This is a genomic window from Streptosporangium sp. NPDC001559 (genome assembly GCF_042893955.1).
Taxonomy (GTDB): Bacteria; Actinomycetota; Actinomycetes; order Streptosporangiales; family Streptosporangiaceae; genus Streptosporangium.
Genome location: NZ_JBIAVG010000008.1, coordinates 225,637 through 282,194 on the forward strand (window position 1 = coordinate 225,637; position 56,558 = coordinate 282,194).

Below are 56,558 nucleotides of genomic sequence, written 5' to 3' on the forward strand. Positions count from 1 at the left end.
CGCCGCGTGCGCGATGGCACTGTCGATGTCCTTCCTGGTCGCCCGCTACGGCAACGAGCAGTTCGAGCGGGTCTCCAGCGACGAGGTCCAGGCGATGCACTACGTCTACGGGCACGACAAGCCCAGCGGCAGGGTGCTGTTCCTGGTCCCGATCATCGGTCCCGAGGTCACGCCGACCATCCCGTGGGGCGAGCGCGACTTCGACAAGATCGAGTATCAGCAGGTGCTCGTGGACAAGAACCCGGAGCAGCTGTCCTCCGTGATCGACAAGTTCCGTGTCTCCCCACCGAACACCTACCTGGTCGCGAGCCGTGGCCAGGCCGCCTACCTGCAGCTCAACCATGGTTTCCCGACCGACTGGAGCAAGCGTTTCCGGGCCGCCCTCGACGCGTCACCGGAGCTCAAGCGGGTCTTCGACAGCCCCGACGCCGCCGTGTACACGCTGAAGACGTATCCGGAGAACGCCGAGATCCCGCAGCCGCGTCCCCTTACGGGCTTCGGCGACCGCGGCTCCCCTATGACCCCGATCGGCCTCGGCGCCCTCGGAGTCACCTGGATTGCACTGTTTGTCTATGAGATGCAAAAGCTGCGCGATCCCGGCCGTGTTTCGAAGAGGGGACGACGCATCCTGTTTGTCGCGGTTCCCGCATTCCTGCTGGCGGTCGCGGTGATTGTCGAACGCTTCATCGTCATCGGGTTCAACCAGATCCAATAGGCGCGAGCCTCCGGGGCCCCCGGTATAAGGACCAACTATCGCCGGGGGCGCGTGACGCGCGCGGCATGTTGAAGGACGGTTCGATGGTCATGGGAGAGCATCATCGCCTGGTGAAACCTGTCGTGGCCATGACCATGGCCGTCCAGGATCGCAGGATCGCGGCCGTGGACGCCCTGCGCGGGTTCGCGCTGTTCGGCATCGTGGTCGTCAACATCGCCTACCTGGCCTCGGGGTACCGCATGGCGGGCCTGGCCGAACCGGCCTTCTCCGCGCCGCTCGACTGGGAGGTGCGCTGGATCGTCACGGTGTTCTTCGAGAACAAGTTCTATCTGCTGTTCTCGTTCCTGTTCGGCTACAGCTTCACCCTTCAGCTCGACTCGGCCGCGGCCTCGGGGATCGCCTTCGTACCGCGTTTCCTGCGCCGTCTGGCCGGACTGTTCCTGCTCGGCCTGGCCCACGCCGTACTGCTGTTCCCCGGAGACATCCTGGCCACCTACGCGGTGGTGGGGCTGGTGCTGCTGGCCGTACGGAGGATCAAGCCGCGAACCGCGGTGCTCTTCGCGGTGGCGCTGACCCTGCTGCTCGCGACGGGGTTCATCCTGATGGCCGGGCTCGCGCTGCTGGGGACGGACCTCTCGGGCACCGTGGCCGGGGGCGCCGCGCAGGCGGCCAAATCGGACGCGGCCCTGCAGAGCTCGGTGCCCATGATCATCTCGGACCACCTGCACAAGCTCGGCAGGATCGTGGTGCTCCGGGTGCTCTTCCAGGGGCCCGCGGTGCTCGCCGCCTGCCTGGTGGGGCTGGCCGTCGGCAAGCGGCGGCTGCTCGCCGATCCCGATCGGCACACCGCCACGCTGCGCCAGATCCAGTGGGTGGGATTCCCGGTCGGCATCCTGGGGGCGATCTTCTACGCGCACTCGACCTGGTCGGGCGGCACGAGCGTCCACCACATGCTCGGCCAGGCGGTCGACCTGATCACCGCGCCGCTGCTGGCCGCGGCGTACGTCGCGACCCTGCTGCGGATGCTCCCCCGTGCCCCGCGCCTGACCTCCGTACTGGTGCCGCCGGGACGGACGGCGCTGACCAACTATCTGAGCCAGTCGCTGATCTGCTCGCTGATCTTCACCGGCTACGGGTTCGCCCTGATCGACCGGCTCAGCCCGCTCGCCGTCTCCTCGATCGCCGTGGCGATCTTCGCGTTCCAGGCGGCCGCCAGCGGGATGTGGCTGCGCAGCCACCGGTACGGTCCCGTCGAATGGCTGCTGCGCTGGTTCACCAACTGGCGCAGACCCGACATCAGGCCCCATCCCGCCCGCTCCACCTGACCTCATACGGTTCCAGGTCGAACTGTTTGCCGTCGATCGTCGTGGTCGCGGCGGCGTCGGTGGTGTTGACCATCACGAACTGGCGTTCCTGGGCCAGCACCCGCACCGCGGGATTGGCCGAGGTGAGCGGTACCAGCGGGACACCCTCGGGGAACCACTTGGTGAACCCGCTCAGCACGCCCGCCATCGGCAGCTCCTCCCCCGTGCCCGGACGCCACAGGCAGCCGGGACAGTCCTCGCCCGGTTTGCGTTGCGGATTCCAGTAGAGGGCGGTGGACGCGCCGCTGGTGGCGAACTCCATCATGGCGACGGTCTGCACGGCGGTCCTGCGCTCCTCCGTCCAGTCGGCGTTGTCCGGCGCGACGTACCATTCGGCCCACCAGACCGGCAGGCCGCCGCTCTTCTGTTTGAGCCAGGTGGTGACGGCGCCGAACTTGGCGAGCGCGGTGAAGTCGTCGGGGTGGGCCCCGGCGTCCCTGGTCATGGAGGCGCCGTCGACCACGATGAAGTCGGCGCCCTTCTTGTTGCGGATCCAGTACTCGACGGCGTCGAGGTCACGCTGGTCGACCACGCCCCAGGGACCCTGGAGTTCGGAGCCCCGGCCGTTCTTGTCGCTGACGATCGGGACGTAGGGGCCGCCGACCTTGATGTCGGCGTTCACCTCCTTCAGAGCCGTGTAGACCTTGTTGTACAGCTCGGTGTAGGCCTCGGCGTCCCAGCGGTTGGTGGCCGAGTTCCAGAATCCCTTGAACTCGTTCCACACCATGAAGTGCTCGACGGTGGGGTAGCGCCTGGCGACCGTGGCGGCGAGCTTCGCGAAGTCGTCGAAGTTCTCTCGGTTCGGCGGCGACTCCAGGGTGTTCCAGTCGGTACGCCCGTCGGTGCCGCCCTTCATCCAGTCGGGGGCGCAGCACAGGGTGATGACGGGCAGGGCCTGTGAGCGGCCCATGAACTGCACCCGGCGGTCGAGGTTGCGGAAGTCGTATTTGCCGCGTACGGGCTCGGGGTTGTCCGCGCCCCAGCCCATGATGTGCTGGTTCTGCACCAGGGGGACCCGGGCCAGGAGGTGTGAGGCCGTCTCGGCGACCTCCTCCCGCTCCGCGTCACCGCTGAACTCGGTGTGGGTGACGCCCCAGCGAGGCCAGGCGCCGAAGTTCGGGGGTTGTTCGACGGCGGGCGCGGGCTGCGGGGGAGGGATCGCCACGGCCCGCCCTCTCGGCTTGCCGTGCCCTGTCGACATGACGACGATCCCGACCAGGAGCGCGAGAGCGACGACTCCCGCTCCCGTCGCGATCAGCCAGTTCGGAATCCGCCGGCGCGGTCCGTCAGTCGGTATCACCGCTCGTCCTCGATCCTGGGCACGGTCCAATGAAGCGTTCCACAGCGACGGCGGACGCGACCGCGAGAGGACGCGGCTCACAGCCAAGCGTTACCGGCCGCATCGTCAGGCTATCCACGCGACTTGCAGAACACTTGAAACTTCTATCGCAGATTGGCACCTGACCGGTAACCCACCGTGATCATCAAGGGTGGTACGGAGCGCCTCCTCCCATGGAGCCCCGGAACGTTACATCCTGGGAGAACCCTGGGAAAACCACCTATGACCCGATCCTTTACCGCTACATTACGCACCGTGCCGCACGCTGTGAGTACGCATATCCTGTGCGCATTCATGCCCGAAGGCGCATCGGGGAAGTCGCAACCCCAGTAGGAGCCCATGCACGTCTCTATCGTCCATCCTCGCGAACTGGCGGAGTCCGACATCGAGCGATGGCGGACCCTTCAGGACGCGGACCCCGCCTTCGACAGCCCCTTCCTGTCCCCCGAGTTCACGATCATCGTCGGCGAGCTGCAGGAACAGGTCCGGGTGGCGGTCCTGCAGGATGGCCGGGAGACGGTCGGCTTCCTTCCCTTCGAACGGCACGCGATGGGCATCGGCAAGCCGGTCGCCGCGGGGCTGACCGACGCCCAGGGACTGGTCCACGTCAAGGACCTCGAACTCGACCCACGAGAGCTGATCAGGTCATGCGGTCTGGGGGTCTTCGAGTTCGACCACCTGGTGGCCGGGCAGCCGCTGCTGTCCGGGCGGCACACCCGCCACCCGTCACCGATCATCGACCTGCGCGACGGCTACGACTCCTACGTCGAGACGGTGAAACGCGACTCGGGCAAGACCTACCGCTCCACGGCCTACAAGGCGCGTAAGCTTCAACGAGACCATGGAGCGATCCAACACGACTACGCCACGACCGACCGGGCGGCGCTGCGGACGCTGCTCGGCTGGAAGACCGACCAGTACCGCCGCACCGGCAGGACCGACCGCTTCGCCCGGCCGTGGATCGTCAAGCTGGTCGAACGGCTGCTCGCCACCGACACCGAACGCTTCGGGGGGGTCTTCGACGTGCTACGGGTCGACGGACAGCCGGTCGCGGGCCACTTCGGTCTGCGCACCGCCACCACCCTCGCGGGCTGGTTCCCCGCCTACGACATCGCCTACGCCAAGTACTCCCCCGGCCTGATCCACCACCTCGCCATGGCGGAGAAGGCGGCCGCCGCGGGCATCGAGGTCATCGACCTGGGACGCGGCGAGAAAGAATACAAGGAGAAGCTCAAGAACGGGGAGTACGAAGTGATGGAGGGCCGCATCGCCAGGCCGAGCGCCGGGGCGGGCATCCACTGGGCGCTCAGCGTGCCGGTCCGCAAGGCGCGGGGAACCGTTCTGGCCAACCCGGTCCTGCGGACCACGGCCGACCGGGCACTGAAGACCTTCGGCCGCCTGCGCACCTCCTTGTCGTCGTGAGCGCCCGGTGACCCCCGAGGGCCTGGTGGCCACACGAACGGGGCGTCACTGCTTGGCCGTACCGTCCAACCGGCTCGGCCTCTATCTCGCGCTGCGGCACTGGTGCCTTCCCGGGCAGCGGCTGCTGATGTCGCCGATCTCCGCGGACGAAATTCTCTTCCTGGTGCTGGCCGCCGGGCTGCGTCCCGTCATCGCGCCGCTCTCACCGCGTGACGGCAACATCGACGCCGACGCCGTCGATCTCGGCACCGTCGACGCCGTGCTGACCACCAACCTGTACGGCCTGCCCGACCGGGTGGCCGCGTTCGCGGGCAAGACGCTGGTCGAGGACGTCGCCCACGCCATGGAGACGACGGTCGGGGGCAGGCCGCTCGGCACGTTCGGGGTGGCCGGGGTCTTCAGCATGTCCAAGCACGCGGGGGCGGGTTCCGGCGGGGTGATCGCGGTCGAGGACGAGGCCGACCTGCGTCCCCTTGAGATCGCCCGTGACCTGCTGCTGGGGCCGTACCGGCCGGTGGCCGAGGCCCGGTCGGTGCTGACCTCGGCCGCCAGGCACTCGACGGTCCGGCTCGGCCTGGTCAGGCCCGCGCTGTGGGCGATGCGCGCGCTCGGCCTGGAGGAGAAGCGCGAGGGCCTGCGGATCGCCACGCGCCCGGAGGAGCTTGCCGAGGCCATGAAGCGGGTGCCCGACCTGCCGCCGTTCGACTCCTGGGTCAGGGCCGACCTGCACGACTACCGGACCAGACGGGGGCCGCTCTCCCGTCGCTACCAGGTGAGACGGCTGCGCGGGCTGCCCGGGCAGCGGGCCCGGCGGGTCGCCGGGGTGCGCGCGCTCGCCGAGTTGCCCACGGTCGCCGCGGGCGTGCTCGCCCACCTCGACCAGCCGCTGTTCCGGGTGCCGCTGCTGGTCGCCGACCGGGACGCGGCCATCGCGGCGCTGGAGCGGCGCGGGGTGGCCACCGGATACCTCTACGACCCGCCCTACGACGACTATCTGCCCGGCCTCGTGGAGCCCTCCGACGATCCGGGGACCGCGCGGTGGTGGGGGCGGCACGCGCTGCCCGTCGATCCGCTCCAGGCCCGCCGCGCACTGCCCGTGGTCAGGGAACTCGCTCCGGCGCCGCCCCCTCCCCCGCGGGCCGCAGCTCCCCGATCAGCTCCGCGATCACCGATACCCCCCGCCTGACCTCGGACAACGAGGCGGAGCCGTAGCCGATCACCAGACCGTGCCTGTCGGCGGCGCCGTGGTCGTCGCGGTTCATCCCGTTGAGCAGGACCCCGCGTTCGGCCGCGGCGGCGACCAGCGGCCCGACCACGTGCTCGGGCAACTCGACCATGACGTGCAGCCCCGCGGTGTCGCCCGTCACCAGCGTGCCGAGGCCGGCGACGACCTCCGCCCGGCGGCGGGCGTATTCGAGCCGCATCCGGCGCAGGTGTCTGTCGAGGTCACCGCGTTCGAGCAGTACGGCCATCGCCTGCTGGGTGGGGCCGCTGGTGCGGTCACCCAGGTCGTCTCGGACCTCGGCGACCGCCGCGAGCAGGCCCGGCGAGGCGACCAGCCAGCCGACGCCGACGTCGGGGGCCAGCGACTTCGACAGCGTGCCGAGCAGCACGACCCACTCCGGTCCGAGGCCGTACAGGGCGGGCAACGGGGCGACGTCGTAGCGGAACTCGGCGTCGTAGTCGTCCTCGACCACGACCGCCCCGGTACGGCGGGCCCAGGCGAGCAGGCGTTCCCTGCGCGGGACGGGCAGGCGCCCGCCGAGGGGGTACTGGTGTGCCGGGGTGGTGTACAGCACGCGCAGGTCGTCGGGGAGGGCCTCGACGATGACGCCGTCCTCGTCGACCGGACAGGACACGACGTCGGCGCCCCGCGCGGCGAAGACGTTCCTGGCGACCCGGTAGCCGGGGTCCTCGACGCCCGCCCGGTCGCCGGGCCGCAGCAGGGTCGCCGCGACGAGGTCGAGGCCGTTGCCCGTCCCCCGGGTGACCATGACGTTCTCGGGACCGGCCGCGACCGTCCTGGTCCTGCGCAGGTGCTCGGCCAGCGCCCGGCGGAGCCTGGGCAGGCCGTACGGGTCGGGGTTGCTCCCCGGCGGCAGGTCGGCGGCGGCACGCCACGCCCTGCGCCAGGCCGCCCGGTCGTAGTCACGCACCCACGGCCTGCCCGGGCGCAGGTCGATCACGGGCCCGGCGGGGGTCTCCCGCGCGGGGGCGGAGACGGGCGAGAGGTCCATCGGGACCTCCGGCTCGCGCGGGGCCAGGTCGGCCACGTAGGTGCCGGAGCCGTGACGGCCTTCGAGCCAGCCCTCCGCGTAGAGCTGCTGGTAGGCCTCGGTCACGACGGTCCTGCTGACCGAGAGCTGGCGGGCCAGGGCCCGGGAGGAGGGCAGCCGCTCCCCGGACTTGAGCGTGCCGTCGCGCATCGCGGCGCGCAGCAGGTCACCGAGCTGGGTCATGAGCGCGGCGGGAGCCTGGCGGTCAACCGACAGGGGCAGGTCAACGGGGATGCGCGGCAAAGTGGTCTCCCAGAGGCGACACGAAGTGGACGTGGTTTCGATATCCACTTCTTCCTAGGGTAGGGGGCATGCTCTCCACGACCTCACGCACCACGCTCAACCGTTCCAAGGAGCGGGGCCGCACCTCCCGCGAGGATCTCTACGCCGTGCTCGACGCCGGGCTCATCTGTCACCTGGGGGTCGTGGTCGACGGGGCTCCCCGGGTGGTGCCGACCGGCTACGGGCGCGTCGACGACACCCTCTACCTGCACGGTTCGACCGGTTCTGTCTCCCTGCGCGGCACCGGCGAGATCTGTGTGACGGTGACGCACGTGGACGGCGTGGTGCTGGCCAGGTCAGTCTTCCACCACTCGATGAACTACCGATCCGCGATGATCTACGGCCGCCCTCGTCTCGTGCTCGACGAGGACGAGCGCCTCGCGGGCCTGCGCGCGATCACCGAGCAGCTCGCCCCCGGCCAGTGGGACGCGGCTCGCACGCCGACCAGGAAGGAGCTCGCCGCGACCGCCGTGGTGGCCCTCTCCCTGACCGAGGCGTCGGTCAAGGTACGGCAGGGCCCGCCGAGCGACGAGCCCGAGGACTACGCGCTGCCGGTCTGGGCCGGGGTGCTGCCGCTGCGCCTGTCGTGGGGCGCGCCGGAGACCGATCCGGCCATGACGTCCGAGGTCGAGGTGCCCGAGCATGTCTCCTCCCGGCCCGTGCCGGGACGGTAGGAAGGCGGGCGAACGGGGGCCGTTCGCCGCGACTTACCGGGTCTCCCAGCGTTCCGAGACTGATTTGTGATTCATGAGTAAATTTTCGCGATCTCCGGCTAAGCTACGGTTCGCCTGTTGTGGGTGGGGGCCCAAGCAACTGAGGAGACCGCATGTACGGCACGTCATCAGGCTGGCGAGTCCCCGGATACACCGAGATACGCGAGCTGGGAGCCGGTGCCGGCGGACGCGTGGTGATGGCGCGGCACGAGGTCGACGGCATGCAGGTCGCGATCAAGTACCTGTCCGACGAACTCAGGGGTGACGTCGGGTTCGTCGCGCGTTTCCGGCACGAGGCAAGGGTGCTCAACACCCTGGACAGCCCGCACGCCGTACGGCTCTACGACTACGTGGAGACCGGTGAGGGCGCCGCCATCGTCATGGAGCTGGTCAACGGCGTCCCGCTGCGGGCGATCCTGCGCTCGGAGGGGCCGACCGGGCCCGAGGCGGCGCTGGTCGTGCTCAAGGGAGCCCTCCTCGGCCTGTCGACCGCGCACATGGCGGGCGTCGTGCACCGCGACTTCAAGCCGGAAAACGTGATGGTCGAGGCGGACGGGACGAGCAAGCTCGTCGACTTCGGCATCGCGATCCGCTCGGGCGACGGGGACACCCCCGCGGGCACGCCTCCCTACATGGCCCCCGAACAGTGGACGGGCTCCCCCTCCGGCCCCTCGACCGACGTCTACGCCGCGACGGCCGTGTTCTTCGAGTGCCTGACGGGCGCCCGGCCGTTCCGCGCCTCGAACGTCGCCGCGCTGGCCAGGCAGCACCAGGTCACGCCGCCGCCGATCGAGGAGGTGCCGCCCGCGCTGCAGGGCCTGGTCGAGCGGGGGCTCGCCAAGCACCCCGCGGACCGGCCGCCGACCGCCGCCGCCTTCATCACCGAGTTGGAGGCCGTCGCCGCCGACGCCTACGGGAGCGACTGGCAGGAGAAGGGGCGCCGCCGTCTGGCCGGTCTCGCCGCGCTCCTGCCCGCCCTGTTCCCGGTGGAGGCCCCCAAGACCGGCACCGGTTCCTCCTCCGTCGCCGAGACGAACCTCAGAAGCGGCGGCGCGCGCCGCAGGGCGTCGTCGTCCCTGGGCAAGATGGGCGTCAAGATCCTGGTCGGCGTCGGATGCGTCGCGGTGATCGGCGGGGTGACCGCCGTGCTGGTCAACTCCGCGAGCAGCACCGCGATCACACCGCAGAGCCTGGTCTACTCGGCGCCCCCCGAGACGGCCGAGTCGCTGCTGCCCGAGAACCAGCCCGACGACCCCACCCCGACGCCGTCGAAGAAACCCACGCACAAGGCCTCAAGCCCCGCCCCCACTCCGACTCCGGCCGCGACGACCGCCGCGCCTCCCCCGCCGGTCCAGCCGACCCAGGCGGCCGTCCCGTCCAAGTCGCCGAAGCCCACGCCGAAGCCGTCGGAGACCCGCACCAGGAAGCCGACCAAGAGCCCGGCTCCGAAGCCCACGCCGACCGCCTCCGAGGAGGAGGAGACCTCCTCCATCGACACCTCGGACGTCCCGACCAAGACCCCGTCCAAGACGCCGACGCCGACCCCCACACCGACCAAGACGACCGCCCCGCCGACGCCGACCCCCAGGCCCACCAGGACTCCGACCCCGACGCCGAGCAGCCCGTCGCCGACGGAGACCTCGACCGACGGGGGGACGCCTCCCAGCCTGAGCGCGTCTCCGACGCCTCCCGAGACGTCCCCGGCGACGCTGCTGGCGTTCGGCCTGGTGACGAGCGGCACCGTGCCCATCACACTGGCGGTGAGGCGCGGGATGGCCGGTCGCCACCGGAGGCGGCGCGGGCGCTAGAGAACGGCGGAACAGGTTATGGACATCGAACGGGGGAACGTCGCCGGGTTCCTGCTGACCGGCGAGAGCCGTACCGGTGAACCGGGAACGTGGTCGTCCGCGACCGCGCCCGGCGGACGGCAGGCGGGCGCGCTCAGGCTCGACCCGCGTTTCGTCGCGGACCCTGCGGCGCGGGAACGGCTGGTCGCCGCGGTGCTCGCCGAACGCGCGCTGATCCAGGCGGGCCTGACGGGGCTGGTCCCGGTCACCGACCTGGTCTCGGCCGGGCGGGAGATCTGGCTGCTCACCGGCGAGCCGGTCAGCCCCACCCTCGCCGACCTGCTCGTCGCGCCCGCGGGCGCTCCGGGTCCCGGCGCGGGTGAGGCGGCCGTCGTGCTGCTGGAGACCGCGCGGACCCTGCTCGCCCTGCACGCCGCAGGGCTCACCCACGGGGCGCTGCGCCCGGACACCGTGGTGATCTCCGCCGACGGGTCCGCCCTGCTCGCCGAACGGGGACTGGCCGACGCGCTGCACGGGCGCCCGGCCCACCCCGGCCGTGACGCGGCCGCCTGGGCCGCGCTCGCCCGTGGCATGGCCGCGAACTGGGCCGCCGCCGACCCCGGAGCCACCGCCCTGTTCGAGCGGGCCGCGGCCGTCGCCGACTCGGACGGGCTCGCCCGCGCCCGTGACGTGCTGCTCTCCGGGCAGGACACACTGCCCGCGGACTCCCTGACCAGGAACGGTCTCTCCCAGGCCGTACGGCTGCGCCCCGTTCCCGGACCCGTGCCCGGAAACGTTCCGCCGATGCCCGTCCCCGACGAGGGCGAGGTCGTCACGCTGCTGCGGGCCGACGTGCCGGCCGCCGCCCAGGAGAACGTCGTCATGCGCTTCGGCCCCGGCGTGCCGCCGGAGACCACGGCGGCGCAGATCTGGCGGGCGGGCCGTGACCAGCAACGAACCGAGCAGCCCTCGGACGGGTTGCGGGCGCTCGGGACCGCCGCCAGACGCAGACGCCGCCGTACGGCACTGGCCACCGTGGTCCTCGCGCTGATGGTCGTCGGTGTCCTGGCGGTCTGGCTGCTGCGCGGTTCGGCGACCCCGCTCGCGGTCACCGGCGTCGAGGTGAGCGCGCCGAAGAAACAGCAGACGTGCGACGCGACGGTCAGGATCACGGGCGTCTTCGCCACGAACGGCTCCGGCGGGGAGATCCGCTACGAGTGGCGGCGCAGCGACCGCAAGACCCCGATCGAGCAGACCGACACCGTTCCCTCCGGGAAGACCTCGCACGAGGTGAGCCTGGAGTGGACGGTCAAGGGCGAGGGCCGCTTCCGTGGAACGGCGACGCTGCGGCTGCTCTCCCCGTCGGTCGAGGGGCAGAAGGTCCAGGACAAGGCGAGTTTCACTTACAAGTGCCCCTAAGCCTCCCAAGGCACCGCAATGCACTGCTAACCGGTTCTTACTACTCTGACGGCCATGACCACGCAGACCCCTGCCGGCTGGTACCCCGACCCTTACGGTTCACCGCTGTTGCGGTGGTGGGACGGCAACCAGTGGACCGACGCCACGCACCCCAGGGACACCTCTCCCCAAGGGCAGGCCGCGCCCCTCGCCCAGCCGACGGGGCAGACCGGCCCGTTCCCCCAGCCCATGCCTCCGCAGACCGGCGCCGCCGCCCAACCTCCGGCCCAACCCTCCCCCCAGACCGCCCAGTCCCCCGTCCAGCCCGCCGGACCGCCCGCCGGTCCCCCTGGCCCCCCCGGCCCCGGTGGGCCCACCGGGCCCACCGGGCCTGCGGCCGGACCCACCGGGCCGCAGACCGGCCCCTTCGCGGCGCCGTCCGGCCAGGCACCCTCCTTCTCACCTCCCTCGGGACCTCCCGAGGGTGTGGGCCAGACCGCGCAGTGGAACGGGGCGCAGGGCCAGGCACCGCAGGGGCAGCCCTCCTGGGGCGGCGGGCCCGGGGGCGGCAACACGATGCAGCTGCCCGCCGGGGGGTACAGCCTTCCGCCGGGGACCGCTCCGCGTAAGAGCAGCCCGTGGCCCTGGATCCTCGGAGGCGGCGGGGTCGTGATCCTGGTGGCCGTCGTCGTGGCCGCGGTCATGTTCCTGGCGAACCCCACGTCCAGGCCGACCGCGGACGACCCGACCCTGCCGCCCGCCGTACCCACGCAGGAGCCCACCCCGTTCCCGACCGAGGCCGAGACCACCGAGCCTCCGCAGGAGACCCCCGCCCCGGAGGCGTCCGAGTTCCCCCGGCCGCAGAACGGGCGCATCCAGGACCCCGTGAGCGGCATGTCCTACGCCTTCCCCGGCTCCCCCTGGCAGATCCCCGCGAACGCGGGCACCGACCCGCTCGGGTTCACCTGGAACAGCGGGACCCTGGCGATCGCCCAGGACGACTACGACGGCAAGGGCGGCAGGTGGCTCGGCAACATCCTCACCGGTGAGCTTCCCGACAAATACGGCTACGACGGGGTCCCCAGCATGCGCGGGATCGCCGCGACGCTGCTGCACGCGACCGAGGCGGCCTACTACAGCCCCGAGCACGATCGGAAGATCGTCAAGGACGAGGCGATCAAGGTGAGCGGCCGGGACGGCTGGCTGTTCATGTTCGACCTCGACTTCTCCGCGCAGTCCAAGGCCAACGGCTGGAAGTGGAAGAAGGAACGGGCCGCCTTCGTGATCGTGGACCGGGGTGAGGGCAGGAAGCCCGCGCTTATGTACCTTTCCATCCCCGACAATCTGGACACTTCTCTTGCCGACCGGGTGGTCAAGTCGCTCAAGGTCTCCTGACGGGAGTACTACCCTGAAGGCTATGAGTGACCTGCTGGTCTGGATCGACTGTGAGATGACCGGGCTCGACCTCGGCCGAGACGCGCTGATCGAGGTGGCCTGTGTGGTCACGGACGGTGAGCTGAACCAGCTCGACGAGGGCGTTGACGTGGTCATCAAGCCTCCGCCCGAGGCTCTGGAGCAGATGTCGCAGATCGTCCGTGAGATGCACACCGCCTCGGGTCTGCTGGAGACGCTGAGCACGGGCGTCACGCTGGCCGAGGCGGAGGCCGTGGTCCTTGACTACATCAAGGGGCACATCCCCGAGCCCAAGCGGGCCCCGCTGTGCGGCAACTCCATCGCCACCGACCGTTCGTTCATCTCGCGCGACATGCCGGCCGTCGACACGTTCCTGCACTACCGGATGATCGACGTGTCCTCGATCAAGGAGCTCGCCCGGCGGTGGTACCCCCGCGTCTACTTCGCCTCGCCGGAGAAGCAGGGCGGCCACCGCGCGCTGGCCGACATCACCGAGAGCGTCCGCGAGCTGCGCTACTACCGAGCGGCGGTCTTCGTGCCCCAGCCGGGACCCGACTCCGCGACGGCCCGTGAGCTCGCGGAGACGATCTCGGCCACCGCGACCTGAGCGACGCGCGAAAACCAGGGGCGAAACGACTCCCAAAGACCGCTACACTTTTCATGTGCTGCTGCGGCAGACATGGTGGGCGTAGCTCAGTTGGCAGAGCGCCAGGTTGTGGTCCTGGATGTCGAGGGTTCAAGTCCCTTCGCTCACCCCATGAGAACGGCCGGTCCTCAAGGACCGGCCGTTCTGCGTTTTTCATCACTCCGGACTTGTCCACCAAAGACGGATGTCGCGGGTTATGCTCGCTGCTATCGCTACGCCGTTAGACGGGGGGTTTCGGCGACCTGAACGTGTTGCTGCAACGGAGGCCGTATGAGAGTCGACGACGCACCGTTCGACGCCGAACCCACAGTCGCGGCGAGCTTGAGCAGGCGTGAGACCGAGGTCATGGAGCTGATCGCCACCGGCTGCTCCAACTCGCAGATCGCCCAGCACCTGTTCCTCAGCGAGAAGACGGTGAAGAACCACGTCAACCGGATCTACGCCAAACTCGGTGCCGACTCCCGGATGACGGCCATAGGACTATGGCGCAGCCGTACTTCCCAGGACTAGACAGCGCTGCTGTGTCTTTTTGCTCCGCTGTGTCTTTTTGCTCCGCCTTCGGCGTCGCGGGCTTGGGCGCTCCGAGTCGGTGCTTTCCCTCGTCACTCCGTCGCTTCGCTCCTGCGTTCCTCAGTCCAAGCACCGACGCGCCCAAGCCGGACACTCCTCACGCTGAGGGCCGGTAAAGCGGAGATCAAACCCTTCACTCCAGGCGTCGGAAAGCCCGGACCGGCCCTTCGGCCCCAGGCGTGAGGAGTGTCGGCTTGGGCCTTACCGGTGCCGGGAGTGAGGGGTTTCGGCTTGGGCCTCACCGGTGCCGTGCGTGAAGGGTTTCGGCTTGGGCGCGTCGGTGTCTGGACTGAGGAGTGAGGGAGCGCAGCGGACGAACGACGAGGGAAGACACCGACTCGAAAGCGCCCAAGCCCGCGACGCCGCCAGGCGTCGCAAAAAGACACAGCCCGCGACGCCGCAGGCGGAGCAAAGAACTACGCAGAGAGGCGAAGGTCCTGGGAGGCTTCCAGGGCTCTGGTGAGGGCGGTTGTGCCCTCGGCGAGTTCCTCGGCGGTCACCGAGAGGGCGGGGCGCAGCCGTACCGACTGGTCGCCGCAGGGCAGGACCAGTACGCCCTCCTCGCGCCTGAGCCTGGCGACCAGGCGGTCGCGGGCGGTCGTGTCCGGCAGGTCGAAGGCGCACATGAGGCCGCGTCCCCTGGCGTTGCGGACCAGGCCGGGGAAGCGGGCCTGGATCTTCTGCAGCGAGGTGAGCAGTTCCTGACCGAGTTCGCCCGCGCGGGTGATCAGGTCGTCGCGTTCGATGATCTCCAGCATCCTGCGGGAACGGACCATGTCGACCAGGCCGCCGCCCCAGGTCGAGTTGATCCGGCCGCTGACACGGAACACGTTGTCGGGCACCTGGTCGACCCTGCGACCGGCCATGATCCCGCCGACCTGGATCTTCTTGGCGAAGGCCACGATGTCGGGGCGCAGGCCGAGTTGCTGGTGCGCCCACGGGGTTCCGGTGATCCCGGCGCCCGTCTGTACCTCGTCCATGACGAACAGGGCGTCGTACTCGTGGCACATGCGTTCCATGGCCTGCAGGAACTCGGGGCGCATGTGGTTGTCGCCGCCCTCGCCCTGGATGGGTTCGGCGATGAAGCAGGCGATGTCGTGCGGGTGGCGTTCGAAGGCGGCCCGTGCCTGGGCCAGTGCCCGCGCCTCGGCCGCTTCGACGTTCCCGAAGTGGATGGCGGGCACCTCGATCCGGGGCCAGTCGAACATCGGGAAGCGGTCGGTCTTGACCGGGTCGGTGTTGGTCAGGGAGAGGGTGTAGCCGCTGCGGCCGTGGAAGGCGCGGGTGAGGTGGAGCACCCTGGTGCCGAGGCTCCTGGGACGGCCCGCCGCCTCGTTGCGCCGGCTCTTCCAGTCGAAGGCGCACTTCAGCGCGTTCTCCACGGCCAGGGCCCCGCCTTCGACGAAGAACAGGTGCGGTAGTTCCGGGTCGCCGAGCACGCGGTCGAACGTCTCGACGAAGTCGGCGAGGTGACCGGTGTAGAGATCGGAGTTGGCGGGTTTGTTTGCGGCGATCCTGCCGAGCAGGGCCAGGAACTCGGGGTCGTCGTCGAAGGGGTTCAGACCCAGTGGCGCCGAGGCGAAGAAGGTGTAGAAGTCCAGGTAGCGGCGATCCGTCCGGGCGTCGACGAGCCGGGATCCCTTGCTCCGGTCGAGGTCGAGGACCAGCCGGTAGCCGTCCACGAGCAGATGTCGAGCGAGGCGGTCGTGCACGTCCATGTCCCCTCCACAGGTCTCCCCCATAGCGATTCGAAGGGATTATTCCCCGGAAATGACACTTCTATATGGAGACATTACGCGGAGAAGCTGATTTTTCGGGAGATTGTCCTGGATCACACGACGCGAGGGGTGCCAGAGGGCCCCCGCCACCGGGAGGCGAGCCCCTTGATCCGGAAGGACAACGCCACCAGGGCGATGCCGTACAGGATGGCCATGATGCCGATGAGCCAGACGAGGGCCAGCGCGCCAGGAGCAGGCCGGATGAACAGCAGGACGCCGAACAGCACCGAGAGCGCGCCGCTGATGATGAACATCCACTCGTTCGCCGCGGTCCTGCGCAGCCTGATCCCCGCCACGATCTCCAGGACGCCGGTGACGACGGCCCAGGCCGCGATGAAGAACAGCAGGACCAGGGCCGTGATGCCCGGCCAGACGAAGACCGCGATGCCCGTCAGGATGCTGACGACGCCGTAGAAGATCATCCATCCCCGGGAACCGAGGCCCGCTCCCCTGCCCGCTCCGAACAGGGCGAAGACACCGTCCACGATGGCGTAGGCGCCGAAGACGACGACCAGGGCGAGGACGGTGATGGCGGGCCAGATCAGCGCCAGCACGCCGAACAGGATCGCGCAGACTCCGCGGACCAGATACACCCACCAGGTACGTGCCAGCTCTTCCATGTGACCTCCCCGTTCTTCGGGGATTCCTATCCGGCAACAGGACAAGACGAGACCACCGGCCGGTTAAATCGGGTTATCGTGCGATCAAGTCGTCGAGTCGCCAGAAGGAATGATCGATGTCGTTTCGTGAATCCGCCGCCGACATGCGGGACGAGCTGGTCCGCCTCAGGCACTCCCTGCACCGGGAGCCCGAGCTGGGCCTCGACCTGCCGCGCACCCAGGAGAAGGTGCTGGAGGCGATCTCCGGTCTCCCCCTGGAGGTACGGCTCGGCGAACGGCTCAGCTCCGTCACCGCGGTGCTGCGCGGAGCCCGTCCCGGCCCGACCGTCCTGCTGCGGGGCGACATGGACGCCCTTCCGGTCTCCGAACGCCCCGGGGCGGGCGGGGTGACGGCCTCCCGGTTCGAGGGCAGGATGCACGCCTGCGGCCACGACCTGCACACCACCATGCTGGCCGGGGCCGCGCACCTGCTGTCCTCGGGGCGCGACCGGCTCGCCGGGAACGTGGTCTTCATGTTCCAGCCCGGCGAGGAGGGGCACGACGGCGCCAAGCTCATGATCGAGGAGGGAACGCTCGACGCGGCGGGCGAGCGTCCCGTCGCGGCCTACGCCCTGCACGTGACCAGCGCGATGCTTCCGCAGGGGACGTTCCTCACCAAGGGTGGCCCGATGATGTCGGCCATCGACGAGCTGACGGTGACCGTGCGCGGCGCGGGAGGGCACGGCTCGACGCCGCACCGCGCCAAGGACCCCATCCCCGCCGCGTGCGAGATGGTCCTGGCGCTGCAGTCCATGGTGACGCGGAGCTTCGACGTCTTCGACCCGGTGGTGGTCACCGTCGGCAGCTTCCACGCGGGCACGGTCAGCAACGTGATCCCCGAGGAGGCCCGCTTCGCGGTGACGATCAGGTCGTTCTCCCCGTCCGCTCGGGAGCGGCTCCAGGAGCGGACGGTCGCCCTGGTCAGGGGCATCGCCGCGGCCCACGGGCTGGACGTGGAGGCCGACTACCAGGGGATCTACCCGGTCACGGTCAACGACGTCGACGAGGCCGGCTTCGTGGCCGAGACCGTCAGGGAGGTCTACGGCGAGCAGCGCTTCCGGCAGGCCGCGAACCCGTTCACCGGCTCAGAGGACTTCTCCTACGTCTGCGACCAGGTCCCCTCCGCGTTCATCGCGCTCGGCGCGTGCCCGGCCGACCGTGATCCGGAGCGCGCCGCCTACAACCACGCCCCGGACGCGGAGTTCGACGACGCGGTGCTGCCGGACGGGGCCGCGCTCTACGCCGAACTCGCGGCGCGCCGCCTGGCCGGCGCCACGGCCTGAGCAGCGGCTCGAACGGTGGCTCAAGCGGTGGCTCGAACAGTGACCTGAACGGCGGCCTGGACCGGTCGCCTCCTCGTGACCGGTTCAGGCCTCGCCGACGATCCGGACGCCGACCGTACCGTGCCCGCCCCTGCGGAACCTGCTGACGATCATCAGGACCCTGGCGAACAGGCCGTACTTCCGCAGGATCAGCCGGCGCACCCGCTCGGTCTCCTCCGCGGGCAGCACCGAGGCCCGTCCCTCGACCTGCTCGCCCCGCGTGTTGCCCCGCACGTCGCAGGCCGCCAGGACGACGCGCGGATCGGCTCCCAGGCGCCTGACCTTGCCCGAGGAGGCGACCGTCCAGACGACCAGCCCCTCGCCGTCCGGCGCGACCCACACGGGGGTGGGCACCGCGGCCCCGTTCTTCCTGAAGGTCGTCACGGAGACATAGCGCTCGGCCGCGAGCTCCTTGATCGTCGTCATGTACGGCACCCTACGCCGCCGTGTAGACCACCAGGGAGACCGCGGCGTACTGCACAAGGTAGGCGGCGACGGTGAGGGCGTGGAAGACCTCGTGGAAGCCGAACCAGCGGGGCGAGGGGTCGGGGCGGCGTGTGCCGTACACGACTCCGCCCGCGGTGTAGAGCAGGCCGCCGGCCAGGACGAGGGCGACCGCGACGACCCCGGCGCCCGCGAGCAGCTGGGGAAGGACGAGGGCGGCCGTCCAGCCGAGGGCGATGTAGAGCGCCGTGGACAGCCAGCGGGGGGCCGAGGTCCACAGCACCTTGAACAGCACGCCCGCGAGGGCTCCCGTCCAGACCACGGCCAGGACCACGGTCCTGGCCGGGCCGTCGAGGGCGAGCATCGCGAAGGGGGTGTGGGTGCCCGCGATGATCAGGTAGATGTTGGCGTGGTCGAGGCGGCGCAGCACCCCGGCCAGGCGCGGGGAGAGGGTGCTCCGGTGGTAGGTGGCCGAGACGCCGAAGAGCAGGCCGGAGGTGACGGCGTAGACGGCCGCCGCCAGCCGGGCCTGGAGGGTCGGCCCCAGGGCGACGAGGACGAATCCGGCGATGAGGGAGACGGGCAGGGCTCCGGCGTGCAGCCAGCCCCGCAGGCGGGGCTTGGCGGGCCCGGGGAGAGCGAAGCCCTCGGCGGTGGTCGTGACCATGAACCTACGCTAGCGTAGGTTACGTATCCGTAGGTTGTGATCTGCCCGACATCGTCACAGCGCTCCTACAGGGCCCTGAGGAACCTGGCCGCGACGGGAACCGCCCCCTCCCCGCCGTTCTCGACGAGGACGGCGAAGGCCAGGTCGCCCCGGTAGCCGACGAACCAGGCGTGTTCCCGTCCGTCCGCCGCCCGCGCGGTGCCCGCCTTGCCCGCCGTACCCGGGGGGAGACCGCCGGGGCCCCCGGTGCCGTCGGAGGTTCCGGTGCCGCCGGAGGTCACAGCGCCGTCGGCGACGGCCGCCCGCATCATGGACCGCAGGGCGGTGACCGTGGCCTCCGGTAACGAGGCCCGCCGGGAGACCTGCCGCACCCGCGACGACCGGCTGGGGACCAGCACCGGCCCGTGCCAGGAACCGTCCTGTACGGCCGCCGCGACCAGCGCCATGCACAGCGGGCTCGCCACGACCGAGCCCTGCCCGATGGCGTCCGAGGCCAGCTCGTCGACGTCGCCGGGCGGACTGATCCTGCCGCAGGGTTCGCCGAGGCCGGGCACCTCCGCGTTGAAGCCGAAGAGCTCGGCCGCCCGCACCAGGCCCCGGCCGTTCGAGGGCAGGTGGGCCGCCGCCTGCTCGACGAAGGCCGTGTCGCACGACAGCGCGAAGGCCGTCGTCAGGGTGACCGTCTCCGAGGCCGGGTGGTCGGCGGCGTTGCGGAAGATCCTGCCCTTGGGGGGCGCGTAGGTCCGCGGGCAGCCGACCCGTGTCGCCGGGGTGAGCCCCTCGGAGAGCAGGGCGGTCGCGGTGACCACCTTGAACGCGGGGCCGGGGGGATACAGCCCGCGGAAGGCGCTCTGCCCGCCGTTGCCCTCGCCCAGCCGGTCGGCCACCGCCAGGACCTCCCCGGTGCCGGGCCGTACCGCGACGATGGCGGCGGGGTGGTCGACACCGTCGAGCGCCCGCGCCGCGGCGGCCTGGACGGGGCGGGACAGGCTCGTCTTGAGCTTCCTGACGTGCAGGGGCCGGAAGACGACCAGTTCCCTCTTGCCGCCGTCCGCCGCCGTCGCCTCAAGGGCGTAGCCGGTGGTCTCCTCGGCTCCCGCGCCGAACAATCCGCGGTAGCCCTCCGCCCCGCTGGCGTGCGGGAGCGGCGCCCCCGAGCTGGTGACCGGTTCGGTGTCCGGCGCCGGGATCTCCTTGAAGGCGATCCTGCCGCCGCCCGCCAGCGCCGGGTGGAGCGTCTCCGGCAGCCACACCACCCTCCAGCGGCCCTCGCGCAGGACCATCCGCAGCGTCGACTCGAACGGCCAGTCACCGAGGTTCCTGACCTTCCTGACGCCGTGGAAGGGTAACTCCGCGTGCAGGCCGTCCCCGCGCACCAGCGTGCCCGGGACGAGTTCCACCGACTCGATGTCCAGGTCCTGGGCGAAGTCCAGGTGCCGCTGGGCGAAGTCGGCGGGCGGCGAGACGACCATCCGGCCCATCTCGCTGAGGTCGCCGTCCTGCCAGGAGGCCAGGTAGGCGCGGCCCGTCTCCTCGGGCCCCGGGCCCACGGCGCGCACCTGCGCGCCGGTCGGCCGCAGCAGCACGTAGACGCCCGCGCCGATCATGATGAGCACGACGGCGACGAGCACGAGGACCGGTCGAGTACGCATACGGTTTCTCCCAGATGTGTCCTCTCGGTTGTACAGGAACAGAAGTGGAAAGTGGGGCAAAAGTGATCAGGCGGAAACCGGAGGGGCCGATGCCCGGCCGTTATCCGGTGAGCTTCGGCGAGGTCGACCTGCTGGAGGACCTGGACAGGCCCTCGGGGTGGGTCGTCTCCAAGGAGGGCGTGCCCCAGTCCTACGTCGACCTGGAGGACCCCACTTACCTCGACTTCGAGTACGTCCAGCTGATGGCCGTCGTGGTCGACCTGCTTCCCGAGGGACCTCTCGACGCCGTGCACGTGGGAGGCTGCGCCTGCACCCTGCCCCGCTACGTGGCGGCGACCAGGCCCGGGTCCCGCCAGATCGTCGTGGAGCCGGACGCCGGCCTGGTCCAGCTGGTCAGGGACCAGCTCAGGCTGAAGTCGGTGCCCCGGCTCAAGGTCAGGATCCTCGACGGCCGCACGGCGACGGCGGCCCTGCCCGACGCCTCGGCCGACCTGCTCGTTCTCGACGCGTTCAGCGGCGCCACGATGCCGCTCGACCTGGCGAGCGTCGAGTACATGGCCGAGGTCGCGCGCGTCCTGCGGCCCGCGGGGACGCTGGTCGTCAACGTCGCCGACGGCAAGGGACTGGCCTTCGCGCGCAGGGTGCTGGCCACGATCGGCGGCTCCTTCGGCCATGTCGCCCTGCTCGGTGAGCCCGGCATCATGCGGGGGCGGCGTTTCGGCAACCTCATCGTCGCCGCCTCCCGCGTCGCGCTGCCGTACGCCGACCTGACCCGCAGGGCCGCGAGCGGCCTGACCGTGGCCCGCTGCCTGTCCGGGGAGGAGCTGACCAGGTTCGTCGCCGGGGCGAGGCCGTTGCGTGACGGCGACCCGGTGGTCGTGCCGGTGCCGCCGCCCGAGGTCTTCGGCTGAGATCTCCGGCCGGGGTCTTCGGCCGGAGGACTCAGACGGGCACCCAGGCCCGTACCGCCGTGCCCTCCCCAGGGGCGCTGATCAGCTTCAGCCCCCCGCCGAGGGCGTTCATCCGGTCCGCGAGCGCGCCCAGTCCCCTGCGGTCCGCCGTGGCCGGCTCGAACCCCCTGCCGTCGTCGGAGACCACGGCCTGCAACCTCCCCTCCTCCAGCGACAGCCGTACCTCGATCCTGGAGGCGGAGGCGTGTTTGAGCGCGTTGGCGATGGACTCGCTCACCGTGAAGTACAGCGCGCCCTCGACCTCGTCGGGGAAGCGGCGCGCGCGCAGCCCGGGGTCCGCGATCACCATGGTGGTCGTCGGCAGCCGTGAGCAGCGCTCCTCGACCGCCTCGACCAGCCCGCCCTGGCTGAGCACGGACGGGTGGATGCCCGCCGCCAGCTCCCGAAGGTCGGTCAGGGTCTGCCTGGCCTCCTCGCGCAGCAGGGTCATGGTCCGCGCGTCCCCGCCGGTCGCCCGCGCCAGCTCCAGGCCCGCGATCAGCGCGACGAGCTGCTGCTGCACCCCGTCGTGGATGTTGCGCTCGATCCGCCGCCGCTCGGCCTCCTGGGCGTTGACCAGCCTGGCGGCCAGTCCCACGCTCTGGATCGCCAGGCCGACCGGCACCGCCAGCGCCTCAAGCAGCCTGCGGTCCTCCGAGGTCAGCCGCCCCACCCTCTTCGGGCCGCACACGATGCGCCCGAGCCCGGCGGGGACCGTGAGCGCGGCCTCGCCGTCCTCCTCGCCCGCCACGACCCGGGTGCCGTCCGCCAGCTCCACGGCCGCCCAGCCGGTCTCCAGCCCCGCCCGTACGGCCCCCGCCAGCCTGCCCAGCTGCTCGACCGGTTCGGTCTCCTCAAGCTCCGGGCCGAGTTCGGTCAGCAGTTCGTCGACCGTCGGCCCGAGGTCGAAGATCATGAAGATCCGGCGCCCCCTGATGCCGACCCTGATGTCGAGAAGCTGGTGCCTGAACACGGTCGCGACGATCACGATGGGCAGCGCGGCGATGGAGGTGAACAGCCCCAGCCCCAGGCCGGCGCCGTACTCGCCGGGCCCGAAGAACGTGATCAGCAGAAATCCGCCCAGGGTGCCCGTGAGCCCGGCGATCACCCAGCGGAGCACGCGGCGCCCCGCGACGTCGGCACGCCACCAGCGCAGTACCAGGGAAACAAGCACGGCCAGCGCGACCAGGTAGATCACCCCCTGCCCCATCGCGCCCACCAGGGCGGCGACCAGGCCGGGTGTGCCCTTGAGGCCGATCGGGTTGCCCCTGGCGAAAACAGCCTCGTAAACCGCGTCGCCGCTCAGCAGAAGACCCGCCCAGTGGACCGTGATCGCCACGGCCGCGATCCACGCCCCGACCCGCCAGCGGCGTGAGGGCAGGCGGCCGTCGGGAAAGAGCAACGGGACGAAGACCCAGGTCAGCCCATAGAAGACGGTGAAGAGCGAGCTCAGCACGACGGCGACGACGGCCAGTGGTCCCCGCAGCGTGGGATCACTGAGCAGCAGGCCCGCCCCGAACGCGCCGAGCCCCAGGCAGTCGGCGGCGGCGAGCAGCAGCCAGCCGTAGACGTTGTCAGGCCGTCTGGCCGCGATGAGCCAGCCGATCGTGGGTGTGATCAGACACACGGCGACGAACACCCACAGGCTCAGCGGTACGGGGAAGCCTGTCTCCAACACCCCGCCGGCGACGATGCCGCTCGCGGCCACGGCGGCCATCGCCCCGGCGAGGGCGGCGGGCGGAATCACACGGGTCATGGACCGCAGCCTGCCGCCCGGGACGGGCCGCCGTCCATGAGGTTGTCCACACATCCGATGCAGTCTGCCTCACCCCGGGAAACGGAGGACGGCCGGGTGTTCCCGCAGGTCCCGCCCTCCCTACCTTCGAATCGAGGCCGCCGAGTGTGCGGCCGGAAGAACCCGCCTCCCACCAAGGAGATCCTCGTGAGACCGCCGTTCAGATCGACGCGCATGCTCGCTCTCGCCCTCGCCGCGACCGTCGTTCCGGTGAGCACCGTGGCCGCCGGAGGGCAGAGCGTGGCCGCCACCTCTTCCGGAACCCTTTCCTGGACCGCTCTGACGGTCACCGCCGCCCCCCAGATCCCGGACACCCCGGCGGGCAGGCAGCTGACCTGGTTCCTCGACGCGCTGTCCCGCACTCCGGTGCCCGAGAGCGAACTGCGGGAGCACTTCGCTGCGAACTTCCTGCAGGCCGTCTCCGCCGATGAGATCAACAAGTTCGCCGTCTCGCTCAAGGGGCTGACGCTGCAGACCCTGACCGAGGCCAGTCCCACGTCGCTGTACGGCACGGCGAAGCTCGGCGGCGAGGACTACGTCGTCACGCTCACCGTGGACGGCGACGGGAAGATCAACGGCCTGCGGGTCCAACAGCCGCAGCCCATGCCGCCTGCCCCGAAGAACTGGCGGGAGCTGGACTCCCGGATGCGTTCGGTCGCGCCGAACGTCGGTTTCCTCGCCGCGGAGATCGACTCGCGGGGACGGTGCCAGGTCGTACACGGCGTGAACGTGGACAAGCCCAGGCCGCTCGGCTCGATCTTCAAGCTCTACGTGCTGGGCGCGGTGGCCGAGAAGATCCGTGACGGCGGGCTCCGCTGGGACACCGAGCTCACGATCAAGCCGGAGTGGAAGAGCCCCAGCGAGGGCGGCCTGTGGGAGCGCCCGGACAACAGCAAGGTCACCGTGCGCGAGGCCGCCAAGCTGATGATCTCGATCAGCGACAACACCGCGGCCGACATCCTCATCCACACCGTCGGTCGCAGGGCCGTCGAGGCCAAGGTCCGCCAGTGGTCCGACCACCCCGAGCTGAACGTCCCCTTCCTGACCACCAAGGAGCTCTTCCTGCTCAAGGGGATCGACCACCCCCGGCAGGCCAGGACCTACCTGAGTCTCAGCACCGCCAAGAAGCGGAAGTACCTGCGCGACGTCGTCGCCAAGCAGGACGGCTCCACCATGAAGCCGTGGACCACGCCCCGCGAGGTCGACACGATCGAGTGGTTCGGCTCCCCGCGTGACGTCTGCCGCGCCTACGTGGGCCTGACCAGGCTGAACTCCAAGACCCTGAACGAGACGCTGTCCGGCTTCGACGGCTTGGGCCTCGACGCCAAGAAGTGGCCGACCGTCTGGTTCAAGGGCGGCTCGGAGCCCGGCCTGCTGGACCTGGCCTATCTCGGGCGCTCGGCCTCGGGGAGGACCTACGTCGTCACCGCGCTGGCCTACGACAAGAGGAAGGCCCTTCCCGAGGAGGCGGTCGCCAATCAGCTGGTCTCCCTCGTCAAGGGCTCCTTCTCCCTGGTCAAGTCCAGGTAGCCCGTCGCCGGGATCGCGGTCAGGCCGTGGTCCCGGCGTCCACGGTGACGGAGGTTCCGGTGATGTTGCGCGCGCCGGGTCCGGCCAGGTGCGCCACGGTCGCGGCGATGTCGTCGGGGTCGCAGTAGCGGCCGAGCGCCGTGTAGGAGCGTTCCTCCTCCGCGTCCGGGCCGTCGGCCGGGTTCATCTCGGTGTCCGTCGAGCCGGGGTGGACGAGGTTGACGGTGATGCCCCGGGGCCCGAGGTCACGGGCCAGTCCCTTGGTGAACCCGATGAGGGCTGACTTGCTCATCGAGTACAGCGTCCAGCCGGGCGCGGTCACGCGCTCGACCAGGCTGCTGCCGATGCTGATGATCCGCCCACCGTCCCCCATGTGCCGGATCGCGGACTGGGCCAACAGGAACGACGCCCTCGCGTGTACGGCCAGCGTCCGGTCCACCTCCTCCAGGGTGAAGTCCTCGATCGGGCCGTAGGGGGCGATCCCGGCGTTGTTCACCAGGATGTCCAGCCCGCCCAGTGTGGAGACGGTGCGCTCGACCGCCTCCGCCAGCGCCGCCGCGTCGGTCGCCTCTGCGGGTACGGCGAGCCCTCGGCCACCGGCCGCCTCGATCTCCCGCACCACCTCCCGTGCCTTCTCCTCGGCGCGGGCGTAGGTGATCGCGACGGCCGCGCCCTCGGCCGCCAGCCTGCGTGCGATCGCCGCGCCGATGCCGCGGCTGCCTCCGGTGACGAGCGCCACCCGTCCGTTGAGCATGACATTGCCCCCTCAATGCGGAATTGATTCCGCTTCAGAGACTAGGCGGAATCGATTCCGGATCGCAAGTCGATAGGGTTGGGGGGTGTCTCGGATCCGACGACCTCAAGCAGCGGACCCCCCAGCCGGGGATCCCCCGGCCGCGGACGCTTCAACCGCGGGCACCCCGCCCACAGGCGGCCCGGTCGTGAACGTTTCCACCGTGGGCGGCCCGGTCGCGGGTGACCGGCCGGGCGACAGGCGCGCGGACGCGGCCCGCAACCGGGCGAAGATCCTCGCCGCCGCGGAGGAGATCGTGGCGACCCGGGGCGTCGAGGCGCTGGCCATGGCGGACGTGGCCGCCGCGGCGGGTGTCGGCGTCGGCACGCTCTACCGCCGCTTCGGCGACAGGTCCGGCCTCGCCCACGCGCTCATCGACCGGCGGGAGCGGGAGTTCCAGACGACCTATCTGAGCGGCCCGCCCCCGCTCGGTCCCGGCGCGCCCGCCGCCGGACGGATCCGTGCCTTCCTGCACGCGCTGGCCCGGCGTACGGTCGACCAGCTCGACCTGCTGCTCGTGGCGGAGACCGCCGGACCGTTCGCCCGCTTCGGCGGGGCCTACCACGCCTACCACCGCCACCTGGCGATCCTGATCGCCGAGGTCCGGCCCGACCGCGACCCGTCCTTCCTGGCCGACGCCCTGCTCGCCCCGCTGGCCGCGAACCTGCTCGCCTACCGGCGGGACCTCACCCTCGACGGCATCCAGGCGGGACTTGACGACCTCCTGACCGGCGTCCTCCCGGAGTAGCCGCGGCCTTCACGTCGCCGAGGTGACGCGGGTGGCGGCCAGGTCGAGGAAGAGGGCGCTGGACCAGCCGAACCCCTGGGTCGCCCGGGAGGCCCGGCCTCCGGTGACGGGGTTCCAGTACTCGTACAGGCCGCCGCCGTCGTTCACCATCCGCAGAGTCCGTACGGCCAGCTCGTCGGCGGCCTCGGCGAAGCCGGAGCGGCGCAGCCCCTCGACGAGCAGGTGGTTGACGTTGAGCCACACCGGCCCGCGCCACATCGCGTCGGGGTCGAAGTCCGGGTCGTCGAAGGCGACCGTCGGCACCGGGCGTTCCGCCCAGAAGCTCGGCGAGAGCAGGTCGGCGAGGAGCCTCTCCGCGATCGCCTCGGGCAGGCGGCCGGTGAACAGCGGCATCAGCTCAAGCGGGGTACGGCAGGCCACCTCGACCTCCCGGGAGGTCTTGGCCAGGGTGACGAAGCGCTCGCCGTTCCAGCGCCTGGCGACGAGCAGTTCGACGTGCCCGGCGGCCCGTTCCCGCCACCCGGCCGCCTCCGCCGTACGGCCGAGCGCCTCGGCGATGTCGCCGAGCCGGTCCGCCTGCAGGGCGAGGTAGGAGTTGAGGTCGGGGGGTTCAGCCCTGGGGCCGTGGTCCCAGATCGGGCTGTCGTCCAGGCCGGACGAGTAGGGATGGAGATACTCGGCCAGACCGTCCCCGTCCGGGTCGGAGACGGTCAGCCACCACTCGTGGGAGCGGGCGATCGGTTCGTAGACCTCGGCGAGGAAGCCCAGGTCGGGCGCCACCTCGTGGATCTTCCAGACGGCCCAGGCCAGCAGCGGGGGTTTGGTGACCGGCACGACGCCGCCGATCGGCTGCCCGGCCTCACCCGGGTCCGGCCCGCCGACGGCCGTACCGACATGCTGGGCCAGGCGGGTGTGGTCGGAGCGGGGCAGGTCGGTGGTCTCGGCGAGCACGCCCAGGTCGTGCACCACGTCGGGGACGAGCCCGTCGGGGCGCTGGTGACCGAGCAGGATGCGGATCTGGTCACGGGCCAGTTCGGGGGCGCCGTGGCGCAGGCCGACCGCGTGGAAGCAGGCGTCCCAGTTCCAGACGCCGACGTAGCCGAACTTGGAGGGGACGACGCCCAGCCTGCCCCGCGCCTGAGCGATGGGCAGCAGGTTCACCCCGAGCGTCCACCACGCCTGTTCGGCCCGTTCCCGCAGTTCGTCGGGTACGGCGGGCATCCGCCCGAACCACTCCCGCCACCGCGACGCGGCCCGTTCGAGCAGGGTGGGACCGTCGAGTGTGGAGGCGCCGGTCAGGACCAGCGTCCCCTCGACCGCTCCCCCGCCGCCGTCCCAGGCGGCCCGTGCGCCGGAGCCGGTCAGCACCAGTGTCTCCGCGTCGGCGAACACCAGCTCGACGCCGCCCTCGAAGGTGAGACGGTCGGCGTGGGCCCGCCGTACGGGCAGCTCGGTGGCGCCGGAGAACAGCCGCAGGCCGGTCAGCACGGTCGTGTCCGCCAGCCGGGTCTCGTACTCGGCGCGGGCGATCCACAGGGAGCCGTCGTCGGCGGGCATCACCAGCAGCCGGGAGCCCCGGTCGGTGAAGGGGGTCCGCCCCAGGTCACGCAGCTCGAACGTCATCCGCGGGTCGCGGAGTCCGGACATCATCAGCGTCCTCCCAGGCCGGACATGGCCATGCTGTTGAGGATGCGCCGCTGGCCGATCAGGAAGGCGATCATCATCGGGACGACCGAGATGGCCGAGGCGGCGAGGGTGAGCCCGTACTCGGTCGCGCCGTGCTGTCCGGCGAACTGGCTGACCAGCAGCGGGACAGTGGCCAGCTCGGGCGAGTTCAGGAAGATGAGCGGGAAGAAGAAGCTGTTCCAGCTCGCGAGGAAGACGATGATGCCGAGCGCGCCCATGCCGGGCCTGACGTTGGGCAGCACGATCCGCCAGAAGATCGTCCAGCGGCCCGCCCCGTCGAGACGGGCGGCCTCCTCAAGCTCGATCGGGACCGCCCTGATGAACTGGCGCAGCAGGAAGACCGCGAACGGGTTGACGTAGCCGGGCACGATCAGCGCCAGGTGGGAGTCGATCCAGCCGAGCTTGGAGAGCATCAGGTACAGCGGCACGATCGTCACCTGCGCCGGCACCATCTGGGTCGCCAGGAAGAGCCCGAACAGCAGCCCCGAACCCCTGAAGCGGATCCTGGCGAAGGCGTAGGCGGCCATCGCCGAGGTCAGCAGGGTCAGCGCCACGTTGAGGACCGCGATGTAGAAGCTGTTCCAGTAGGCCTGGGCGAAGGGCAGCGCGCCGAAGGCGTCGGGGTAGTTCTGCGCCCGCCAGGGGTTGGGCAGCCAGTCCAGAGGCGAGTTGAGCATCTGGTGCGTGCCCTTGAACGACGTCAGCAGCATCCAGACGAACGGGAACAGCATGACGAGCCCGCCGACGGCGAGTGCGACGTGCAGGGCGATCCCGCCCAGGCGGCGGGGCAGGGAGACACCCGTGGGGGTCGTGGGGATCACGGACATGGACGCCCCCCTTTCACGAGTCGTAGTGGACGAAGCGCCGTTGCACTCCGAACTGGACGAAGGTGACCAGCAGCGTCAGCGCGAGCAGGATCAGCGCGGCGGCGCTGCTCATCCCGAACTCGAACCGTTTGAAGCCCAGGTCGTAGACCTGGTAGACGATCGTGCGGGCGCCGTCGTTGTGGTCGGGGTCGACCAGCACGTAGATCTGGTCGAACGCCTGGAAGGAGCTGATCACCGCGACCACGGTCGAGAAGAAGAGGGTCGGGGAGATCATGGGCAGGATCACCGAGCGGAAGACCCTGATCGGCCCGGCCCCGTCGATGCGGGCGGCCTCGGTCAGCGAGGGCGGGATGGTCTGCAGCCCGGCCAGGAAGATCACCACGTTGAGGCCGAGCGAGGACCAGATGGTCACGACCGCGATGGCGACGATCACCCAGTTCGGGTCTTCGAGCCAGTCGGGCGGCGTGATCCCGAACCAGTCCTGGACGGTCCTGTTCAGCACGCCGTAGTCGCCTCCGGCCAGGATGATCTGCCACATCACCGCGACCGCCACCGAGCTGGTGACGACCGGCATGAAGTAGACGACCCGGTAGAGGGTCTTGCCCTTGACGTGGTTGAGTGCGACGGCGATGAGCAGCGCGAGGCCGAGGCCGAACGGGACGGTCAGGAAGGCGAGTTCGACGGTGTTCCAGACGGCCGTGCCGAAGGCGGGGTCGGACAGCTGCGCGGCGAAGTTGCCGAAGCCGACCCAGGACTTCTCGCCGAGCCCGTCCCACTTCATGAAGGCGAGCACGACGGCGAAGCCGAGGGGAAATACCAGGAAGGCGAGCAGGCCGATGACCTGCGGAGCGAGGAAGAACGCGGCCCACCAGCCGTCCCGGCTCCGCACGCGCGCCGCCGCGCGCGCGGAGCCGGGTTTCGCGGTGGGGCGCGTCTCGGTGACGACGCCTGCCACCGCTAGCCGATCTTGCCGTCGACGAGTGCCTGCAGTTCGGTCATGCCCTGCTCGAAGGGGATCTTGCCCGTCCATACCTTCAGCAGGTGGTCGTTGATGTCCTTGGTGAGGCCGGGGATCGCCACCTCCTCCGGGTAGTTGGCGAAGCCGGTGTCACGGACGTCGAGGAAGGTCTGGGCGTGCGCGGGGTAGCCGCCTTCGAGCACGACCTGCTCGGCCCCCTTCACGGACGGTACGGCGCCGCCGCCCTTGAGCCGCAGAAGCTGGCCCTCCTTGCCGACGAACTCGCTCAGGAAGGTGAAGGCCTCCTTGGGGTTGGCGGAGTCCTTGTTCAGCGACAGGTAGGAGGCGGCGACCGCGCCGGGCATCGGCTGGCCCGTCTCGGACGGGAACGGCACGATGTCGTAGTTGGGCAGGTCACCGCCCTTGCGCAGGGAGTCGATCATCCAGCGTCCGCCCGCGTAGAAGCCCGCGGTCCCCTTGAGGAACTGGGTGCTGGCGCCGTTGCTCGCGGGCAGTACGTCGGCCGAGAGGAAGGTCTTGTCGGCGTAGCCCTTGGCGAGGGTCTCCAGGGCCTGGCGGGACTTGGGGTCGGTGGTGGCGACGAACTTCCCGCCGTCCCAGACCTTGCCGCCGAAGCCGCCGATGACGCTGTAGGTGGAGCCGTACCAGTTCCAGAAGATGGACCCGGCCTTGCCCGCCGCCTTGAGCTTGGCGTTCATCTCCAGGTACTTGGCCATGGTCCACTTGCCCGCGGCGTTGAGCTCGGCGGGGTCCTCGGTGACACCGGCGTCCTTGAGGGCCTTCTTGCCGTACCAGAGGACCTCGGGGTTGGTGTCGTTGGGGACGCCGTAGATCTGGCCGTCCTTCCTGGCGCCGCCGTAGATGCCCTCGAAGAAGTCCTCCGGCTTGCTCTTGCTGTCGGGGCCCGCGAGCTTGTCGTTGAGCGGGGCGAGCACCCCGGCGGCGACGAACTTGCCCACGTTGTCGTCACCGACGAAGAAGACGTCGGGGGCGGTCTTCGAGGTGAGCTGGGTCAGCAGTTTGGGGTGGTAGTCCTCGTACTTGGGGACGGTCTCCATCTTCAGCACGATGTTCGGGTGGCGCTTCATGAAGTCGTCGTTGAAGCCCTTGAAGAGGGCGACGTCCTCGGCCGAGCCCCAGGTCGACCATCTGATGGTGACCTTCCCTCCCTCCGCGGCGCCGCCGGTCGCGGCCCCGCCGCCACCACCGCCGCCGCTGCCGCTGCACGCCGCGGTCGCGGCGGTCGCGACGAGGGCCGCCGCGGCCAGGAACTTCTTGGACGGGGAAAAGGACACGGTGTGCCTCCTGGAGCTTTCCTTGCGGGGGGTGGGGGTGCTTTTCTCACGAAAAATCAGGCTTTATGGGCGATCAGGCCTCGCGAAGGGCCCTGTGGAAGGTCACGCGAGGCCGCCACCGTCGACGACCAGGGCCGCGCCGGTGACGTAGCTGGCGGCGTCGCTCGCCAGGAACAGGACGGCCTGGGCGATCTCGTCGGGGGTTCCCGCGCGGCCCATCGGGCGGTCGGCGGCGTCGGCGGCGAAGGCCGTCCAGTCCTCGGACAGCTGCCTGGCCTCCTCGCGAAGCATCGGGGTGTCGGTGTCGCCGGGGTTGACGGAGTTGACGCGGATTCCGGCCTTGGCGTGGTCGATGGCCAGGGCGCGGGTCATGTTGACCACGGCGGCCTTGGAGGCGCAGTAGGACAGGGCGTCGCCGCCGCCCTTGAGGCCCCAGCCCGAGCCGGTGTTGACGATCGAGCCGCCGTCCTTCATCGCGGGGATGGCGTGCTTGCACATGAGGAAGACCGAACGGACGTTGACCGCCATGACGCGGTCCCACTCGTCGGCGGTCAGTTCGAGCGCGGTGGCGCGGCGGATGATCCCGGCGTTGTTGAACACCACGTGCAGCCCGCCGAAGGTCTCGACGGCGGTCCGTACGGCCCGCTCGCAGTCGGCCTCGGCGGCCACGTCCGTCTCGACGGCGACGGCCCTGCCACCCGCGGCCTCGATCTCGCGCGCGACCCGCTCCGCGCCATGGCCGTCGATGTCGGCCACGACGACGGCCGCGCCCTGGCGGCCGAACAGCAGCGCGGTGGCCGCGCCGATGCCGGACGCGCCTCCGGTGACGATGGCGACCTTGCCGCTCAGCGCGTTGGTCATGATGGTCATCGGAACTCCTCGGTGGCGGATCGAATCCGGTACAGCGCGCTCTCGCGGTGCCCGGTGATGACGGGGACGTAGCCCTCGACGAGGGCGTCCGTCGCGGGGTCTCCGGTGTCGGCCAGCAGCGGTCGTCCGCCGAGCCCGGCGAGCTTGCGCTGGGTCGCCAGGACGACGAGCCCGCCGGAGGCCATGACCTTTCTCAGTACGGCCGGGCTGATCTGCTGGTTTCCCCGGCCGAGCACGAATCCCTGCCCCCCGATCACCGAGACGACGGCGTGGGTCTCCCGCCCGTCCACGAGATCGAGGAGCTGCCTTTCGGTCACGTCGGCGGCGACCAGCGCGCCGTCCTGGACCACGTCCACGCCCAGCAGGGTGGTGGCCAGGCCGAGCCGCCCGCCGACGGCCATGGTGGTGGCGCCGGGGCCGAGGACGTAGCGGACGCCAGGCCGCATGCGGGCGACGACCTCGGCCGCGACGGCCTCCGTCGTGCCCGGGGAGGCGGCCGATCCCAGCTTGCGGCCGGACAGGTGTTCCCTGGCCGCGGGCACGCGCAGGACCCCGTACAGCCTGGGGCCGACCTCGCCCCGCCGGTAGGCGTCCTCGTCGAGGTCGACGACCTCGGCCTCGGTCGTTTCGCGGGGGCCGGCGAACTCGGCGGCCATGGCCCCGGCGGTGGCCGGGCTGAGCGCGAAGCAGCCGGAGTAGACCTTCACCCCGGCCGGGACACCCAGCACCGGGCACGACGGCGCCCCGTCGAGCACGTCCCGCGCGGTGCCGTCGCCTCCGGCGAACAGCAGCAGGTCGACCGCCTCCCGCATGGTCTCGACGGCCGCCGTGGTGTCCCGGCCGCCTGAGGGATCGCCGGGAGCGAACGGCACCAGCCGGGGGTCGGCTCCCGCGGCCCGCACGCTGTCCTCTCCCATCGGTCCCGCGACGGTCAGGATCGGCGTGCCGGGCCGCCTGGCCAGCAGCGCCCGTACGGCCTGCGCCGCCCGCTCCCCCGCCTTCGGGGAGGCACCCCTGGCCAGCGCGAGCCGCTGGGCCCGCTCGCCGTCGCTGCCCTTGAGCCCGGCCGGGCCGCCGATCCCGGCGACCGGGTTGACGAGCAGGCCGACCGTGAAGCCGGGGGCGCCGGGCCGTACGGACGTCATGCCAGGTGCTTGCGGGTGTAGGCGCGCCAGGTCGGCGACCACTGCTTGGGATCGTCGAGCGAGGCCGGGTCGATCTTGTGGATCGTCTGGTTGTAGGGGGCTCCCTTGACGAACTCCGGGTCGCGGCGCGCCTCGTCGGCGACGTGGGCGAGGATCGCGGCGTACTCGTCGAGGTCCTCCTTGGAGTAGGACTCGGTGGGTTCGAGGGTGAAGGGCTCCGGGACCAGGAAGGGGTGGTGGCTGGTCCAGTAGTGCACGCCGAAGTCGGCGGCGCGCACGCCGATCTCCTCCGAGTGCACGCCTGTCTCCTCGAACAGCCCCTGCCAGGAGTAACGGACCTGTTCGAGGCGGTTCCTGTCCCAGTGAGCGCCCGCGCCGGGAATGTCCAGCACCTTGCGCATGAGGTAGTTGTTGTTGAGCACCGCGGTCTCGGCGACCTCGCGCAGCCCGTCGGCGCCCAGCGCCATGATCCAGGCGTAGGCGCGCACCACGTTGGGGGTGACGCCCAGGAAGGGCCGCATCTTGCCGACGGACAGCGGCCGGTCGTCGTCGAGCCGGTAGCCCTCGCCGTCGAACTCGACGGTCGGGGACGGCAGGAAGGGTGCGAGCGCCTCGGAGACGCAGCTGGCTCCCGCCGCCGGGCCACCGCAGGCGTGCGGGGTCGAGAAGGTCTTGTGCAGGTTGAAGTGGCACAGGTCGAACCCGGCGTCGGCCGCGCGGGTGACGCCCAGCAGCCCGTTGGCGTTGGCCTGGTCGTAGCAGGCCAGGCCACCGGCCTCGTGCACGATCCTGACGAACTCCTCGATACGCGGGTTGAAGATGCCCGTGTCCTCGGGGTTGGTGATCAGCAGGGCCGCGGTCCTGGGCCCGGCGGCGGCGCGCAGCGCCTCGATGTCCGGGTAGCCGTTCTCGTCGGGCAGCAGCGTGATGACCTCGTACCCGGCGGCCTTGGCGCAGGCGGCGTTCGACGGGTGGGAGAACATCGTGGTGATGACCTGGTCGCGCTGATCCGCGTCGCCCCGGGAGGCGTGGTAGGCGCGGATCATCGCGACGTTGGCGTAGATCGCGGCCGACCCGGAGGCGGGCTGGAGTGAGACCCGGTGCATGCCGGAGATCTCGGCGAGCATCCGTTCAAGGCGCCAGTAGATCTCCAGGACGCCCTGCACGGTGTCCTCCGGCTGGAGGGGGTGCAGCTCGGCGATCCTGGGGTCGTTGACGAACCGGTCGTTGACCTTGGGGCTGTACTTCATCGTGCAGGTTCCCTGGCCGACGGCGATGGCCTGGTCGACGCCCAGGTTCTCCTGGGAGAGCCTGACGTAGTGCCGCAGCACGTGCAGCTGCGACATCTCCGGCAGCCTCGGCGGCTCCGCGCGCCGTACCGAGGCGGGCAACTCGACCGCGGGCACCCCGGCGGCCGGTACGGCCACGCCCCTGCGTCCCGGCCGTGACTGCTCGAAGATGATCGGCTCGTCCCAGCGGGCCTGGTGGAAGCGGCGCAGCGGCGGCTTCGGCGCGACCGGCAGCTCGGCGAACGACTCTCCCGCGTGCCCACTCATGCCAGTCCCTCCCGTACGGCTGCCGCCAGCCGGTCGATGTCGTCCTTCGAGTGCATTTCGGTCACGCAGACCAGCAGCGTGCGGTCGTCCAGGCGGACGCCGCCGAGAATGCCGTGCTCCCTGAGCACGGCCAGGAGCGCGTCGGAGGACGGCACCTCGATCGTGAACTCGCGGAAGTGCACGGAGCCGGAGTGCGGCACCGTGGCCCCGGCCTCCGCCAGGCGGTCCATGGCGTAGCGGGTGCGGGCCAGGATGGTCTCGCCGATCTCGCGCATGCCCTGCGGGCCCATCAGCGCGAGGTAGACGCCCGCGGTGATGCCCCACAGGGCGGCCGCGGTGCCCACCCACTCCTTGCCCTCCTCGCGCAGGGCGAAGGAGGTCCGGTCGTAGAAGACGTCGCCGAAGCCGTACTCGCCGGGGACCGTGGTCGGCGCGATGCCGAACAGGCGCGAGGGGAACTCCGCGACCAGGCGCTCCTCGTCGCGGGTCGCGATGTAGCCCGCCTGGCCGCCGCCGTAGTTCTGGTGCATGCCGAGCGACTGGATGTCGCCGCAGGCGATGTCGGCGCCGTAGGAGGCGGGCGGGGCGAGCACGCCCAGCGAGATCGGGTCGGCGGATACGACCAGGAGGGCGCCCGCCGCGTGCGCGAGGTCGGCCAGCTCCCGGCCCCTGGTCTCCACGACGCCGTAGACGTTGGGGGTCTCCAGGTAGATCGCGGCGTAGGTCTCGTCGATCTCGACCTCGCCGATCTCACCGTCCGGTCCGACGGGGGCGACGACCAGGTCGATGTCGTGGCCGAGGAAGTCGCGCAGCTTGCTCATCCGGTCGGCGGAGACGGCCCCGCTGACCAGCGCCCTGGACCGCCCGGTGTAGCGGGCCGCCATCCTGATCGCGGTCCCGGCCGCCTGGTGGCCGTCGTAGGTGGGGACGTTGACGACGTCCATCTCCAGCAGCTCGGCCATCATGCTGACGTACTCGAAGATCGCCTGGAAACGCCCGTGGTCCTCGTACGGCTCGCCCGCGTAGGCGGTGAGGAACTCGCTCCTGCCGTTGACCTCGTCGCAGACGGCCGGCACGTGGTGCGGGTAGCAGCCGTGCCCCAGGAAGCCGAGCACCTGGGTGGTGTCGACGTTGCGCGCCAGCAGGGCGCGCATGTGGGCGACCAGCTCCTGTTCCGAGGCCAGCGGCGCGGGCAGGTCGAGCGGCCTGCGCAGGCGCAGCCCCTCCGGGATGTCCGCGTAGAGGTCCTCGACGCTCGCGGCGCCGACGGCGGCGAGCATCTCGGCCCGCACGCCGGGCTCGGCGTTCGGGATGTAGGGGTGTGTCACCGTTCTCCTTCGTTCGTCAGCGGGCTCTCCGTGTCCGTACGGCGGGCGCCGGAGTTCGCCAGGCGCAGCACGACGGCGTCGCGGCCCGGGATCTCGATCGGGCCCGCGAGGTCACGGCCGGTGAGCAGGTCGGTTCCCGGCTCGGCGAGGTCCACCTTCACCGGGTCTGTCGTGTGGTTGAGCAGGAAGAGGTGGTCGCCTCTGCGGGTGGCCTCGACGCCCTCGGGCACCACGGCCACCGGCTCGACTCCCGCGGCGGCCAGGACCTCCGTCAGGACCGGGGTGACGTCCTCCGGCAGGCAGCCGAGGTAGACGGCGTTCCCGCGCCTGGTGATCGCGGCCTGTCCGTCCAGGTCACCGCCCTCGTAGCGGGCCAGCACCTCGGTGTCCCCGAAGGTGTCCCCGGAGGCGTCCTCGACACGCAGCCACTCGGCCCAGGTCCGCGCCGGTACGGCCCGCCCGGCCAGCCGCAGGGATTGGACCGTTCCCTCGGGCAGCGGCCAGAACTCGTCGACCGTCACACCGAGCAGGGCGCGCAGCGGGCCGGGGGCGCCGCCCTCGTGGACCTGGTCGTCGGAGTCGACGACGCCGCTGAACGGGCCGACGACGAGGTGGCCGGGGAAGGCTTCGAGCCAGGCTGCCTGTTCCCCGGTGCACATGTAGAGGTTGGGGGCGATCACCACGCGGTAGCCGGACAGGTCGCCGAGCGGCGGGACCAGGTCGACCGCGACGCCCGCGGCGTGCAACGGTCCGTACCACGCCTGCAGGAGTTCCTTGAGCCTGAGCCGGTTGGACGGCATCGACTCCGGAGCCTCAAGACCCCACCAGCTGTCCCAGCCGAGGACCAGGGCGACGTGCGCGGTGGTCGGGGTTCCGGCGACCTCGGCGAGCCGTTTCAGGTCGGCGCCGAGGGCGAGGGTGTCCCGCCAGCCCCGGGAGGCGACGCCGCCGTGCGGCAGCAGCGCAGAGTGGAACTTCTCCGGCCCGTACTTCGCCTGCCGCCACTGGAAGAACATGGCGCCGTCGGCGCCGTGCGCCACGGCCTGCAGGCTGTGCAGGCGCATCATGCCCGGCGGCTTGGGCGCGTTGACCTCGCGCCAGCTCACCGCGCTCGCCGCCTGTTCGAGCAGGATCCACGGCTGTCGTCGCAGCGAGCGCATGAGGTCGTAGCTGAGCGCGACGGTCACGTGCGAGGTGGGGTCGGCGGGGTCGGGGTAGGCGTCGTCGCTGACGACGTCCTCGGCCTCGGCCCACTTCCAGTAGTCCAGACCGTGCAGAACGCTCATGAAGTTGGTGGTCACCGGGATCTCCGGGGTGACCTCCCGCAGCACCTCCCGCTCCAGTTCGAAGCATTCGAGCAGCGCGTCGGAGCAGAAGCGGCGCCAGTCGAGCAGTTGCGCGGGGTTGACCGGCCCCGGCGCCTTCCTGGGCGGGTTGACCTGGTCGAACGCGGTGTAGTGCTGCCCCCAGCAGGAGGTGCCCCAGGCGGCGTTGAGGCCGTCGACCGATCCGTGGCGTTCGCGCAGCCAGCGGCGGAAGTGCCTGGCCGACTCCTCGCAGAAGCATTCGAGCGTGTGGTCGGCGTACTCGTTGCTGATGTGCCACATGGCCAGCGCCGGGTGGTCGCCGTAGCGTTCGGCCATGGCGCGGGCCAGCCGTACGGTCGCGGTGCGGAAGACCGGGGAGCTCGGGCAGTAGCTCTGCCGGGAGCCGAAGTCGAGGCGGGTGCCGGTGGCGTCCACGGGGAGCACCTGCGGGTGCTCGCGGACCAGCCAGGGCGGCGGGGTGGCGGTGGCGGTGGCCAGGTCGGCGGCGACGCCGTTGGCGTGGAGCAGGTCCATGACGCGGTCGAGCCAGCCGAAGTCGTACTCGCCGGGGCGGGGTTCCAGGCGCGACCAGGAGAAGACCGCGACGGTCGCCATGTTCACCCCCGCCTCGGCCATCAGCCGGACGTCCTCGTCCCAGACGTGCTCCGGCCACTGTTCGGGGTTGTAGTCCCCACCGAACAGCAGACCGGAAACCCTGGTCAGGCCCACCCGAAACTCCAATCTGTGCCATGTACTATTTTGTATGCAGAATTCATAGTGCAGTATTTTGTACTGCGTCAAGTGGTAGGTTTCGGTCAAGATCAATCCCGAGGAGAGTCATGCCGATCGAGCGGCGCCCCCTCCGCGAACAGATCCGCGACGAGCTCATGCTCAGGCTCGACCGAGGGGACTTCGCGGCCGGAACGGACATCAACGAGGCCGCGCTGGCCGCCGAACTGGGCGTCAGCCGTACGCCGCTGCGCGAGGCGCTGATCACGCTCGCCGGCGAGGGCGTGCTGGAGAGCAACCAGGGCAGGGGTTTTCGGTTCGCTCCGGTGAGCCGTAAGGAGTTCCGCGAACTGTGCGCCATCGTGGCGGCCCTGGAGGCGCTGGCGCTGGACAGCTCCGACCCCGCCTACCTTGGACGGACCGCGCCCGAACTGCTCAGGCTCGCCCAGGAGTTCTCCGACAACATCGCCGAGCAGCAGGACATCGAACGGCACGACGACGAGTGGCACGACCTGCTGCTCGGCGGCTGCGGCAACGAGCGGCTGCTCGACCTGATCACCAGCGTCAAGGCGGGGATGCGCCGCTACTCACACCTGGTCGCCGGGGAGAGCACCCCGATGGAACGCGCCGCCGAGGAACACTGCCGGATCGCCGAGCGCCTGATCGCCGGCGACCTCGAGGGGGCCGCCACGGCCCTGCGGGACAACTGGGTCAACGGCATGGAGCGGATGATGTCCCGCATCCCCCAGACGCCCTGAGAGCCGCTCACAGGAAAGCTCCTCTCAGTCTCCCGGAGAGCGCCTCTCACTACCGGCCCACCTGACGCGAACCCATCATGGGGATGCGACAGGCAAGCACGAAGGTGGTGACAGAGTGCGGTCCTCTGTGGAAGAACCCGTGAAAGAGACGGACGTCGAGCGCGTCCTCGGACGCTACGCCGGAACGTGGTCCATCTGGCGCAGCGACACCGGCCGGTGGTACGCGACCCGGCTGATCAGGGCCCTTTCCAGGGTCCAGTTGGACGCGAACCTCTCCATGACCGTCCACGCGGACGACGCCGAGGCGCTGGACGAGCTTCTCACGGAGCAGGAACGGATGGCCTCCGCCGCCCCGTCATGAGCCGCCGCGGGGACGGCGCGGCCCCCGCGGCCCGACATCCCGCGCCCCCCGCGGCTCAGCTGTACGGCGTGGCGATCTCGTCGATCCGGGCGGCGAGGGTGAAGTCCAGGTCGGTCAGGCCGCCCGCGTCGTGGGTCGACAGCGCCAGGTGGAGGGTGCGCCAGCGGATGTCGATGTCGGGATGGTGGTTCATCCGCTCGGCCTCCACGGCGACCTCGTCCACGACGCGGATGGCCGAGGGGAAGTCCTTCGCGGTGATCGTCCGGCGGATCTCGTCACCCTCGCGCCGCCAGCCGGGCAGGTCGGCCAGTCTCCGGTCGATCGCGGAGTCGTCAAGCAGGTCCATCGGTCCAGGAGATCACGCCGGTCGTCGCGGCGCCAAGCCCGTACGGCGCTTCGGCGCGCCGGGAGAACGCCGAAGGCGTGCCCCGCGGAGAGTTCCGCGGGACACGCCTGTTGTTCGTTACTTGACGGCGCCCGACGTCAGACCCGACTGGATCTGACGCTGGAAGATGATGTAAACGATCATGACGGGGATGATCGCCATGCTCAGCGCGGCGAACAGGCCCGGCCAGTCGGCCTCGTAGCCCGCGTTCGTCGAGATGTTCGCCACGCCCTGGGTGATCAGCCACTTGTCCTCGACGTTGCCGGAGAGCAGCACGATCGGCAGGAGGTACTGGTTCCACTGACCCAGGATGTTGAAGATCGTGATGCTGATCAGGCCGGGCTTGGCCATCGGCACCATGATCTGGAAGAACGTCCTGGTGTGCGAACAGCCGTCCATCATCGCCGCCTCGGCCACCGAGGTGGGCAGCGTCTTGAAGAACGCCGACAGGAAGAACACCGTGAAGGGCAGCGAGTAGGCGACGTAGACCAGGATCACCCCGAAGTGGGTGTCGATCAGTCCGAGCTGGCGCACCACGAAGAACAGCGGGACCAGCGCGAGGAAGACCGGGAAGGTCATGCCCGAGACGAACAGGAAGTAGATCGCCCGGTTGCCGGGGAAGCTGTAACGCGCCAGCACGTAGGCCGCCATCGAGCCGAGCAGCATGGTCAGCGCCGTGCTGCAGGTCACCACGAAGACGGTGTTGAGCATGTACTGGCCGATGTGGGCCTTCTGGAAGGCCCGGCCCCAGGCGTCCCAGTGGTAGGAGGAGGGAAGCGTGATGGGGTCGCCGAAGATCTCGGCGTTGGTCTTGAAGGACCCCAGGAACGTCCACAGGATCGGGCCGATGATCAGGATCGCCCAGACGAGCAGCGCCACGTGGGACAGCGCGCCGAAGGCCCCGAGGGGGTTGCGCCTGCGCCTCGGCCTGCCGTGGGAGGCGGGCTTGGAAACCATCAGAACTCGATCCTCTCGCGCCTGGTCACGCGCAGGGTGAGCGCGGCGAAGGTGATGGTCATGAAGAAGAGCACCACGCCCATCGCCGACGCGTAGCCGAACTTGGAGAAGTTGAACGCGGTCCGCCAGATCTCCAGCGGCAGGACCGTGGTCGAGTTGTCCGGACCACCCCGGTCGACGGAGAGCACCTGCACCAGGGCGAAGGCGTCGAAGGCCGCGATGCCCAGATAGACCCAGGCGACCTGCATGGTGTCCCACAGCAGCGGGAGAGTGATCTTGAAGAAGAGGGTGGCGCGGTTCGCGCCGTCGAGCTCGGCGGCCTCGAAGACGTCCTTGGGGATGGAGGACATTCCCGCGGAGAACAGCACCACGTAGAAGCCGACCGCCTGCCAGACCATCACGCCGATGATCGACCACAGCGCCAGGTCGGGGGAGATCAGCCAGCCGACCGGCTCGATGCCGACCAGATCGAGCAGGCCGTTGAGGACACCGCTCTCGTCGGGACGGTAGATCGCCTGGAAGAGCACACCGACGATGGCCACCGCCAGGACCTGGGGCAGGAAGAAGATCACACGATAGACCTTCGAACCCCAGATCCCGCTCATCTTGCCGCCCCGCTGCCCTCCGCTCAGGTTGAGCAGGAAGGAGAAGAACAGGGCGATCACAATGGTGACCAGCGGCATGACAAGCAACAGAACACCATGGTGACGCACCGCGGCCCAGAAGACCTCGTCGTCCAGCAGCCGGGTGTAGTTCTCCAGGCCGATGAACTGAGGGTTCGCCGAGATGCCCTTCCAGTTGGTCAACGAGATGTAAAAAGCCTGTAGGTACGGGCTGATTACGAAGACCACGTAGAGGATCACCGGCGCGGCGAGAAAGCCGAAGATGAACCGGTACCTGCCATGCCGCATGGGGGACTACACCGTCCGCTTCTGCTTGGTGATCGAAGAGTCGGACTTCGACTTGTCGGCGGCCTTCTGCATCTTGTCGCAGAACTCGTCGGCGGAGATACGACCGAACATGAGGGCGTTGGTCTGCTTGCGCAGCTCGGTCTCCAGCTCCTTGTACCAGTTCTCGAAGGCGCTGAAGGTGACGATGTTCTGGCCCGCGGCGGTCTGCGCGGCGCTGAGGCTCGCGTTACCGGGCGACAGGTCCAGGCCGTCGGCGGCACCGGTCACGACGGTGATGTTGCCGGACTTCTCGGTGAAGCCGCGCGCGCCCTCCTTGGAGAGCATGATGCGCAGGTACTCCAGGCCGCCCTTGGGGTTCTTGGCCTTGGCGGGGACGATGTAGGCCTCGCCGGCGGCGGCGCGGATGGCCTCGAAGGGCATCTTGTCCGCGGCGGTGACGCTGGGGGTCGGCGTCAGGGCGTACTTGAACCCCTCGGGGGTCTGGCTCTTCTGCTCGTTCTCCAGCCAGGAGCCCGACGGGTAGAGGGCGACCTTGCCCTGGTTCTGGCGGGTCTGCACCTCGGTGTGGATCAGGCCCTCGAAGGACTTGTCCATGTACTTGCCGATCTCGGCCCAGGCGGCGGCGGCCTGCTTGACCGAGTCGCGCTTCCAGACGCCGTCCTCAAGGTTGTCGATGTCGATCAGGACCTGGTTGCCCTCGATCTTCGCGGCGGAGATGAGGATCATCCAGTACGCGTAGTAGGAGGCGTTCTTGCCCGCGTAGGCGAACGGGGTGATGCCCGCGGCCTTGATCTTCTCGCAGAGGGCCTTGAACTCGTCGAAGGTCTTCGGCGCGGTCCAGCCGTTCTTCTCGAACAGGGCCGAGTCGTACCACAGGCCGTAGGCCGAGAACACGTAGTTCATCAGGAACGGCTTGCCGTCGATGAGGCCCGACTCGATGGTGCCCGGGGCGACGGTGTCGCGCACCTTCTTGGCGGGGTCGTCCATCGAGGGGGCGTCCCACAGCTCGGTGAGGTCCTGGAGCTGGCCCTCCTGCTGCAGGGCGCCGGTGTCCATGAGGTCGGTGCCGGAGTTGGCGATGACGTCGGGCACCTCGCCGCTGGCGAAACGCGGCTGCAGGGTCTGCGCGATCTGCTGGGTGGCGACGTGCTTGACGGTGGCCTGCGGGAAGGCCTTCTTGTACATCGGCTCGTGGACGTCGGTGGCGTAGCTGTCACCGAGACCACCCTTGAAGATGACGACTTCGAGGGGGGCGTTGGCGGCGACGCCGAACGGGTTGGCCGGGGAGACCGCACCGCCCGAGGAGGGGGCCGCGGAGGTGGTGGCGGCGGGAGCGTTGCTGCCCCCGGTCGCGCACGCGCTGAGCAGTCCTGCGGCGGGGCCTGCGACGAGAGCGGTCAGGCCGATCCGGCGGAGCATCTGCCGCCGGGTGATATCTCCGGGCGTACCGGCCGAGTAGGACATTGTAACCCTCCTGGGCGGGGGATCAATTAGGAAAGTTTCCTAAACGTTTGCCTGAAGGTACGTAGCCCTGGACTACAGCGTCAAGGGTTCGCAGCCGGTCTAGACCGAGCCGTGATGTCTCTGCGACAAATCCGGTAGCAACGAGACAGCAAAGCAATCCTGACCATGGCAGATTTGCACACAGTACCCGATACTTCGCACATCGCCATTGACTCGCGACCTGCGTGTGGGTAAAGAATCTAGGTCCTGGAGCAACCCTTTGGGAAGGGCCGGTCTAGACCAGATAATGACGGTTTGCCGCATACCGCCGCAAGACCCTACTTTTGGGGCATGTTGCTGGCGGAGCAGCGTCGGCTGCTGTGTGAACACGGTCGCCGGATCGTGGAGACCGGGCTCGTTCTCGGGACGTCGGGCAATCTCAGCGTCCGCCTCGGCGACCTGGTCGCGGTGACCCCGGGCGGTCTGGCCCTGGACCGGCTCGAACCCGAGGCCTGCCCGGTCGTCGGCGTCGGGGGCGACCTCGTCGAGGGAGACCTGTCGCCCTCCTCTGAGACCCCCATGCACCTGGCGATCTACGCGGCGACGGGGACGACGGCCGTGGTGCACACCCACTCGACCTTCGCCACCGTGGTCTCGGCGGTCATGACCGAGCTGCCGCCGGTCCACTACAACACGACGCTGCTCGGCGGCGTGGTCAAGGTGGCGGACTACGCCACGTACGGCACCGCGGAGCTGGCCGGGAACGTCATGACCGCCCTCGGCGACCGGCAGGCGGTACTGCTGGCCAACCACGGCGGGGTGACCCTCGGCGACGACCTCCCGCAGGCCTTCGAGGCGGCCAGGCTGCTCGAATGGCTCTGCGAGGTCTACGTGCGGGCCAGGGCCCTCGGCGAGCCGAGGACGCTCACCGAGGAACAGCTCTCCGCCGTCGTACGGCGCCGCCGGGCTCCCGCCTTCCCCCTCGGCGAGGACTGACCTCCCGCGAACCTCCCACCAGGCCCCCCGCGGGGACGAGGTCCCCGCCCTGTCGACGTGAGGATCGACGCGATGCCCCTGCAGCTCACCGGTACCCCGAGCGACCCGGACCTGATCCGGCTGCCCTGGGACATCCCCCTTGAGAACTGGCCCGACCACCATCTGGTCGCCCTGCCCCGGGGTATCTCCCGGCACGTGGTGCGCTTCGCCAGGCTCTCCGGGAAGGTCTACGCGATCAAGGAGATCAGTGAGCACTACGCCAAACGCGAGTACCGCCTGCTGTGGGACCTGAACCGGCTTGACGCCCCGGCGGTCGAGCCGGTCGCCGTGGTCACCGGCAGGACCGACGCCGACGGCGAGCCGCTCGACTCCGCGCTGGTCACCGAGCACCTGCAGTTCTCCCTGCCCTACCGGGCGGTCATGTCGGGAACCATCCGCCCCGAGACGCTCACCCGGCTGCTCGACGCGCTGGCCGTACTGCTGGTGCGGCTGCACCTGACCGGTTTCTACTGGGGTGACTGCTCACTGTCGAACGTGCTGTTCCGCAGGGACGCCGACTCCTTCGCCGCCTATCTGGTCGACGCGGAGACCGGGGAACTGCACCCCATGATCAGTGAGGGGCAGCGGCTGCACGACATCGACGTCGCGCACGTCAACCTGTTCGGCGAGATGCTCGACCTGCAGGCGGGCGAGCTGCTGCACTCCTCGATCGACCCCGAGGAGGTCGCCGACTCGGTCTGCGCGCGCTATCACAGGCTCTGGGGCGAGCTCACCTCCGACGAGATCATCGAGGAGGTGGACTGGCACCGGATCGACCAGCGGATCCGCAAGCTGAACGACCTCGGTTTCGACGTCGCCGAGATGATGGTCCGCCGCAAGGCGGGCACGGGACGGCTGGTCGTGCGCCCCAAGGTGGTCGACGCGGGACACCACCAGCACAGGCTGTTCAGGCTCACCGGTCTGGACGTCGAGGAGAACCAGGCCAGGCGGCTGCTCAACGACCTCGACGCCTTCCGGGTCGCGCGCGGCCTGCGCCACGAGGACGAGGCGGTCGTGGCCCACCGGTGGCTGGCCGAGGTGTTCCAGCCGACGATCGAGGCCGTACCGGCGGACATGCGGCGCAAACTGGAGCCGGCCCAGCTCTTCCACGAGGTACTCGACCATCGCTGGTTCATCTCCGAGAAAGCCGGGCAGGACGTCGGACTGCCCGCCTCGACCGAGTCATATGTGAAGAATGTTCTTATCCACAAACCCGACGAGAAAGCCCTCCTCCCCGACGAGTAGCAAACGTTCCCCCCGTCGGTTGAAAAACCTTCTACCGCCCGACGGAATTCTTTTCCTCGCCATATCTGACTTTTCATGAATAGCTCCGGGTTCGGAGCGATTTCCCTACGCTGACCGGGCGGCGTTTTGGAGTCGTTGGCGAGGGGGAACCCGTGCTCGGAATCGAAGGCTGCCTGGCCGAGGCCATGGCCATCCCCGGCGCGCTGGACGCGGTGCTGATCGACCAGACCGGCGGGACGGCCGTGGCGGGCGGCGGCGCGGCCCGTGAAACCGACGCGGACAGGGCCGTCGCGGGGCTCGGCGAGACCTTACGGGCGATGCTCGACGGCCTCGCCGTAAGCCTCCCCGGTGAGCCCGCTGGAATCCGTGAAGTGATCATAACCACCGACGACGGATACCATTTACTGAAACCGTTGGAAACGGTGCTCGACGGTCCGCTCGTGATTTATGTCCGTCTTGATGTACATCACGCTGATCTGGCTCTGGCGCGGCATCGTCTCCAGTCCCTGTCGGGCCACCTGACCGCCCGTGCCGAGAGCCTCACCGCCCCGCCGTCGCGGCGTGAGGAACGGCACCGGCCCGGCCCACGGGGGTACTTCGGCGCGGCCGGACCACCGTGCCCGCCTGCCACGGGACCTCCCGCCGGGACCCCCGGGGGAACCGTGACGGCGGGCGACCCCGCCGACGTCGACCTGCTCATCCGGCTGAGGAACGCGCTGAGGGCACTCGCCTGAGCCTGGTCCGACGCCTTCGAGGACGCCCATGAAACCGCGGACGCTGAAGCGGACCAGAAGGAGGGTGCCGGTGGAAATCCGCGACGAGGTACGCCAGGAGATGACCCGGCTACGTGAGCGGATACCCGATGTGGACGGAAGCGTCGTGTGCGGCGCGGACGGCCTGACGATAGCCAGTGACCTGGACGGCGGTTTCGCCGAGCAGACCGGCGCCCTCTCCTCGGCGCTGCTGGCCCTCAGCCGCCGGATGGCGGACATGACGGGCAAGGGAGCCTTCGAGGAGACACTGGTCTCCGCGTCCGGCGGCTACGCGCTCCTCTACACCGCGGGCCCGAAGGTCGTCCTCACGATCCTCGCCCGTCCGGGGTCCAACCTCGGGCTGCTGCGGCTTGAGGGGCGCAGGACGGCGGAGAACCTGGCCGCCATCACCTCCCGCGCCCGGACGCCTCGGTGACCGGAGCACCGAGGACGACGACCGCCAGGGACCACACGCCGCCGAGAAGAGACCGAGGATCCGGCCCGCGGGCCGTACGGCACGGCCTGTGAACACAGAACGAGGGCGGGCACCTGTGCGGGGTGCCCGCCCTCGTCTTTCCTGAGGGGGTCTCGGACTCCGAGGGGGATCGGAGGAGGGGTCCCGGGAGAGGAACGGGACCTTCGGGGATCTCAGGAAGCGGGGATCCGAAGGGGGTCGGGGGTCTTCGGGGGATTTTTCAGGGGGTCGGGGGATGTTTCGCGATGAGTGCTTACGGCCGCGGCGCGTCGGCCAGGGCGGTCTGCGGCGGCGTGGCCGGGTTGTGGTCCATGAGCTTCCAGGCTCCGCTGGAGAAGGCCACGGGGTAGTTCTTCTTGCCGACGCCGTCGCCCCACTTGGTGATGACGTACTCGACCTTGATGTGCCCCTGGCCGTCGACGCCGTCCACGCCCAGCGTGTCGGAGTTGAAGCTGCCGCCGGTCAGGTCGGCGAAGGTCTTGGCGTCGAGGTCGATCATGACGCCGCTGCTCGACGGCACGCCGGGGCCGCGGTCGCCGACGAAGAACTTGGCCTTCTTGCCGTTGTAGAGGACGTAGCCCTCGGTGAACAGCGGCCAGCTCGGGCTGGCGATCATGCCCTTCTGCATGGGCTTGCCGCTCGCGGGCAGACCGGTGTCACCGGCGCGGCCGGAGGAGTCGTCCCAGAAGTAGGAGGCCTTGGTCGAGCCCTTGAGCAGGACGGGCTCAGCGGCGGCCGAGGTGGCGGTGGTTCCGGTGCCGGTGTCGGCTGCGGCGGGCAGCGCGGAGACGACACCCGCGGAGGTCAGGACGCTCGCTCCCAGAAGAGTGGCGGCGAGCAGACGATGGCGCAGGGCAGCGGAGAAACGCATGAAGACAGGGCTCTTTCACGAGGGAACAGGACAGCCGCTCGTGCCGGGCCGAAGACGTTCGGCGATCAGTGGGGCACGGGGCGTGAGCGCTCACAGGGAAGAGAGGCCGCACCAGGAAACAGGCGGGCGTACACGGAGCGCGGTGCGAGGCGGGGGTGCCGCGGTCAGGCGCGGCGGAAGTCTCAGTCGATCCGCGCGAAGGCGGTGCGTGCCGGTGGGTAGGCGACGACGTGATCCATGAGGGGATCTCCTCTCCATCTCGTCTACCGGGTTAGCTGACGGGTTCGGGCGGTGGAGTTGCCCTACCGCCGCGCTGACGCGGCGGATTCACCCCAAAAGGTGGGTCCCCGGTTCCCGTCGCCCTCGGGAGGCTTCGGGATTCGACGTCGACCGACCGCTCCTTCTCGTGAGGGGCAAGTCACCGGTCGAGAACAACTAGGACACTACCCACCACAAACGGACAAAGCAAAGCAAAAGCCATGAAAAGCCCAGAAGATCTACCTTCAACCCCCAAGAAAGGGACATTGGCCGGGTCTTGACCCCACTCCGCCCATGGCGTTAAGTTCGGTGAAACTGTTAGGAAACTTACCTAATAATTAACCCGCAATCATGGGCCTGACCTGCATGTTCTCCGCCCTTACACCCCCCAGGAGAAGCCCTTCATGAACAATCGGAAGCTTGGTGCGATCGCCGCCGCGGCGGCCGTACCCGTCCTGCTCTCGACGGTCATGGCCGGTTCGGCGTCCGCCCATGGATCGATGGGAACGCCCGTCAGCCGGGTCTACGCCTGCTATCTGGAGAATCCGGAGTCGCCCGACACCCCGGCCTGCAAGGCCGCCGTCGGCAAGTGGGACACCCAGCCGCTCTACGACTGGGACGAGTTGAACATCGGCACCGCCAACGGAAAGCACAGGGAGATCATCCCTGACGGGCAGCTGTGCAGCGCCGGACGCGCCAAGTACCGGGCCTACGACGCGGCCCGCACCGACTGGCCCTCCACGGCCATGCCGACCGGCGGCGGCGCCTACACCTTCCGCTACCCCTACACCGCCGACCACCCCGGCACCTTCGAGATCTACATCACGAAGGACGGCTTCGACCCGCTCCAGCCGCTGAAGTGGTCGGACCTGGACTCCACCCTGCTGGCGAAGGTCAGGAACCCGACCAAGGCCAACGGCGAGTACGTCATCCAGGGCCAGCTGCCCCCGAAGACCGGCCGCCACATCATCTACTCGATCTGGCAGCGCTCGGACAGCGCCGAGGCGTTCTACACCTGCTCCGACGTGACCTTCGGCACCGTGTCGACCCCGACCCCGACCGCCACGGCGACCGCGACGGCGACGCCCACGGTGACGCCGACGCTCACCCCGACCCCCACTCCGACCCCCACCCCCACGGTGACCCCCACTGTGACCCCCACGGTGACCCCCACCGTCATCCCGACGACCCCCTCCACGACGACCCCGCCGCCGCCGAGCCCGCTGGCCTGGGAGGCGGGGGTCGCCTACCCCACGGGGTCGATGGTGCGTTACGACGGGCAGCACTACCGCTGCCTGCAGGGGCACACCTCCCTGCCCGGCTGGGAGCCCGCCAACGTCCCCGCCCTCTGGCAGCGCCTGTGACCCCGGTGCCCCCGCCGTACGGACCGTGAGGCCGTAGGGCACGCGAACCCCTCCCATCGGCTCCCGGGCGCGGGGCCGGTGGGAGGCTCGTTCTCCCGGGCGTCACGGCCGAACCCGGTAGCGTGAGCGCGTGTCACTGACCCTCGGCTGTTGCCTGGCCGCGCTGGTGACCGTCGCGGCGCTCTACGCGCTGGCCCTGTACGGCACGGCGGGAACCGCGGCGGCCGGGGCCGTCGCCGTCACCCTCGCGGTGGCGATCACGATCGGCGTCGTGAACGGAAGCCTCAGGGACGCCGCCGGCTTCGGCACGCTCACCGCGGGCGCCGCCGCCGTCGTGTGGTCCCTCGGCCGCTCCCACCGGCGGCGCAGGACGGGCCGGGCCTCGCTCGCCGCCTACCGCGCCGCCTCGGCCGCCATCCCCAGGCTGGCCGCGACCGCCGAGCGCGACCGGCTGGCCGCCGAGCTCCACGACGTGGCCGCGCACCGGCTCACCGGCATCGCGGTCGCCTCGGCCGCGGCCCTGCGGCTCGCCGATCCCGTCATGACCGCGGAGGCGACCGCCCACGCCGCCGAGGCGGGTCGTCTGGCCGTCACCGAACTCGACCGCCTGGCCCGCATCGACCGGCGCGGCGGCGAGACGACGCTGGCCGACGTCGACACCCTGGCGGGCGATCACCCCGGGGCCGACTACCGGCGCACGGCCGTCTTCGCACCGCCCGGGACCGCGGCGCTCGCCGTCCGCATCGTCAGGGAGAGCCTGACAAACGCGATGCGTTACGCCACCGGCGCCGCCGTGCACGTCCGGGTCGAGGAGAACGTCGAGGAGAACGCGGGACACCTGGTGGTCACGGTCACCGACGAGGGCGGCCCCGCCGCCGGAGGGCTCGGTACCGGGACCGGCCTGGCCTCCCTCGGCAGGGCCGTACGCGCCGTGGGAGGGACGCTGAGCGCGGGCCCCGAGGGGGCCGGATGGGCCGTCAGGGCGGCGCTCCCGCTGCCCTCCCCGGCCGCTGGGCCCACCGGGCCCGCTGCCCTCGCCGCGCCTTCCACGTCCCCTGAGGCCCCGTGGACCCTGTGGCCCCAGTGGCCCCAGTGGCCACGCCGTACGGCGGGCTGGCGGGGCGCCGCCGCGCTCGACTGGGCCCTCGTGGTGCTGGCGGTCGCGCTGCCCGCGGGGTTCGGGCTGCTGGCCACTGAGGCGCCGCGGCCGTTCGTCTCCCCCGCCTCGGGCACGCTGCTGCTGGTCCTGCTCGTCCTGCACGCCCTGACGCTGCGCGGGCGCAGGCTGGCGCCGAAGCTGAGCCTGGCCGTGGCGCAGGGGACGTTACTGGCCTGGCTGGCGTGCGACGCGGCGGGGCTGACCGTGCCGCACTCCGCCCAGCTGGTCCTCGTGTGCTGGTGGGTCGAGCTGACGCTGCTGTACACCGTCGGCGCGTACGGCTCCCGCGGCTGGCCCGCCCCGCTCGTGGTCGCCGGGCTCGCCGCCTTTCCCCTCGTCCCGGGCATGACGGGCCCTCCCCTGGCCGTCTGGGCCACGCTGAGCGTGGGGATGGCCGTGCCGACGGGGCTGGCGTGGGGGTCGGGGCTGCTGGTCGGCGGGCGCAGGCGCAGGCGGTGGCGGGCCGAGGCCCTCGACCGGGAGCGTCTCGACCGCAGGACGGCCGAGGCCGCGGGCGCCGAGCGGAACCGGATCGCCGCAGGGCTGCGCCGTACGGCGGGGGCACGGGCGCGGGCCGTGGTCGAGGCCTCGGAACAGGGACGGCTCGACCTGGTCCTCACCGAGTCCAGGGCCGGGCTCACCGCGCTCAGGGAGCTCCTCGACGAGCTTCGCGGCGGCTCCGACCCGGCGGACGACACGCCTCCCCCGGTCGTCGCCGGGATCGCGGCGCTGGCCGTCAGGCGCGGGGCCTTCGTCGAACACGAGGGACGGCGCCGTCCGCTGCCCGCGACGGTCGAGGTGGCCGCCTACCGCCTGGCCGAGGCGCTGCTGGCCGACGGCGTGACGGTGACGGTGACCTACCGCGACGACGGCCTGGTGCTTTCCGGTCCAGGAGAGGCCAGGAAGGTGCGTGCCATGGTGGACGCGGCGGGCGGTACGGTCACCGAGACGAAGGACGGGATTCGGGTATGGCTGCCGGAGGTGTTCCCAGCGTGATCCGGGTGACGGTCGCCGACGACCAGGCGGTGGTCAGGATCGGCATCACCGCGGTGCTCGACGCCGAGCCGGACATGACGGTCGTCGGCCAGGCCGCCGACGGCGAGACCGCGGTCGCGCAGGCCACGGCCCTGCGCCCGGACGTGGCGGTGCTGGACATCCGGATGCCCGGGCTCGACGGGCTGGCCGCGACGGCCAGGATCACCGCCGAGGTCCCGGCGACGCGGGTGGTGGTCCTGACCACCTTCGGCCTGGACGAGTACGTGTTCGCGGCGCTGCGCGCGGGGGCCGCGGGATTCATGCTGAAGGACGCCGACCCCGGGCGGATCATCGACGCGGTCCGGGTGGTCGCCGGGGGCGACGCGCTGCTCGACCCCGGGGTGACCCGCAGGCTGATCGACCGTTTCACCGGCCGGCCCGGCCCCGAGGAGGCCGCCAGGCTCTCCGGCCTGACCCCCCGCGAGACGGAGGTCCTCCTCCACGTGGCCCGCGGCCTGTCGAACGCCGAGATCGCGGCGGCGCTGGGCATCAGCCCGGCGACCGTCAAGGACCACGTCGCGCGGATCCTCGCCGAACTCGGGGTCCGCGACCGGGTGCAGGCCACCATCGCGGCCTACGAGGCCGGGCTGGTCCGTCCCGGGGCGCGGTGACCCCCCGCCGCGCGGCGGGGTGGGAAACGGTTCTCCGGCAGGACGATCACCGGGAGTGACGTTCCTAGCGTGAGATCCATGACAGACCCATCCCCTTCCCTTCCCGCCTCCCGGAGGCGGCTCCTGCGGCGCCTGGCCGGAGGCCTGCTGCTCGTGGTCACCGCCCTGGCCGCCTCCGCCGCCGGCGTGGCCGCCTTCCTCGGCACGGCCGCCGCCACCGCGTCGGTCCCGGCGCTGTGCGCGGCGGGCCTGGTCACGCTCGTGATCGTCGCGTTCCTGCTCGGCCTGCCCTGCCTCGCCCTGTACGGCGCGCGCCGCCGTACGGTCGCCTCCGCCGTGTTCGCGGCCGTGGTCGCCGTCGTGGTCGCGGGGACCGCCGCCGTCACGGCGTTCCGGCCGCTGCCCGTGATCGCCCACGGCCCCGCCCCCGCCGGCATCGGGTTCTGGGACCTGCCGACCGGCTCCAGGATCGCCTACGTCTCCCTCAAGGCCGCCAAGCCCCGCCCCACCCCGGTGATCTTCCTGCACGGCGGTCCCGGCACCCCGGACGAGGGGCTTCCCGACAGCGGCGCGGAGCTGGCCGCGCTGGGCTTCGACGTCTACTCCTACGACCAGCTCGGGGCGGGCAGGTCGACCCGGCTCGCCGACGTCTCCGGCTACACCGTCGCCCGGCACGTCGCCGACCTCGACGCGATCAGGAAGACCATCGGCGCGGAACGGGTGATCCTGGTCGGGGAGTCGTGGGGCGGCTCGCTCACCGCCCAGTACATGGCCGCCCACCCGGACAACGTGGCCAAGGCGGTCTTCGTCTCGCCGGGACCGATCTGGGAGGGCGCCTTCCCCGACGGGAACTACGGCAGCCCCTGGGACCGGGTCGCCCCGCAGGACCGTGCGCGTTTCGACGCGCTGAACGAGGAGCCGAGGGTGCTGGCCCTGTTCACGCTGATGGGGATCAACCCTCAGGCGGCGCACGCGCTGGTTCCCGACGCCGAGGCCGACTCCCACCTGCACCGGCTCGCGCTCGCCGGCAAGGACGGGACCGGGTGCACGGCGGGCCCGCCCGCCAAGCCGCACGACAACCCACAGGGTTTCTACGTCAACCAGGTCACCAACGCCGACTTCGCCGGGATCGCCGACCCCAGGCCCGCGCTGCGTCAGGTACGGGTGCCCTCGCTCATCATGCGGGGCGAGTGCGACTACGTCATCTGGCCGGTGACCCGCGACTACCGGCGCACGCTGCCTGAGTCGAGGCTGGTCTACGTACGGGGCGCGGGTCACGCCGTCGAGCGGGGGCAGCCGAAGGTGTACCGCTCGCTGCTGCTGGACTTCCTGCTCGACCGGCCGCTCGCGCTGCCCGACCATTCCTCGGCGCAGCCGCCGAAGTGACCCGGGCGCCCCGGACGGTCAGTCCCACCAGAACGACCAGGCGTTCCTCCCCGTGATCCGCTCGGCGTAGTCGATCAGCGTGCCCGAGCTGTAGGTGACGCTGTCCGGGCAGAACGTCCAGTGCTCCGCGGCGACGTGCAGGGCGTGCTCGGGGGTGACGGGGGGCGCGGCGACGCTGAGGTCCAGGGTGTTGAACCCCAGGCCGACGACCCTGGCCCCGAACCTGTCCTCCCAGCTGCGCAGGACGGCGGCCAGCGGGACCATCCACTCGTTGTGGTTGAGCGCGCCCTGCCAGCCCATGACGGCCAGCACGTCCGCGCCCCGCTCCGCGGCCACCAGGCCGAGCGGGGCCCTGCGCTCGGCGACCAGCCCGGCGTACCAGTCGGCGACCACGTCGGGATCGGCGATGAGGCTGCCCGCGGGGGCGGGTCCCGGACACTGCGGGCCGTAGGGGGCCAGCAGGTCAAGCTGGTCGGCGCGGGCCCGTTCCACCCAGTCCGACCACACCTCGGCCATGAACGCGTCCGCGCGGTAGTTGTCGATCTCGGCCGCGGCGTCGGGGGCGATCTGCCCGGCCGACCACGGCTGTACGGAGTCCTCAAGCAGCACCGGCCACAGTCCCGAGTGCTCGTGTTCGGCCCGCAGCCTGATCCACAGGTCGGCGGAGACCGCCTCGTCACTGAGCCAGAAGGCCGGGAGATGGTCCAGCGAGAACTGCGAGTAGTCGGGGTCGGGCCACACCAAGTCTCCCGGGGGCAACTCGGCCGCGATGCTGCGTCCCTGCCCGCCGTCGGCGAACAGTTGGCCCAGCAGCGGCGGAAGTTGCCCACGCTCGCAATCGCTCATCCCCACCGATCCGATCCTGACCACGGACCAATTTTGGCGCGTCAGGCGTGCCGAGCGACAGTTATCCCCCTCACCGACGGTAAACGCCCAGTACAGGGCTCATTGGACGGGCGCCCCGCCCCCTCGCGCAGGCGCCTGCGCGTGACGAAAGGGGACGGGGCGCGTGACGGACAGGAAAGCGTTACGGGTGGACGGCGGGCCCCTCACCGACGCCGAACCCGGCGATCACCGCCTCACGATCGGCCCTGCTCATCGGCCAGCCGGGCGCGTCGGGACGGCTCTGCCACGGTTTCGGCCCCTCCTGCGGCCGGTACTCGACCCCCAGCGCGTCGAGCCTGGCCGTGTGGACCTCCAGCCGCCCGGCGAACTCCTCGTACGGCGTGCGCTCCGCCGCCCACACGACCTCGGCGAACGCGCACAGCCTGGGGAAGACCATGTAGTCGACGGCCCTGGTGTCCTCCATGTGCTCGGTCCAGACGTTGCACTGGGCGCCGATCACCAGGGGACGGTCCCGCTCGTCCATGTCGGCGGGGACGGGGTCGAAGGCGTGGACGTCCCGCAGGGTGAGCGGCGGCCCGACCGGGATGGGCTCGTCGGGCGACTCCGACTGCCGATAATCCAGATAGACCGACATGTCAGGACAGGCGACCACCCGGTGACCGGCCCGGGCCGCCACCGTCGTCGCCTTGGGCCCGCGCCAGGCCGCCACCGTCGTCCCCGGCGTCGCACCGCCCTCCAGGATCTCGTCCCACGCGTACGGCGTGCGCCCTGCGGCGGCGACGTGCTCCGCGACGGCCCCGATGAAGGCGGCGCGCGCGGCCGGGTCCCCCGGGCACTCGTCCCCGCCGATGCCGATGTGGGAGGAGGGGAAGAGCTCCATGACCTCGTCCAGGACGTCACGGCAGAACTCCAGGGCCGCCGGCGAGGTCACGTCGAGGATGTCCTCGGAGACCCCCCATCCGGTACGGACCTCCGTGGGCCGCAGCCCCAGCTCCGGATAGGCCGCGACGACGGCCTGGGTGTGGCCGGGCAGGTCGATCTCGGGGACCACGGTGACGAACCTCTCGGCCGCGTAGGCGACGATCTCCCGCACGTCGTCGGCGGTGTAGAAGCCGCCGTGCGGGCGTCCGACGACGGTCTCGTGCTGGCGGGAACCGAGCATGCTCGCCGGGCGCCAGCCGCCGACCGAGGTCAGGCGGGGATACTTGGCGATCTCAAGACGCCATCCCTGGTCGTCGGTCAGGTGCAGGTGGAGCACGTTCAGCCGGTGCAGGGCCAGCAGGTCGACGAAGCGCAGCAGGTCGGCCTTGGGCATGAAGTGCCTGGCGACGTCCAGCATGCAGCCGCGCCAGCCGTACGCCGGACGGTCCTCGATCTCGACGGCGGGGGCGGTCATCGGCGCGCCCGCGACGGGGGCGCGGCGCAGCGCGGCGGGCGGCAGCAGCTGCCGGAACACCTGGGCGCCGTTGAAGACCCCGGCCGCGTCTCCGCCGGTGATCCACACGCCGGAGGAGGTGACCCGCAGACGGTACGCCTCGGCCCCCAGGTCCGGGTCGAGGGCCAGGGTGAGGCGCCCCTGCTCCGGCCCCTCCGGCGGCAACAGCGCGCAGCCGGTCGGCGGGCCGAGCGTGGCGCGCAGCCAGGCGGCGACCGACGCCAGCTCCCGAGGGGCGTCGAGCGCCGTCGCCGGGACCAGGGTGAAGGCGCCCGAGCTCGGTCTGACCGTGGACGGTCGCGGAAGGAGGCCGTGGGCGTTCAATCCTTCACCGCCCCGCCGAGCCCGGCCACCAGCCTGCGCTGGACGGCCACGAAGAAGATCAGCACGGGAATTGTCATCAGCGTCGAGGCCGCCATGATTCCCCCCCAGTCGTTCTCGTCGGGTTTGAAGAAGACCAGCAGGGCCGCGGGCAGGGTCTGGTTGCCCGTGGCCGAGATGATGAAGGTCCTGGCGAAGACGAAGTCGTTCCAGGCCGCGATGAAGGAGAACACGCTGGTCGCCACCAGACCCGGCGCGACCAGCGGGAACAGGATGCGCCACAGCACGACGGGCCTGCTCGCCCCGTCGATCATCGCGGCCTCCTCAAGGGACTCGGGGACCGCGGCGACGAAGCCCCGCATCATCCAGACCGCGAACGGCAGGCTGAAGGCCAGGTGTACCAGGACGAGCGAGCCCAGCGTGTTGAGGCCGACACCGGGCACCGCCGTACCCAGGTCGCGGATCAGGAAGAACAGCGGGATGGTCAGCGCCTCGACGGGCACCATCTGCGCGATCAGGAACATGATCAGCACCGTGGTGCGGAACCTGAAGCGGAACCGGGTCACCGCGACGGCGGCCAGGAAGGCCACCACGCCGGAGAGCACGACGACGGACATGGCGACGACGAGACTGTTGAGGAAGTAGCGGCCGAAGTTCTCCCCGCCGAGCACCCGCTGGAAGTTCTCCAGGGTCGGTGCCAGGGTCCACGGACGCACCTGGAGCGACTGGATCTCCCCCGCCGGCTTCACCGCCGACAGGACCATCCAGTAGATCGGGAAGAAGGTGACGAACGCCGCGACCACCGCCACGACGTTGGCGACCAGGCGGGATCTGCTCACAGCTTCTCCCCGTTGCGGTGGATGGCGCGGATGTAGAACAGGGTGACCACCAGCAGGATCAGCGTCATGACCACGCCGATCGCCGAGCCGAGGCCGTACTCGGAGGAGCCGAAGGCCGTCTGGTAG

At 70.5% G+C, this 56,558-nt stretch carries 51 protein-coding genes, 1 tRNA gene and 1 riboswitch (2 of these 53 only partly in view); of the genes, 25 read left to right on the plus strand and 27 right to left on the minus strand.

Annotated features, from left to right (window positions below; translation table 11 throughout):
- Nucleotides 1–715 carry the end of a hypothetical protein gene (locus ACFYY8_RS19930; protein ID WP_390042834.1) on the plus strand. 2,117 nt of this gene lie to the left of the window's left edge, so the window shows 715 of its 2,832 coding nt (coding positions 2,118–2,832); its start codon lies beyond the left edge, outside the window; the stop codon is at nt 713–715.
- Between the two features lie 110 nt (nt 716–825).
- Nucleotides 826–2,040: a DUF418 domain-containing protein gene (locus ACFYY8_RS19935; protein WP_390042836.1), complete on the plus strand. Its 1,215-nt coding sequence runs from the start codon at nt 826–828 to the stop codon at nt 2,038–2,040.
- On the opposite strand, the gene ACFYY8_RS19940 is transcribed toward ACFYY8_RS19935, so the two are convergent.
- Complete coding sequence (locus ACFYY8_RS19940; protein ID WP_390042838.1) at nt 2,012–3,379, minus strand: xylan 1,4-beta-xylosidase; 1,368 nt, start codon at nt 3,377–3,379, stop codon at nt 2,012–2,014. The two genes, ACFYY8_RS19935 and ACFYY8_RS19940, sit on opposite strands and share 29 nt — an antisense overlap.
- Nucleotides 3,380–3,757: 378 nt before the next feature.
- On the opposite strand from ACFYY8_RS19940, the gene ACFYY8_RS19945 reads away from it, so the two are divergent.
- Nucleotides 3,758–4,840, plus strand: a complete 1,083-nt coding sequence (locus tag ACFYY8_RS19945) for a GNAT family N-acetyltransferase (RefSeq protein ID WP_352010524.1) — start codon at nt 3,758–3,760, stop codon at nt 4,838–4,840.
- A 7-nt stretch (nt 4,841–4,847) separates the two neighbouring features.
- Complete coding sequence (locus tag ACFYY8_RS19950) at nt 4,848–6,026, plus strand: DegT/DnrJ/EryC1/StrS family aminotransferase (protein ID WP_390042840.1); 1,179 nt, start codon at nt 4,848–4,850, stop codon at nt 6,024–6,026.
- On the opposite strand, the gene ACFYY8_RS19955 is transcribed toward ACFYY8_RS19950, so the two are convergent.
- Nucleotides 5,941–7,359, minus strand: a complete 1,419-nt coding sequence (locus tag ACFYY8_RS19955; RefSeq protein WP_390042842.1) for a PLP-dependent aminotransferase family protein — start codon at nt 7,357–7,359, stop codon at nt 5,941–5,943. The genes ACFYY8_RS19950 and ACFYY8_RS19955 overlap by 86 nt on opposite strands.
- Before the next feature lie 68 nt (nt 7,360–7,427).
- Between ACFYY8_RS19955 and ACFYY8_RS19960 the strand changes: the two genes are divergently transcribed.
- The 7 genes from ACFYY8_RS19960 to ACFYY8_RS19990 all read left to right on the plus strand — a co-directional run bounded on the left by ACFYY8_RS19960 (nt 7,428) and on the right by ACFYY8_RS19990 (nt 13,865).
- Nucleotides 7,428–8,072 carry a pyridoxamine 5'-phosphate oxidase family protein gene (locus ACFYY8_RS19960; protein WP_390042844.1) on the plus strand — a complete coding sequence of 215 codons (645 nt, stop codon included), beginning with the start codon at nt 7,428–7,430 and terminating at the stop codon, nt 8,070–8,072.
- Between the two features lie 152 nt (nt 8,073–8,224).
- Nucleotides 8,225–9,919 carry a protein kinase gene (locus tag ACFYY8_RS19965; protein WP_390042846.1) on the plus strand — a complete coding sequence of 565 codons (1,695 nt, stop codon included), beginning with the start codon at nt 8,225–8,227 and terminating at the stop codon, nt 9,917–9,919.
- Between the two features lie 18 nt (nt 9,920–9,937).
- Nucleotides 9,938–11,317 (plus strand): hypothetical protein, encoded by a 1,380-nt coding sequence (locus tag ACFYY8_RS19970; RefSeq protein ID WP_390042848.1) that lies wholly within the window; start codon nt 9,938–9,940, stop codon nt 11,315–11,317.
- A gap of 54 nt (nt 11,318–11,371) precedes the next feature.
- Nucleotides 11,372–12,691, plus strand: coding sequence for a DUF2510 domain-containing protein (locus ACFYY8_RS19975; RefSeq protein ID WP_390042850.1), 1,320 nt, complete (start codon nt 11,372–11,374; stop codon nt 12,689–12,691).
- Nucleotides 12,692–12,713: 22 nt separating this feature from the next.
- The gene (gene orn, locus ACFYY8_RS19980) at nt 12,714–13,316 is read left to right on the plus strand and encodes an oligoribonuclease (RefSeq protein ID WP_390042853.1); all 603 of its coding nucleotides are present in this window, start codon (nt 12,714–12,716) and stop codon (nt 13,314–13,316) included.
- 75 nt (nt 13,317–13,391) lie between these two features.
- Nucleotides 13,392–13,467: transfer RNA gene (locus tag ACFYY8_RS19985), tRNA-His, on the plus strand.
- Between the two features lie 158 nt (nt 13,468–13,625).
- On the plus strand, nt 13,626–13,865 hold the full coding sequence (locus tag ACFYY8_RS19990; protein WP_390042855.1) for a LuxR C-terminal-related transcriptional regulator: 240 nt from the start codon (nt 13,626–13,628) through the stop codon (nt 13,863–13,865).
- Nucleotides 13,866–14,341: 476 nt separating this feature from the next.
- Here ACFYY8_RS19990 and lat read toward each other — a convergent pair whose 3' ends face one another.
- The gene (gene lat / locus ACFYY8_RS19995; protein WP_390042857.1) at nt 14,342–15,643 is read right to left on the minus strand and encodes an L-lysine 6-transaminase; all 1,302 of its coding nucleotides are present in this window, start codon (nt 15,641–15,643) and stop codon (nt 14,342–14,344) included.
- 113 nt (nt 15,644–15,756) lie between these two features.
- Nucleotides 15,757–16,323 (minus strand): HdeD family acid-resistance protein, encoded by a 567-nt coding sequence (locus ACFYY8_RS20000; RefSeq protein WP_390042859.1) that lies wholly within the window; start codon nt 16,321–16,323, stop codon nt 15,757–15,759.
- Nucleotides 16,324–16,439: 116 nt separating this feature from the next.
- Between ACFYY8_RS20000 and ACFYY8_RS20005 the strand changes: the two genes are divergently transcribed.
- Nucleotides 16,440–17,645 carry a M20 family metallopeptidase gene (locus ACFYY8_RS20005; protein ID WP_390042861.1) on the plus strand — a complete coding sequence of 402 codons (1,206 nt, stop codon included), beginning with the start codon at nt 16,440–16,442 and terminating at the stop codon, nt 17,643–17,645.
- An 84-nt stretch (nt 17,646–17,729) separates the two neighbouring features.
- Here ACFYY8_RS20005 and ACFYY8_RS20010 read toward each other — a convergent pair whose 3' ends face one another.
- The 3 genes from ACFYY8_RS20010 to ACFYY8_RS20020 form a co-directional block, all read right to left on the minus strand.
- Nucleotides 17,730–18,110, minus strand: a complete 381-nt coding sequence (locus ACFYY8_RS20010) for a PPOX class F420-dependent oxidoreductase (protein WP_390042864.1) — start codon at nt 18,108–18,110, stop codon at nt 17,730–17,732.
- A 10-nt stretch (nt 18,111–18,120) separates the two neighbouring features.
- A complete protein-coding gene (locus ACFYY8_RS20015) occupies nt 18,121–18,795 on the minus strand; it encodes a hemolysin III family protein (RefSeq protein ID WP_390042866.1) in 675 nt (224 codons plus the stop codon).
- 65 nt (nt 18,796–18,860) lie between these two features.
- The gene (locus ACFYY8_RS20020; protein ID WP_390042870.1) at nt 18,861–20,447 is read right to left on the minus strand and encodes a penicillin-binding transpeptidase domain-containing protein; all 1,587 of its coding nucleotides are present in this window, start codon (nt 20,445–20,447) and stop codon (nt 18,861–18,863) included.
- Nucleotides 20,448–20,536: 89 nt separating this feature from the next.
- On the opposite strand from ACFYY8_RS20020, the gene ACFYY8_RS20025 reads away from it, so the two are divergent.
- On the plus strand, nt 20,537–21,358 hold the full coding sequence (locus ACFYY8_RS20025; protein ID WP_352010509.1) for a fused MFS/spermidine synthase: 822 nt from the start codon (nt 20,537–20,539) through the stop codon (nt 21,356–21,358).
- 31 nt (nt 21,359–21,389) lie between these two features.
- Here ACFYY8_RS20025 and ACFYY8_RS20030 read toward each other — a convergent pair whose 3' ends face one another.
- Nucleotides 21,390–23,153, minus strand: a complete 1,764-nt coding sequence (locus tag ACFYY8_RS20030) for a histidine kinase (protein ID WP_390042872.1) — start codon at nt 23,151–23,153, stop codon at nt 21,390–21,392.
- 186 nt (nt 23,154–23,339) lie between these two features.
- Here ACFYY8_RS20030 and ACFYY8_RS20035 point away from each other — a divergent pair, with 186 nt between their 5' ends.
- Nucleotides 23,340–24,722: a serine hydrolase gene (locus ACFYY8_RS20035; RefSeq protein WP_390042874.1), complete on the plus strand. Its 1,383-nt coding sequence runs from the start codon at nt 23,340–23,342 to the stop codon at nt 24,720–24,722.
- 19 nt (nt 24,723–24,741) lie between these two features.
- On the opposite strand, the gene ACFYY8_RS20040 is transcribed toward ACFYY8_RS20035, so the two are convergent.
- On the minus strand, nt 24,742–25,476 hold the full coding sequence (locus tag ACFYY8_RS20040; RefSeq protein WP_390042876.1) for an SDR family NAD(P)-dependent oxidoreductase: 735 nt from the start codon (nt 25,474–25,476) through the stop codon (nt 24,742–24,744).
- Between the two features lie 187 nt (nt 25,477–25,663).
- On the opposite strand from ACFYY8_RS20040, the gene ACFYY8_RS20045 reads away from it, so the two are divergent.
- Entirely contained in the window at nt 25,664–26,263 is a 600-nt protein-coding gene (locus tag ACFYY8_RS20045; protein WP_390042878.1) for a TetR family transcriptional regulator, read from the plus strand.
- Between the two features lie 9 nt (nt 26,264–26,272).
- Here the strand turns inward: ACFYY8_RS20045 and ACFYY8_RS20050 are convergent, their stop codons facing one another.
- The 9 genes from ACFYY8_RS20050 to ACFYY8_RS20090 all read right to left on the minus strand — a co-directional run bounded on the left by ACFYY8_RS20050 (nt 26,273) and on the right by ACFYY8_RS20090 (nt 37,985).
- Complete coding sequence (locus ACFYY8_RS20050; protein WP_390042880.1) at nt 26,273–27,913, minus strand: amylo-alpha-1,6-glucosidase; 1,641 nt, start codon at nt 27,911–27,913, stop codon at nt 26,273–26,275.
- Nucleotides 27,913–28,776, minus strand: coding sequence for a carbohydrate ABC transporter permease (locus ACFYY8_RS20055; RefSeq protein ID WP_390042882.1), 864 nt, complete (start codon nt 28,774–28,776; stop codon nt 27,913–27,915). Before ACFYY8_RS20055 ends, ACFYY8_RS20050 begins: the two co-directional genes overlap by 1 nt.
- Before the next feature lie 13 nt (nt 28,777–28,789).
- Complete coding sequence (locus ACFYY8_RS20060; RefSeq protein ID WP_390042884.1) at nt 28,790–29,731, minus strand: carbohydrate ABC transporter permease; 942 nt, start codon at nt 29,729–29,731, stop codon at nt 28,790–28,792.
- A 2-nt stretch (nt 29,732–29,733) separates the two neighbouring features.
- Nucleotides 29,734–31,050: an ABC transporter substrate-binding protein gene (locus tag ACFYY8_RS20065; protein ID WP_390042886.1), complete on the minus strand. Its 1,317-nt coding sequence runs from the start codon at nt 31,048–31,050 to the stop codon at nt 29,734–29,736.
- A 102-nt stretch (nt 31,051–31,152) separates the two neighbouring features.
- The gene (locus tag ACFYY8_RS20070; RefSeq protein WP_390042888.1) at nt 31,153–31,920 is read right to left on the minus strand and encodes an SDR family NAD(P)-dependent oxidoreductase; all 768 of its coding nucleotides are present in this window, start codon (nt 31,918–31,920) and stop codon (nt 31,153–31,155) included.
- A complete protein-coding gene (locus ACFYY8_RS20075) occupies nt 31,917–33,065 on the minus strand; it encodes an ATP-NAD kinase family protein (protein ID WP_390042890.1) in 1,149 nt (382 codons plus the stop codon). Before ACFYY8_RS20075 ends, ACFYY8_RS20070 begins: the two co-directional genes overlap by 4 nt.
- Complete coding sequence (gene gcvPB / locus ACFYY8_RS20080; protein WP_390042892.1) at nt 33,062–34,621, minus strand: aminomethyl-transferring glycine dehydrogenase subunit GcvPB; 1,560 nt, start codon at nt 34,619–34,621, stop codon at nt 33,062–33,064. Before gcvPB ends, ACFYY8_RS20075 begins: the two co-directional genes overlap by 4 nt.
- The gene (gene gcvPA / locus ACFYY8_RS20085) at nt 34,618–35,949 is read right to left on the minus strand and encodes an aminomethyl-transferring glycine dehydrogenase subunit GcvPA (protein WP_390042894.1); all 1,332 of its coding nucleotides are present in this window, start codon (nt 35,947–35,949) and stop codon (nt 34,618–34,620) included. Before gcvPA ends, gcvPB begins: the two co-directional genes overlap by 4 nt.
- Nucleotides 35,946–37,985 (minus strand): beta-galactosidase, encoded by a 2,040-nt coding sequence (locus ACFYY8_RS20090; protein ID WP_390042896.1) that lies wholly within the window; start codon nt 37,983–37,985, stop codon nt 35,946–35,948. The genes gcvPA and ACFYY8_RS20090 overlap by 4 nt, the downstream gene beginning before the upstream one ends.
- Nucleotides 37,986–38,095: 110 nt before the next feature.
- Between ACFYY8_RS20090 and ACFYY8_RS20095 the strand changes: the two genes are divergently transcribed.
- Nucleotides 38,096–38,743, plus strand: a complete 648-nt coding sequence (locus ACFYY8_RS20095; RefSeq protein WP_390042898.1) for a GntR family transcriptional regulator — start codon at nt 38,096–38,098, stop codon at nt 38,741–38,743.
- A gap of 139 nt (nt 38,744–38,882) precedes the next feature.
- Nucleotides 38,883–39,104 (plus strand): hypothetical protein, encoded by a 222-nt coding sequence (locus ACFYY8_RS20100; RefSeq protein ID WP_390042901.1) that lies wholly within the window; start codon nt 38,883–38,885, stop codon nt 39,102–39,104.
- Nucleotides 39,105–39,159: 55 nt separating this feature from the next.
- On the opposite strand, the gene ACFYY8_RS20105 is transcribed toward ACFYY8_RS20100, so the two are convergent.
- The 4 genes from ACFYY8_RS20105 to ngcE form a co-directional block, all read right to left on the minus strand.
- Nucleotides 39,160–39,450: a 4a-hydroxytetrahydrobiopterin dehydratase gene (locus ACFYY8_RS20105; protein ID WP_390042904.1), complete on the minus strand. Its 291-nt coding sequence runs from the start codon at nt 39,448–39,450 to the stop codon at nt 39,160–39,162.
- Between the two features lie 117 nt (nt 39,451–39,567).
- Entirely contained in the window at nt 39,568–40,446 is an 879-nt protein-coding gene (locus ACFYY8_RS20110) for a carbohydrate ABC transporter permease (protein ID WP_362773777.1), read from the minus strand.
- Nucleotides 40,446–41,357, minus strand: coding sequence for a carbohydrate ABC transporter permease (locus ACFYY8_RS20115; RefSeq protein WP_390042907.1), 912 nt, complete (start codon nt 41,355–41,357; stop codon nt 40,446–40,448). Before ACFYY8_RS20115 ends, ACFYY8_RS20110 begins: the two co-directional genes overlap by 1 nt.
- 6 nt (nt 41,358–41,363) lie before the next feature.
- The gene (ngcE, locus tag ACFYY8_RS20120) at nt 41,364–42,821 is read right to left on the minus strand and encodes an N-acetylglucosamine/diacetylchitobiose ABC transporter substrate-binding protein (protein WP_390042909.1); all 1,458 of its coding nucleotides are present in this window, start codon (nt 42,819–42,821) and stop codon (nt 41,364–41,366) included.
- A gap of 330 nt (nt 42,822–43,151) precedes the next feature.
- On the opposite strand from ngcE, the gene ACFYY8_RS20125 reads away from it, so the two are divergent.
- From ACFYY8_RS20125 to ACFYY8_RS20140, 4 genes are all read left to right on the plus strand, one after another.
- Nucleotides 43,152–43,796: a class II aldolase/adducin family protein gene (locus tag ACFYY8_RS20125; protein WP_390042911.1), complete on the plus strand. Its 645-nt coding sequence runs from the start codon at nt 43,152–43,154 to the stop codon at nt 43,794–43,796.
- A gap of 72 nt (nt 43,797–43,868) precedes the next feature.
- Nucleotides 43,869–45,080 carry a DUF4032 domain-containing protein gene (locus ACFYY8_RS20130; protein ID WP_390042914.1) on the plus strand — a complete coding sequence of 404 codons (1,212 nt, stop codon included), beginning with the start codon at nt 43,869–43,871 and terminating at the stop codon, nt 45,078–45,080.
- Between the two features lie 152 nt (nt 45,081–45,232).
- Entirely contained in the window at nt 45,233–45,814 is a 582-nt protein-coding gene (locus ACFYY8_RS20135; RefSeq protein ID WP_390042916.1) for a hypothetical protein, read from the plus strand.
- Between the two features lie 70 nt (nt 45,815–45,884).
- The gene (locus ACFYY8_RS20140) at nt 45,885–46,268 is read left to right on the plus strand and encodes a roadblock/LC7 domain-containing protein (RefSeq protein ID WP_390042918.1); all 384 of its coding nucleotides are present in this window, start codon (nt 45,885–45,887) and stop codon (nt 46,266–46,268) included.
- 292 nt (nt 46,269–46,560) lie between these two features.
- On the opposite strand, the gene ACFYY8_RS20145 is transcribed toward ACFYY8_RS20140, so the two are convergent.
- Nucleotides 46,561–47,178, minus strand: a complete 618-nt coding sequence (locus ACFYY8_RS20145; RefSeq protein ID WP_390042920.1) for a hypothetical protein — start codon at nt 47,176–47,178, stop codon at nt 46,561–46,563.
- 245 nt (nt 47,179–47,423) lie between these two features.
- Nucleotides 47,424–47,574, minus strand: a riboswitch (cyclic di-AMP (ydaO/yuaA leader).
- A gap of 266 nt (nt 47,575–47,840) precedes the next feature.
- On the opposite strand from ACFYY8_RS20145, the gene ACFYY8_RS20150 reads away from it, so the two are divergent.
- From ACFYY8_RS20150 to ACFYY8_RS20165, 4 genes are all read left to right on the plus strand, one after another.
- The gene (locus ACFYY8_RS20150) at nt 47,841–48,800 is read left to right on the plus strand and encodes a lytic polysaccharide monooxygenase (protein ID WP_390042922.1); all 960 of its coding nucleotides are present in this window, start codon (nt 47,841–47,843) and stop codon (nt 48,798–48,800) included.
- A 130-nt stretch (nt 48,801–48,930) separates the two neighbouring features.
- Entirely contained in the window at nt 48,931–50,955 is a 2,025-nt protein-coding gene (locus ACFYY8_RS20155) for an ATP-binding protein (protein WP_390042924.1), read from the plus strand.
- Nucleotides 50,952–51,605, plus strand: a complete 654-nt coding sequence (locus tag ACFYY8_RS20160) for a response regulator transcription factor (RefSeq protein WP_352010482.1) — start codon at nt 50,952–50,954, stop codon at nt 51,603–51,605. Before ACFYY8_RS20155 ends, ACFYY8_RS20160 begins: the two co-directional genes overlap by 4 nt.
- Before the next feature lie 78 nt (nt 51,606–51,683).
- Nucleotides 51,684–52,991: an alpha/beta fold hydrolase gene (locus tag ACFYY8_RS20165; protein WP_390042927.1), complete on the plus strand. Its 1,308-nt coding sequence runs from the start codon at nt 51,684–51,686 to the stop codon at nt 52,989–52,991.
- A gap of 18 nt (nt 52,992–53,009) precedes the next feature.
- On the opposite strand, the gene ACFYY8_RS20170 is transcribed toward ACFYY8_RS20165, so the two are convergent.
- The 4 genes from ACFYY8_RS20170 to ACFYY8_RS20185 form a co-directional block, all read right to left on the minus strand.
- Entirely contained in the window at nt 53,010–53,837 is an 828-nt protein-coding gene (locus tag ACFYY8_RS20170; RefSeq protein ID WP_390043098.1) for a DUF4253 domain-containing protein, read from the minus strand.
- 181 nt (nt 53,838–54,018) lie between these two features.
- Nucleotides 54,019–55,596 (minus strand): beta-N-acetylhexosaminidase, encoded by a 1,578-nt coding sequence (locus tag ACFYY8_RS20175; RefSeq protein WP_390042929.1) that lies wholly within the window; start codon nt 55,594–55,596, stop codon nt 54,019–54,021.
- Entirely contained in the window at nt 55,593–56,432 is an 840-nt protein-coding gene (locus tag ACFYY8_RS20180; RefSeq protein WP_352010479.1) for a carbohydrate ABC transporter permease, read from the minus strand. Before ACFYY8_RS20180 ends, ACFYY8_RS20175 begins: the two co-directional genes overlap by 4 nt.
- On the minus strand, nt 56,429–56,558 hold the end of the coding sequence (locus ACFYY8_RS20185; RefSeq protein WP_390042932.1) for a carbohydrate ABC transporter permease. The gene runs 830 nt beyond the window's last position; the window shows 130 of its 960 coding nt (coding positions 831–960); its start codon lies off the right edge, out of view — the gene reads right to left on this strand; its stop codon occupies nt 56,429–56,431. The genes ACFYY8_RS20180 and ACFYY8_RS20185 overlap by 4 nt, the downstream gene beginning before the upstream one ends.

Bases quoted from the DNA above. Each gene is read 5' to 3' on its own strand.
- ACFYY8_RS19945 (WP_352010524.1), top strand. From the start codon at position 3,758: ATGCACGTCTCTATCGTCCATCCTCGCGAACTGGCGGAGTCCGACATC.
- ACFYY8_RS19960 (WP_390042844.1), top strand. From the start codon at position 7,428: ATGCTCTCCACGACCTCACGCACCACGCTCAACCGTTCCAAGGAGCGG.
- ACFYY8_RS19965 (WP_390042846.1), top strand. From the start codon at position 8,225: ATGTACGGCACGTCATCAGGCTGGCGAGTCCCCGGATACACCGAGATA.
- ACFYY8_RS19970 (WP_390042848.1), top strand. From the start codon at position 9,938: ATGGACATCGAACGGGGGAACGTCGCCGGGTTCCTGCTGACCGGCGAG.
- ACFYY8_RS19975 (WP_390042850.1), top strand. From the start codon at position 11,372: ATGACCACGCAGACCCCTGCCGGCTGGTACCCCGACCCTTACGGTTCA.
- orn (WP_390042853.1), top strand. From the start codon at position 12,714: ATGAGTGACCTGCTGGTCTGGATCGACTGTGAGATGACCGGGCTCGAC.
- ACFYY8_RS19990 (WP_390042855.1), top strand. From the start codon at position 13,626: ATGAGAGTCGACGACGCACCGTTCGACGCCGAACCCACAGTCGCGGCG.
- lat (WP_390042857.1), bottom strand. From the start codon at position 15,643: ATGGACGTGCACGACCGCCTCGCTCGACATCTGCTCGTGGACGGCTAC.
- ACFYY8_RS20000 (WP_390042859.1), bottom strand. From the start codon at position 16,323: ATGGAAGAGCTGGCACGTACCTGGTGGGTGTATCTGGTCCGCGGAGTC.
- ACFYY8_RS20005 (WP_390042861.1), top strand. From the start codon at position 16,440: ATGTCGTTTCGTGAATCCGCCGCCGACATGCGGGACGAGCTGGTCCGC.
- ACFYY8_RS20010 (WP_390042864.1), bottom strand. From the start codon at position 18,110: ATGACGACGATCAAGGAGCTCGCGGCCGAGCGCTATGTCTCCGTGACG.
- ACFYY8_RS20015 (WP_390042866.1), bottom strand. From the start codon at position 18,795: ATGGTCACGACCACCGCCGAGGGCTTCGCTCTCCCCGGGCCCGCCAAG.
- ACFYY8_RS20020 (WP_390042870.1), bottom strand. From the start codon at position 20,447: ATGCGTACTCGACCGGTCCTCGTGCTCGTCGCCGTCGTGCTCATCATG.
- ACFYY8_RS20025 (WP_352010509.1), top strand. From the start codon at position 20,537: ATGCCCGGCCGTTATCCGGTGAGCTTCGGCGAGGTCGACCTGCTGGAG.
- ACFYY8_RS20030 (WP_390042872.1), bottom strand. From the start codon at position 23,153: ATGACCCGTGTGATTCCGCCCGCCGCCCTCGCCGGGGCGATGGCCGCC.
- ACFYY8_RS20040 (WP_390042876.1), bottom strand. From the start codon at position 25,476: ATGCTCAACGGACGGGTGGCGCTCGTCACCGGAGGCAGCCGCGGCATC.
- ACFYY8_RS20050 (WP_390042880.1), bottom strand. From the start codon at position 27,913: ATGATGTCCGGACTCCGCGACCCGCGGATGACGTTCGAGCTGCGTGAC.
- ACFYY8_RS20055 (WP_390042882.1), bottom strand. From the start codon at position 28,776: ATGTCCGTGATCCCCACGACCCCCACGGGTGTCTCCCTGCCCCGCCGC.
- ACFYY8_RS20070 (WP_390042888.1), bottom strand. From the start codon at position 31,920: ATGACCATCATGACCAACGCGCTGAGCGGCAAGGTCGCCATCGTCACC.
- ACFYY8_RS20075 (WP_390042890.1), bottom strand. From the start codon at position 33,065: ATGACGTCCGTACGGCCCGGCGCCCCCGGCTTCACGGTCGGCCTGCTC.
- gcvPB (WP_390042892.1), bottom strand. From the start codon at position 34,621: ATGAGTGGGCACGCGGGAGAGTCGTTCGCCGAGCTGCCGGTCGCGCCG.
- ACFYY8_RS20095 (WP_390042898.1), top strand. From the start codon at position 38,096: ATGCCGATCGAGCGGCGCCCCCTCCGCGAACAGATCCGCGACGAGCTC.
- ACFYY8_RS20105 (WP_390042904.1), bottom strand. From the start codon at position 39,450: ATGGACCTGCTTGACGACTCCGCGATCGACCGGAGACTGGCCGACCTG.
- ACFYY8_RS20110 (WP_362773777.1), bottom strand. From the start codon at position 40,446: ATGGTTTCCAAGCCCGCCTCCCACGGCAGGCCGAGGCGCAGGCGCAAC.
- ACFYY8_RS20115 (WP_390042907.1), bottom strand. From the start codon at position 41,357: ATGCGGCATGGCAGGTACCGGTTCATCTTCGGCTTTCTCGCCGCGCCG.
- ngcE (WP_390042909.1), bottom strand. From the start codon at position 42,821: ATGTCCTACTCGGCCGGTACGCCCGGAGATATCACCCGGCGGCAGATG.
- ACFYY8_RS20125 (WP_390042911.1), top strand. From the start codon at position 43,152: ATGTTGCTGGCGGAGCAGCGTCGGCTGCTGTGTGAACACGGTCGCCGG.
- ACFYY8_RS20130 (WP_390042914.1), top strand. From the start codon at position 43,869: ATGCCCCTGCAGCTCACCGGTACCCCGAGCGACCCGGACCTGATCCGG.
- ACFYY8_RS20145 (WP_390042920.1), bottom strand. From the start codon at position 47,178: ATGCGTTTCTCCGCTGCCCTGCGCCATCGTCTGCTCGCCGCCACTCTT.
- ACFYY8_RS20150 (WP_390042922.1), top strand. From the start codon at position 47,841: ATGAACAATCGGAAGCTTGGTGCGATCGCCGCCGCGGCGGCCGTACCC.
- ACFYY8_RS20165 (WP_390042927.1), top strand. From the start codon at position 51,684: ATGACAGACCCATCCCCTTCCCTTCCCGCCTCCCGGAGGCGGCTCCTG.
- ACFYY8_RS20170 (WP_390043098.1), bottom strand. From the start codon at position 53,837: ATGAGCGATTGCGAGCGTGGGCAACTTCCGCCGCTGCTGGGCCAACTG.